The 57,671-nt window shown below is 45.5% G+C and carries 39 protein-coding genes and 1 pseudogene (1 of these 40 running past the window's edge); 7 read left to right on the top strand and 33 right to left on the bottom strand.

All coding sequences use genetic code 11. From position 1 onward, the window contains the following. The 5 genes and pseudogenes from KTG12_RS09325 to KTG12_RS09305 all read right to left on the bottom strand — a co-directional run. A protein-coding gene (locus tag KTG12_RS09325; RefSeq protein WP_122115567.1) for a tetratricopeptide repeat protein crosses the window boundary here: on the bottom strand, positions 1-903 show its start. The gene continues 2,691 nt to the left of window position 1, outside the view; 903 of the gene's 3,594 nt are visible here — the first part of the coding sequence; its start codon is at positions 901-903; its stop codon lies off the left edge, out of view. A gap of 8 nt (positions 904-911) precedes the next feature. Beyond that, positions 912-1,715: a metal ABC transporter permease gene (locus KTG12_RS09320; RefSeq protein WP_005633423.1), complete on the bottom strand. Its 804-nt coding sequence runs from the start codon at positions 1,713-1,715 to the stop codon at positions 912-914. A gap of 133 nt (positions 1,716-1,848) precedes the next feature. Continuing rightward, positions 1,849-2,271 (bottom strand): hypothetical protein, encoded by a 423-nt coding sequence (locus tag KTG12_RS09315; protein ID WP_005633426.1) that lies wholly within the window; start codon positions 2,269-2,271, stop codon positions 1,849-1,851. Between the two features lie 69 nt (positions 2,272-2,340). Beyond that, entirely contained in the window at positions 2,341-3,573 is a 1,233-nt protein-coding gene (locus tag KTG12_RS09310) for a 3-phosphoshikimate 1-carboxyvinyltransferase (protein WP_005633428.1), read from the bottom strand. Between the two features lie 99 nt (positions 3,574-3,672). Continuing rightward, positions 3,673-4,443: pseudogene (locus tag KTG12_RS09305) on the bottom strand (glycoside hydrolase family 105 protein); the annotation flags it as partial. Positions 4,444-4,968: 525 nt separating this feature from the next. On the opposite strand from KTG12_RS09305, the gene KTG12_RS09300 reads away from it, so the two are divergent. From KTG12_RS09300 to KTG12_RS09290, 3 genes are all read left to right on the top strand, one after another. Continuing rightward, positions 4,969-5,247: a hypothetical protein gene (locus tag KTG12_RS09300; protein ID WP_229032777.1), complete on the top strand. Its 279-nt coding sequence runs from the start codon at positions 4,969-4,971 to the stop codon at positions 5,245-5,247. A gap of 284 nt (positions 5,248-5,531) precedes the next feature. Next, positions 5,532-5,960 (top strand): Fur family transcriptional regulator, encoded by a 429-nt coding sequence (locus KTG12_RS09295; RefSeq protein ID WP_005633450.1) that lies wholly within the window; start codon positions 5,532-5,534, stop codon positions 5,958-5,960. A gap of 65 nt (positions 5,961-6,025) precedes the next feature. After that, complete coding sequence (locus KTG12_RS09290) at positions 6,026-7,966, top strand: heavy metal translocating P-type ATPase (protein WP_122115568.1); 1,941 nt, start codon at positions 6,026-6,028, stop codon at positions 7,964-7,966. A gap of 181 nt (positions 7,967-8,147) precedes the next feature. On the opposite strand, the gene KTG12_RS09285 is transcribed toward KTG12_RS09290, so the two are convergent. The 8 genes from KTG12_RS09285 to KTG12_RS09255 form a co-directional block, all read right to left on the bottom strand. Continuing rightward, positions 8,148-9,143, bottom strand: a complete 996-nt coding sequence (locus tag KTG12_RS09285) for a family 43 glycosylhydrolase (RefSeq protein ID WP_122115569.1) — start codon at positions 9,141-9,143, stop codon at positions 8,148-8,150. Between the two features lie 148 nt (positions 9,144-9,291). Next, positions 9,292-10,266 carry a family 43 glycosylhydrolase gene (locus tag KTG12_RS09280; RefSeq protein ID WP_005644925.1) on the bottom strand — a complete coding sequence of 325 codons (975 nt, stop codon included), beginning with the start codon at positions 10,264-10,266 and terminating at the stop codon, positions 9,292-9,294. Positions 10,267-10,285: 19 nt separating this feature from the next. Continuing rightward, positions 10,286-12,016, bottom strand: coding sequence for a RagB/SusD family nutrient uptake outer membrane protein (locus KTG12_RS09275; RefSeq protein ID WP_005633455.1), 1,731 nt, complete (start codon positions 12,014-12,016; stop codon positions 10,286-10,288). A 25-nt stretch (positions 12,017-12,041) separates the two neighbouring features. After that, positions 12,042-15,263 (bottom strand): TonB-dependent receptor, encoded by a 3,222-nt coding sequence (locus tag KTG12_RS09270; RefSeq protein ID WP_122115570.1) that lies wholly within the window; start codon positions 15,261-15,263, stop codon positions 12,042-12,044. Positions 15,264-15,311: 48 nt separating this feature from the next. Beyond that, on the bottom strand, positions 15,312-16,070 hold the full coding sequence (locus KTG12_RS09265; protein WP_229055515.1) for a FecR family protein: 759 nt from the start codon (positions 16,068-16,070) through the stop codon (positions 15,312-15,314). Then, a complete protein-coding gene (locus KTG12_RS21725) occupies positions 16,004-16,255 on the bottom strand; it encodes a hypothetical protein (RefSeq protein WP_022322536.1) in 252 nt (83 codons plus the stop codon). The genes KTG12_RS09265 and KTG12_RS21725 overlap by 67 nt, the downstream gene beginning before the upstream one ends. 96 nt (positions 16,256-16,351) lie before the next feature. Next, complete coding sequence (locus tag KTG12_RS09260) at positions 16,352-16,966, bottom strand: RNA polymerase sigma-70 factor (protein WP_155144026.1); 615 nt, start codon at positions 16,964-16,966, stop codon at positions 16,352-16,354. Between the two features lie 5 nt (positions 16,967-16,971). Further along, a complete protein-coding gene (locus tag KTG12_RS09255; RefSeq protein ID WP_138273270.1) occupies positions 16,972-17,871 on the bottom strand; it encodes a metallophosphoesterase in 900 nt (299 codons plus the stop codon). Between the two features lie 94 nt (positions 17,872-17,965). Between KTG12_RS09255 and KTG12_RS09250 the strand changes: the two genes are divergently transcribed. After that, a complete protein-coding gene (locus tag KTG12_RS09250; RefSeq protein ID WP_005633468.1) occupies positions 17,966-18,751 on the top strand; it encodes a phosphatidylinositol-specific phospholipase C/glycerophosphodiester phosphodiesterase family protein in 786 nt (261 codons plus the stop codon). A 126-nt stretch (positions 18,752-18,877) separates the two neighbouring features. Here the strand turns inward: KTG12_RS09250 and KTG12_RS09245 are convergent, their stop codons facing one another. The 16 genes from KTG12_RS09245 to KTG12_RS09170 all read right to left on the bottom strand — a co-directional run bounded on the left by KTG12_RS09245 (position 18,878) and on the right by KTG12_RS09170 (position 49,356). Then, positions 18,878-21,757 (bottom strand): sugar-binding domain-containing protein, encoded by a 2,880-nt coding sequence (locus tag KTG12_RS09245; protein WP_155144028.1) that lies wholly within the window; start codon positions 21,755-21,757, stop codon positions 18,878-18,880. Positions 21,758-21,770: 13 nt separating this feature from the next. Continuing rightward, a complete protein-coding gene (locus KTG12_RS09240) occupies positions 21,771-23,225 on the bottom strand; it encodes a trehalase family glycosidase (protein WP_022322540.1) in 1,455 nt (484 codons plus the stop codon). A gap of 94 nt (positions 23,226-23,319) precedes the next feature. After that, complete coding sequence (locus KTG12_RS09235) at positions 23,320-24,987, bottom strand: RagB/SusD family nutrient uptake outer membrane protein (RefSeq protein ID WP_022322541.1); 1,668 nt, start codon at positions 24,985-24,987, stop codon at positions 23,320-23,322. Positions 24,988-25,010: 23 nt separating this feature from the next. Further along, positions 25,011-28,289 carry a TonB-dependent receptor gene (locus tag KTG12_RS09230; RefSeq protein ID WP_229032776.1) on the bottom strand — a complete coding sequence of 1,093 codons (3,279 nt, stop codon included), beginning with the start codon at positions 28,287-28,289 and terminating at the stop codon, positions 25,011-25,013. Positions 28,290-28,507: 218 nt separating this feature from the next. Next, on the bottom strand, positions 28,508-29,458 hold the full coding sequence (locus KTG12_RS09225) for a FecR family protein (protein WP_046451720.1): 951 nt from the start codon (positions 29,456-29,458) through the stop codon (positions 28,508-28,510). Between the two features lie 32 nt (positions 29,459-29,490). Beyond that, complete coding sequence (locus tag KTG12_RS09220) at positions 29,491-31,479, bottom strand: hypothetical protein (protein ID WP_138273272.1); 1,989 nt, start codon at positions 31,477-31,479, stop codon at positions 29,491-29,493. Positions 31,480-31,580: 101 nt separating this feature from the next. Then, on the bottom strand, positions 31,581-32,135 hold the full coding sequence (locus KTG12_RS09215) for an RNA polymerase sigma-70 factor (RefSeq protein WP_005633485.1): 555 nt from the start codon (positions 32,133-32,135) through the stop codon (positions 31,581-31,583). A gap of 134 nt (positions 32,136-32,269) precedes the next feature. Further along, entirely contained in the window at positions 32,270-33,865 is a 1,596-nt protein-coding gene (locus KTG12_RS09210; RefSeq protein ID WP_005633487.1) for a glycoside hydrolase family 31 protein, read from the bottom strand. A 21-nt stretch (positions 33,866-33,886) separates the two neighbouring features. Next, the gene (locus KTG12_RS09205) at positions 33,887-36,043 is read right to left on the bottom strand and encodes an alpha-N-acetylglucosaminidase (RefSeq protein WP_005633489.1); all 2,157 of its coding nucleotides are present in this window, start codon (positions 36,041-36,043) and stop codon (positions 33,887-33,889) included. Continuing rightward, a complete protein-coding gene (locus KTG12_RS09200; RefSeq protein WP_005633492.1) occupies positions 36,040-37,611 on the bottom strand; it encodes a DUF4832 domain-containing protein in 1,572 nt (523 codons plus the stop codon). The genes KTG12_RS09205 and KTG12_RS09200 overlap by 4 nt, the downstream gene beginning before the upstream one ends. Position 37,612: 1 nt before the next feature. Then, positions 37,613-38,800, bottom strand: a complete 1,188-nt coding sequence (locus KTG12_RS09195) for a family 16 glycosylhydrolase (RefSeq protein ID WP_005633494.1) — start codon at positions 38,798-38,800, stop codon at positions 37,613-37,615. A gap of 85 nt (positions 38,801-38,885) precedes the next feature. Next, positions 38,886-40,358: a RagB/SusD family nutrient uptake outer membrane protein gene (locus KTG12_RS09190; protein ID WP_005649674.1), complete on the bottom strand. Its 1,473-nt coding sequence runs from the start codon at positions 40,356-40,358 to the stop codon at positions 38,886-38,888. A gap of 32 nt (positions 40,359-40,390) precedes the next feature. After that, positions 40,391-43,870 carry a TonB-dependent receptor gene (locus KTG12_RS09185; RefSeq protein ID WP_005633498.1) on the bottom strand — a complete coding sequence of 1,160 codons (3,480 nt, stop codon included), beginning with the start codon at positions 43,868-43,870 and terminating at the stop codon, positions 40,391-40,393. Positions 43,871-44,028: 158 nt separating this feature from the next. Further along, a complete protein-coding gene (locus KTG12_RS09180; protein ID WP_005633500.1) occupies positions 44,029-45,009 on the bottom strand; it encodes a FecR family protein in 981 nt (326 codons plus the stop codon). Between the two features lie 627 nt (positions 45,010-45,636). Beyond that, positions 45,637-46,179, bottom strand: a complete 543-nt coding sequence (locus KTG12_RS09175; RefSeq protein WP_005633503.1) for an RNA polymerase sigma-70 factor — start codon at positions 46,177-46,179, stop codon at positions 45,637-45,639. Positions 46,180-46,206: 27 nt separating this feature from the next. After that, complete coding sequence (locus tag KTG12_RS09170) at positions 46,207-49,356, bottom strand: hypothetical protein (RefSeq protein ID WP_005649677.1); 3,150 nt, start codon at positions 49,354-49,356, stop codon at positions 46,207-46,209. A 127-nt stretch (positions 49,357-49,483) separates the two neighbouring features. Between KTG12_RS09170 and ribF the strand changes: the two genes are divergently transcribed. From ribF to KTG12_RS09155, 3 genes are read left to right on the top strand one after another with little or no spacing between them, the layout of a single operon-like run. Beyond that, on the top strand, positions 49,484-50,410 hold the full coding sequence (gene ribF / locus KTG12_RS09165) for a riboflavin biosynthesis protein RibF (RefSeq protein WP_005649679.1): 927 nt from the start codon (positions 49,484-49,486) through the stop codon (positions 50,408-50,410). Positions 50,411-50,419: 9 nt separating this feature from the next. Beyond that, positions 50,420-51,475 carry a M20 family metallo-hydrolase gene (locus KTG12_RS09160; protein ID WP_005633509.1) on the top strand — a complete coding sequence of 352 codons (1,056 nt, stop codon included), beginning with the start codon at positions 50,420-50,422 and terminating at the stop codon, positions 51,473-51,475. A gap of 54 nt (positions 51,476-51,529) precedes the next feature. Then, on the top strand, positions 51,530-52,819 hold the full coding sequence (locus KTG12_RS09155) for a lipopolysaccharide biosynthesis protein (RefSeq protein WP_005649681.1): 1,290 nt from the start codon (positions 51,530-51,532) through the stop codon (positions 52,817-52,819). Positions 52,820-52,875: 56 nt separating this feature from the next. Here KTG12_RS09155 and KTG12_RS09150 read toward each other — a convergent pair whose 3' ends face one another. The 4 genes from KTG12_RS09150 to dut are packed head-to-tail and all read right to left on the bottom strand — an operon-like array spanning position 52,876 to position 57,278. After that, the gene (locus KTG12_RS09150) at positions 52,876-54,207 is read right to left on the bottom strand and encodes a murein hydrolase activator EnvC (protein WP_005633512.1); all 1,332 of its coding nucleotides are present in this window, start codon (positions 54,205-54,207) and stop codon (positions 52,876-52,878) included. 1 nt (position 54,208) lies between these two features. Then, complete coding sequence (locus KTG12_RS09145; protein ID WP_005633514.1) at positions 54,209-55,048, bottom strand: DUF4292 domain-containing protein; 840 nt, start codon at positions 55,046-55,048, stop codon at positions 54,209-54,211. Continuing rightward, the gene (locus tag KTG12_RS09140; protein WP_371745034.1) at positions 55,041-56,816 is read right to left on the bottom strand and encodes a tetratricopeptide repeat protein; all 1,776 of its coding nucleotides are present in this window, start codon (positions 56,814-56,816) and stop codon (positions 55,041-55,043) included. The genes KTG12_RS09145 and KTG12_RS09140 overlap by 8 nt, the downstream gene beginning before the upstream one ends. Positions 56,817-56,846: 30 nt before the next feature. After that, positions 56,847-57,278 carry a dUTP diphosphatase gene (dut, locus tag KTG12_RS09135; RefSeq protein ID WP_138273279.1) on the bottom strand — a complete coding sequence of 144 codons (432 nt, stop codon included), beginning with the start codon at positions 57,276-57,278 and terminating at the stop codon, positions 56,847-56,849. Between the last annotated feature and the right edge of the window lie 393 nt (positions 57,279-57,671).

Here is a 57,671-nt window from a genome sequence, read left to right as displayed (position 1 = left end):
GATCACTTTCTGATAATTGCCGCCAGTAAATACTTCGGTCTGGCGGATACGGGCGGCAAACTCCAGTTCATAAGGAGGATTAGCTTTGATCACCTGTCCGAACATCTGGTAGGCAAGCCCGTTCTGATCCTGTTCGGCATAAATCTGTCCCAACAAATACTTCATCCGGGTACGCTGGCGCCGGTTCTTCTCTGCCTTGATCGCTGTCTTGAAATAAGGGACCGCTTCTTCATATTGCTTATTCTTCACCAGGTAGTCGGCATATACCGCCGCATACTGGTTCAGGTTCTTGCGAGGGATACCGTTCGTATTCAGTTTTCCTAAGATATCTTCCGCTTCATAGAACCATTCCATCTCGGAATAGCAGCGGGCCTGCCAAAGACGAGCTTCGGCCACCACTTCTTCATCATGGGCATAATGACGGGCTATGTAAGAGAAAGTGGCAGATGCCTGCAAGAAATCAGCATTATAGAACTGCGCCTGCCCCATCATCAACCAGCACTTTTTGAGGAACGGATTGTATTCTTCCTGTTCCTGCCAGGCACGTTGTTTGGGATCATTGCGCCATCCCGGTTTCTTAGGCGGCTTTGCTTTGATGGAGTGGAGCTTGATCGCTTTATTGCTTTTCTCGATCGCCCGGTCGAAAGGACCTCCGGTTTCGGGCTTGTCTTTCGGTTGCGCACTGATCGGGTACATCAGTATCATGTCGGAATAGCTTTCCTTATAGCCGTTCTGCATGGAAAGCAACGCTTCGTCAAACGATGTTTTTCCGTTGAAATAGATATTATAGCGGGAATTAAAAGCGTGATAGAAGCGGCTTGCCTTGGTATTCTTTTTCGTACTGCAAGACCAAAACAAAGAGACAATCAATAATGCGATTATATAGTAGAAACCTTTCTTCATTTCCCCTTTTAACGCTTTAAAACCGCTTTTATTGCTTTCACTATCAAAAAGAAAAGGACTAGGACAAGAATAATAAACGCCCCGGAAGGCACATTCAGAAGATAAGAAAGGACGAGCCCGAACACACATCCCAAGAAACCGATGGCAATACTTCCGAAAATGATCTTCTTGAAGTCTGATGTAAAAAGGTTTACGGTGATCTGAGGCAACGTCAGCAAACTCATCAGAAGCATGATCCCGACCAGACGGATCGAAAGGACGATCGTCACAGCGATGCAGCACATCATTACATATTCTATGCACTTGACGGGCACTCCTTGCGTCAGTGCAAAATCCCTATCGAAGGCCACATAAACGATCTCCCGCAGGAAAAGCGAAAAAAGGATAACCAGCAACAACGCCAAAGCGGCTATCCAGATAATATCTCCCGTCGAAACAGTCAGAATATTTCCAAAAAGGTAGGCGGATAGATTCGGTGCATATCCGGGTGTCAGGAAAATAAAGATAACGCCCAATGCCATTCCTAACGACCATATCCCGGCAATAGCAGAGTCTTCACGCACATTCTGTGTCTTGCTCGCCCACTCCACCCCGAATGCGGAGAGCACGGAAAACAACATTGCCATCAAGATCGGATTCATCCCGAGATAGAACCCCAACCCCAATCCACCGAAAGAAGCATGAGTGATACCTCCACTGATAAAGACAAGCCGCCGCGACACGATATATGTCCCGACGATACCACAAGCGATCGCGGTCAGCAGGCTACCCAAAAGGGCATGCTGGAAAAAACCATATTGAAGTAAATCCATTTTCTATCCTCTTATATCCTTTTTTATGGTTTCCCGGCAGGAAACTTCTGTTTCATTATAGGGGAACTCCTGTTCCATGCCTATGAAACTGTTGTTCCATGCAAGGGGAACTTTTGTTTCATGGTTATGAAACTTAATGTATGCGCCGCTCCCCGACAATCAGGAACGCTTCGTCCTTCAGCTCATCCGGTAAATTAATAGCACGAAGTTGCAGACTACGCAACCAGCCAGCCACTTCGATCTCCTGCAAGGTATAAAGCACATCACGGAACTCGTTCACGGCATCTTCATCGTATGCATCGGCCTCGACTCCCCGAAAACGGTCCAGTTCTTCATCGTCATAATACTCGATTTTTTTGCTGACTGCCGCCAACAGACTGTCGCGTTCACAGGTTTCATGCTGTCCGCAACATTCGTCAGTGACAAGTTCCTGTGCCTCGGGGATTTCAGAAATCTCCCCACGTTCCAGCATCTTCTGCCATTTCCGGTTCCGAAAATAACCGGCAATGGCAGCAACAACACCCAATACGATAATACCTATAACAATATACCACATAATAATTGACAATTAACAATGAGCAATTGACAATGGACTTCCAGACACCGACAACTAATTGTCAATTGCCTATTGTTCATTGTCAATTATAATAAAGCCTGCGGTTCTCAAGTCTCTCCAATAGTGCGGATAACTTTTGCTGACCACCTGCGGGTCAGCTATCTCGATCCCTTCCGGCAACACGAGGGCGGCAGGTGCAAATGCCATCGCCATACGGTGATCTTCGTAGGTCGTGATCACAGGATGCGCTTGCGGTTCACAACGTTCGCCGTTCCATTCCAAAATACTGTTGTTGCTGTCTGTCAGGAGATATCCTAATTTGCGAAGCTCCGTCTTAAGCGCTTCGATGCGGTCGGTTTCTTTTATCTTCAGACTTTGCAAACCGGTAAAACGGAAAGGGATATTCAATAACACACAGGTCACGACAAAGGTTTGAGCCAGGTCCGGCTCGTTTACGAAGTTATAATTCAGTTTTTTGGTCCTATTCCCGTTGTGCTTCAAAACAACGCCCCGATCCGTGTAAGTCGTACCCACACCAAGCTGTGCAAACAATTTGGCTCCGGCGGCATCTCCCTGCAAACTGTTCTTAAACAGCCCCAGCAATTCGATCTCAGCATTTTTAGACAACGCCATCATGGAATACCAGTAGGAAGCAGCACTCCAGTCGGATTCAACGGTAAAGGGTATCGGATGATAATCCTGCGGTCTTACCTTAATGGTCTGCCCGTTCCATTCCGCCTTTACCCCATATTGTTCCATCAGCTGTAACGTCAGGTTGATATAGGGTTTCGAAATGACAACCCCTTCAAGATGCAAGGTCAGCCCGTTCTCCATCAGGGGGGCAATCATCAGCAACGCCGAAATATACTGTGAACTGACCCCACCGGCAAGCGAAATCTCGCCTCCCTGCAACGCACTTCCGAAAATGCGGAGAGGAGGATATCCCTCCTTCTCCATATATTCCACCCGTGCTCCCAGCGCATTCAGCGCATCCACCAGTATCTTGATCGGCCGGTTCTTCATCCGCTCCGTTCCGGTAATCGTCCACTCGCCCACCACTTTAGACAAAAAAGCCGTCAGGAACCGCATCGCAGTTCCCGCGGCTTTTATATCAAAGTCACGGTCATTCGAATTCAACGCCTTCACCATCACCTCCGTATCATCGCAATCCGACAAATTCCGAATCTCATACGGGCTATAGCTCAACGCATTAAGTATCAACGCACGATTACAGATACTCTTGGATGCGGGCAGCTTAACGGAAGCTTTCAGTGAATCAGGAGACTTTATTGTATAATTCATACTTTTGCATTAAAATGGAATACAAAAGTACGGAAATTATTGGGAAGATATCACTAATATTGTCCAGATATCACTATTGTAATAATTTTCCGACAATCATTATTTACACAACAATGCATAAGTACACCACAGCATCGGAGCCTGTCCATGATAGTCGCCAATAATCCGAGGACGGTCATAATAATACTGAAGATCATTCTTCTTTCCAGTACCGACACAAACTTCTTCCACATCTCCGTCCTTATTAATATAAGGGACTAAAGCAATCCATGCTTTTCTAGCTATAGGTCCATACTCTTCAGCTTCTAACCATCCCATCTTCACTCCCATAATCATTGCATAGGTAAACATAGCAGAACCAGATGTTTCAGGCCAACAGTCAGCCTTATCAATCAACTGATTCCACATACCACTTTTATCCTGATAATCTTTTAAACTTTTCATCATCAAGCGGTATCCCTCTAAAATACGAGCATGATTCGGATTATCTTCCGGAGTAGACAATAATAATTCTGCCATGCCTACAGCCATCCACCCATTCCCTCTTGCCCAGAAATACGGAACATCAGGAGCATGATAGAACAATCCGTTGGGACGCTGTAATTCATCCAAATAGACAACCATTTCTTTCACTGCACGATCCATATATTCACGTTTCCCTGTTGTATGATATGCTTGGGCCTGAAGAATTGTAATCATAAACATATCATCAATCCAAAGACGAGTTTGCCAAGATAGTCCTTTATCCGCCCAGGCTTTTTCCTCTGGGGTTGCATTAGCCGGCAAAGTCCATTGTGTATCAGCATAGGATAAACCCATTTCCAAATATTTCTTATCCTTCGTTATCTTATACAATTCTAACGGGATACAACAAATTTTGGATTGAAACCGGAAACCTGAACTTTTTCCAAGGCAACCATACCAAAGAAAAAACAGGAGCTTATCATATAAGTTTTTCCTATTTCCTCTGTCACTGTATCACTGATTCCTTTTTACCAATTGATATTCAACCTGTTTTATTCGTGATATATGCCCGTTTTCTCTATCACTACTCTATCACTACCCTATCACTACCCTATCACTAGCAATTTGATAGGAAGACAGGCATCACGTTTATATACAACTGTATATAAGTGCATTGTAAATAACATAAACGATAAACACTCTATTCCCATCCCTGTAAATCACTCGATTTTTTTATGTAAAAACGGCTATAAAATAGGTGAAACCGGGTGGTTTTCATTGCTCGGCAAGGCACTTTAGTTGCCGGACACCCCCATGTTACCCCCTTTTACACCCGGATGTATCGGCTCCCTACACCCGGATGTAAAGGATGGCAACATGGGGGTGTTTACGGAATTATCTGCTTGTTTCTGCTAAAAAAAGAGAAGGCTTTTGTGGAATGAAGAACCGTATTTTGCCAATTTAACACCTATTATATTCGTTTTTACATTTGTTTATTCGATTATTTTATATGCTTTTTCAAAAGTAACAGAAGGCAATATGTTGGTTTCCAATCATATGATAAAACGTCCTGTTTCAGGAGTGATAGAGGCAGTGATAGAGGAAAACCTCCTGTATCACTGCCTCAAACGATTGAATATCAATAGCTACAACCTTCGTGGTGATAGAGTGATAGAGGATTTGCAGGAAACTTCGTATGTAATGCTTTGAAAATTCAAAGGATGTAACTAATAGACAGTTAGAGTCCATTTGTATCCTTATTCAAAATAATATTAACATAGATATTTTATATTCATCTCAATGTAAACATCAAATTTATATGCAGTTACATCCATATATCAAGATTAAATGAAAGAGCCATGGACGAATACCAACCATAATTTAAAACAAAATATGAAGTAGCGAAAAATATCAGAATAATCAAAATAAAAGTTTGCAACTCAGTTGCATTAATTTTGTTGTACTTTTACCGTATCGAGAAAAAGAGTAAAGTCATGTCAACAAAACAATGCGAAGAGAAACTCAAAGATAAAGGCGTACGCCCGACAGCCGCCCGAATTCTTATATTGCAGAAACTGTCGGAACAAACATATCCCATTTCCTTGCTCGAATTGGAGGCACAACTGGAAACATTGGACAAATCGACCATTTCACGCTCTTTAGCGATCTTGTTGGAGCATCACGCCATCCACGCTTTCGAGGACGGAAGCGGGTCGATGAAATATGAAATCTGCCGGAGCGACACCGAGACGTGCTTTATTGAAAACAGGCATATCCATTTCTACTGTGAGGTTTGTCACAAGACCTATTGTATGGATCATATAAAAATCCCGGTCGTGCAGTTGCCCGAAGGCTTCATCATGGATACGATCAACTACACGGTCAAAGGAATCTGCCCGGCATGCAAGTCCCCAAATCTGTAAAACGCAATCGAGTTGCAAAAATATCTTCGGTTCTTTGCATCGGAATAATAAAAACAGATTGAATCATGGAAGCTAAAACAACTTGCCACTCAGGATGCGGATGCAGTTGCGGACATAATAAAGGAGAAGAACACCCGAACGTGGTATTGCCGATCCTGTCTTTCATCCTGCTCATTGTGGGGCTCATCTTAGACCATACCGGACAAGGCTGGTTCTCGCCGACAGTAAAACTCGTCTGGTATCTGGCTGCTTTCCTCCCAGTAGGACTGCCTGTCATACGGGAAGCTTATCACGAGGCTTTGCGAAAAGACTTCTTCACCGAGTTTACATTGATGTCGGTCGCTTCGACCGGAGCTTTCAGCATCGGCGAATATCCGGAGGCTGTAGCTGTCATGCTTTTTTATACGGTTGGAGAAATGCTGCAAAACAGGGCTGTCGAACGTGCTTCACAAAATATCAGCCGTCTGCTTGATGTCCGTCCCGAACGTACGGACGTATTTCGTGAAGGTAATTATATCAATGTCTCCCCGAAAGAGGTACGGACAGGTGAACGAATCGAGGTAAAACCGGGCGGACGCATACCGCTCGACGGGATTTTACAGGAAACCGAAGTATCGTTCGACACCTCCGCCCTGACAGGCGAAAGCATGCCCCGCATACTTCGGAAAGGGAATGAAGTCCTGGCGGGAATGATCGTACTGGGACAAACCGTCCGCATAGAAGTGAACCGTCCCTATGAACAAAGCGCATTAGCCCGCATTTTAGTGCTGGTGAAAGATGCAGCCGAGCGTAAAGCTCCAGCCGAACTGTTCATTCGTCGGTTCGCACGGTTCTATACGCCTGCCGTGATCGTGTTGGCTTTGCTGATCGTCACGGTTCCGGCATTTACCGGATTGATGATGCCGTCTTTCCAATACGTTTTTCATGACTGGTTGTACCGGGGATTGGTCTTTTTAGTTATCTCCTGTCCGTGTGCCTTGGTAATCAGCGTACCGTTGGGATATTTCGGAGGTATCGGAGCGGCGTCACGTGCCGGTATCTTGTTCAAGGGTGGTAATTATCTGGATGCCATCACCCGGATAAATACCATTGTATTCGACAAAACAGGTACATTGACCACTGGCTGCTTCGACGTGACGGATATACAGGCGCATAGAATTTCCGAGTCGGAACTATTGACCTTGCTTTTATCCGTCGAACAGAAAAGTACCCACCCGATCGCACAAGCGATCGTCCGCTACGCAAAGAAACAGAATATCTCTGCAGCAAGCGTATCGGAGATGCATGAACTGGCCGGACACGGCGTGGAGGCCGTCATCGGTGGACAGGAAGTGCTTGTCGGGAATATCCGCTTAATGAAAGAGCGCGGGATTTCCATCCCCGAAGAGTTGTCCGACCAAGTAGCGACCGTAGTTATCTGCGCCATCGATAAAAAATATGCCGGCCATCTGCTATTGTCCGATACGTTGAAAGACGATGCCGTAGAGGCGATTGCCAAACTGAGGAAGTTAGGAGTGACGGATATCCGTTTGCTGTCGGGTGATAAAAAAGAGATTGTCAAATCTTTTGCCAGACGTTTAGGTATCGACCAGGCATACGGAAACCTGTTGCCGGAGGATAAGGCGGCACATATCTGGGAAATGGTTGAAGAGCCGGGCAAATCCGTAGCTTTTGTCGGAGACGGAATGAATGATGCTCCGGTATTGGCACTAAGCCATGTAGGGATTGCGATGGGCGGACTCGGTTCGGATGCGGCAATCGAGAGTGCCGACGTCGTTATCCAGAACGACCAGCCGTCCAAGGTGGCGACCGCCATCACGATCGGGCGCAAGACGCGTACGATTGTCCGTCAGAATATCATAGGGGCACTTGTTGTAAAAGGGATTGTGTTGTCGGCAGGTGCATTGGGATACGCCACGTTGTGGGGGGCAGTCTTTGCTGATGTCGGTGTCGCTCTGCTGGCAGTCCTCAACTCGGTCCGCATACTGAACAGGAAGGTATGGTAAAACGGGGATGTGTCAATATCTCCTTGTCCCCTCACTTGATGCGGGGCCGCAAAAGGACAGACCTTATCAATCAGATTTTTATAAGGTCGGTTTTAATGCGATCCCGCGTCAAGCACGGGAACAGGACAGTTTTGACATACCCTCATACATTTTGACACGCAGCCTCGTTTATGATCGTTTTTCACTTTCCTTTCAGAAAAGGTTTTCCATTTTTCCAAATCACCTCTTCCTGTGTGATATACCAGGTTTTTCCGTTATCGTTATTTCCCTGATAGAACAGATAAGTTCGACCGTCCAAATCGGTAAAAATATGAGGATGGCCGGATTCGCTGGAATTCCATTCGCCGGGTTTGCCGTTCTTAAGGAAAGGTTCTTCCGAAAGACGTTTCCAGACAATGCCGTCTTCGCTTTCCGCCACTCCGATCTGTTGAGGGGCATTATTGTAAGCTCCGGCATAAAACATATAAAGTTTGTCACCTTTCTTTGCGATCGAAGCCCCTTCGATACATTTTCCTTCCCACGGATACACGGGATACAGGATAGAGGAATCCGTTACCTGTACCCAGTCTTCCCGGTTGAAATTGGTATTGCCCGGAGCAACAGCTACTCCCTGCATCTGGATGTCGTAGTTTTTATCGCGGGTTGCAAAATAGAGGAAATAGCGTCCTTTGAACTCACACACTTCCGCATCTATGGCACGCCCACAAGTCCAATCTCCGGCCGGGTGGAAAATCGGATTCGTCGGATTCCTTCTGAAATGAATGCCGTCATCCGATATGGCATGGCAGATGGCATCTTTCTTCCCATTCCCGTATGTCTGATAAAACAAATGCACCTTTCCATCCTTCACCAACGCACCGGGTGCACAAAGTCCTTTCTTCTCATAATCAGCTTCGGGAGCAGGCGTGATCTCGCCCACCTTCGTCCAGTTCATCAAATCCTTACTCTCCGCAATCCCAATATTCCATCCGGAATCAGGTTCCCCCTTCATCGGCGGAATGGAATGGTACATCAAATAGCGCCCCTGAAAATTAACCACATGCGGATCTTTCGAATAAGGAACCCCGACACGGGAGGTATCGCCGTATAACATGAGGGGACGAGCAGAAGAGCCCTGTGATAAAATTAACTGAAAGTTTCCCCATAACAATAGAATAATCAAAACAAGTTGCTTCATAAATACTATCTGATCTTTTTTAATTGACAAATGTAACTAATATTCTTCTAAATAAATTCGTAAATCGGATTTACAATAAATGATACAGCCTATCCTTCTATCCTTTTGCCATTAAACAGGGAAACAAAGGGCAAGCCATATACATTATTTATTTCAAGTAAGGTTTACCATCCTTCCATAAAACTTCTTGCTGTGTAATATACCAAGTCTTACCATGATCATTATTACCTTGATAGAACAAATAAGTCCGTCCGTCAAGATCGGTAAAAAGGTGAGGATGACCAGATTCACTTGAATTCCATTCTCCCGGTTTTCCATTTCGTAAAAAAGGTTCTTCCGACAGACGTTTCCAGTTCAAACCATCTTCACTGACAGCAACCCCGATCTGCTGAGGAGCATTATTATAAGCTCCGGCATAAAACATATACAGTTTATTATCCTTCTTAACAATCGAGGCACCTTCAATACATTCTCCCTCCCAATCACACTCTGGATACAAGATCGATTTATCACAAGCTTGTGTCCAGTCTTCCCTGTTAAAATCAGTATTCAAAGAAGCTGTTGCCACTCCTTGCATTTGTATTTTAAAATCCTTGTCACGAGTTGCAAAATAAAGAAAATACTTTCCATTGAATTCACAAACTTCAGCATCAATAGCCCGTCCACAGTTCCAATCACCCGTCGGATGAAAAACCGGATTACTCGGGTCGCGATCAAAGTGGATACCATCAGTTGACACAGCATGACAGATTGCATCATTTTTTCCATTTCCATAGGTTTGATAAAACAAATGAATTTTACCATCCCGAACTAAAGCACCAGGTGCACAAAGCCCATTCTTTTCATAAACGGCATTCTTTTCCGGCGTTATTTCACCGACTTTCGACCAATTAACCAAATCTTTACTGGATGCGATGCCAATGTTAGCACCAGAACCAGATACATCCAACCTCGGTGGAAGCGTATAATACATCAAATAACGTCCCTGAAAATTCACGACATGCGGATCTTTTGAAAAAGGAACTCCACGACGAGAAGTATCTTCATACATCATCCTCGGTTGCTGGGGTTTACCCAGCAACGAGAAAAACAAACAAGTCAATAATAAAACATATACTCTCATTTTTATTGATTCTAAATGATTAATTGCCATAACCAGGATTCTGGGTAAATTCCTCCGGATTCGAAACATTTGTCAACTGATCACGCGGTATCGGGCGTAATACATGATAATCTTTAAATTTCCCTGCAGTCATAGGACTGATTTCAGGATCATTCATACGCTCCATCAATTTGTCCGTCCGTTTCAAATCATACCAACGATGCATTTCTCCCATCAATTCACGAGCTCTTTCATCCAAAATAAAGTCAATCGTCACATCGGAAGACTTAATCTCCATCTCCGCTTCATGCCCAGGTACAGCGGCACGGCGACGAACTACATTAATATATTCAGCTGCTTTCTGAGCATTTCCAGACAGGAATGCAGCTTCAGCAGCCAACAAATATGTATCAGCCAAACGATAAACAAAAACATTACGCGATCCGGCTGTCCAGTTAACTTCTGGACGCAGGGGATCCAAATGTTTCACCAAATAAGCATACATTTTATAAGAAGTAAAACGAGTATTCGACGGCCATTCCGCATTCGGATTCTGCTCAGACTGGACATCCATCAGAGGATCGATTTGTTCACGCATATATTCCGGAAGAAATACCAAAACAGGCCAAACTTCTTTAATCTGTTCCGGTGTCCAAGGTTCTCTTGGATCAATCATGGCCAACTCTCCTTTTGTCCAAACCTTTTCTTCCACTTTTTTGGTAAACGGGCTGAAAACATTCTCCGTCACAGAATTTTCCGTTACATTCCACCGAGAAATAAAACAATCATCCCAACGTTGATCTTTCGTTTTGTCAAACAAACTTATTGCAAAATCAGAAGAACGCTCACGGCTCCAAGGTCTGCCATACTCAATAACTCTCTTTACAGCAGGATGTTCTTCCGAATAGGCTGAACAAAAGTACATATGGGCTGTATTACCATCTCCATTTAATTCCGCATTTTGCGTATACAAAACAGAGAAAAGGACTTCCGAATTATTTTTATTATTGATATCCCATAATTCTGCGTGCGATTTAACCAACGAATATTTACCAGAATTGATCACCTGCTCGGCATAATTCAAAGCTTTTTTCAAATCGTCATCACTCCGTTTCAAAGTAAGATACACTCTCGACAGATGGTGCATAGCTGCATATTTTGTTATATGCCCGAATTCAGATGCCTGGTAAGTTTCCGGCAAGTTTTCTACAGCAAATTCCAAGTCTGTAACAATTTGATTCCAAACTTCATCTACTTTTGTTTTATGTGCAGTAGTCTCTACTGAATTTGTCGGCTTCAACGGCATAGGAATATCACCAAACTGCTGTACCAGATGATAAAAATAGTGTGCTCTGATAAATAACGATTCTGCAAGAAAACGTGTTTTTAGATCTTCATCCAATCCAGGAATATCATTATTTTCCAGACTCTCAATAACTGCATTACACTGATTCACGGATTTATAACAACTATACCAGAAACTCCTGACATCAGCATTTGTCGCATCAATCGTCCAATTATACCATTGCTCATGTCCTTGATGACCGATCCATATATCCGAAGGACCTTCACACATATAAATCAAGTATTCCTGTATATACATTCCCCTTAAGGTTGAATACAATCCATTGACACCATTGGTTATACCATCTTTCGTCGTATAAAAATTACCAACAGTCACTTTATTATAAGCCGTCTCATCCAAGAAGTCGCAAGACGACAAACATAGCAGAGACAACGAACCTATCAATATTTTATTTAGTATTTTCATATTCTACTTTCAATTAATCAGATTATTAGAAACTTGCATTTACTCCAAATATAAATGAGGTTAACGGACGGTGGTCTGTATAGCTATTACAGTTTTCCGGATCCAGTCCTACATAATCACTCTTTGTCCATGTATATGGATTTTCAACCATAAAATATACCCTGAATTTTTCACTATAAAACTTTTTCGAAATCTCTTTCGGTAAAGTATATCCCAAATTAATATTTTTCAGACGTATAAATGACAGATCCCGATAAGCATAATCACTTGACACCAATAACTCCTGTGGATTAGTTATCGCAGGTTTCGGACAAGCATTAGAAGGATTATCCGGTGTCCAAAAATCAACATCCAGATGATTATAACGAGTTGATCCAGCCTCGTCAGTCAATACTCCTAATAGCTGTCCATACTTCTGACGTGTATAGAAATAAACATTCAAATCGAAATTCTTATAATAGAATCCTGTAGAAAGTCCTGCTGTCCATTTGGGTATTTTATTGAATGTATGCAAATCGCCTTCATCATAAACCCCATTATTATTTACATCTTCTATTTTAGGATTACCAGGTTCACGTCCATACTTTGCCGCTTCCTCTTTTTCTCCATATTGCCAAACTCCTATATATTTATACAGACGTTCAACGTAGAGAGGTTGCCCAATGAACCATTTATTTCCCGGACTATCTTCCTTTCCATTGAACAACTCGACAATTTCATTCTTGTTATAGCCAAAAGTCAAATCTACTGTCCATCTGAAATCTTTTGTCACAACAGGTACAGTGTTCAAGGCTATTTCAATACCCGAATTACGTGTCTTACCTACATTTTGCCAAGTAAATTCATACCCTGTATTGATCGGCAAATTGCGTTTCATCAATAGATCACGTGTATTACGAATATATCCGTCAATAGAACCACTGATCCTGTTATTCAAGAAGCCAAAATCCACGCCGACATTATATTCTTCTGTACTTTCCCACCCCAATTGATTATTAGCCAACTCGGTAGGCAGATATCCCATTGCCGACTGCTCAGTTGTCCCGAAATAATACACATATTTACCTAAAGCTCCTTGTGTTGCATACTCAGAAATTGCTGTATTACCGGAATTACCCCAGCTCAAACGTAATTTCAGATTAGAAAGCCAATCAACTTCCCGAAGGAAAGACTCATCATTCATACGCCAAGCCAATGCAACAGACGGAAAGAAGTCCCATTTATTACCTTTTGCCAAACGAGAAGAGCCATCGTAACGTCCAGTCAATGTCAACAAATACCGATCCTTAAATGTATAATTAACTCTTCCCATAAATGACAACAAAGCCCATTTACGTACAGAAGAAAGACGTGTAAATACATCTGGTGCTTCATTCACATTAAACCACGAACCGTAATAAGGCATATCCTGTCCAGTCAAACCGACCAATTCTGCTTTATCTGTCTGCATATCATGCACCAACGATACATCCAAACTATGATCATTCAATACCTTCTTATAATTCAGGACATTCGTAAAAGTAATCTGTTGCTCGTTCGTTTTTTTGTATTCAGCAGACGGAGAAGCCAACTGGCGAGCTTGAGAAGTAGAACTCTTATAAACTCCATTCTCGATTGACGACAAGCCATATGTCAAACTTGTTCGGAATTTCAAGCCTTTGATTATTTCCCAATCTGCAAATAAGTTCAAAAGGATACGGGTACGTTTTTCTTTATTGTCTACATTATTCTTATCAGTATCGAACAAAGGATTCGAATGCAATACCGTCTGATACCAACCGCTATTGTAAAAGCGCATATCTCCATTCTCGTCATAAACCTCCGTTAGTGGATCAATAACTGTTCCATATTTCCAGACACTATTATCTCCATTATTACGAGTTGTCAATGCTAAAAGAGAAGAATAGCCTACCGTCAAGTTCTTTGCTAATTCCATATCCCCGTTAATACGGGCTGAGAAACGTTCATATCCCATATTATCAATAATACTTTGGTCTTTATTATAGCCTAACACTAACATATTACGATTACGACCATTCGATTGATTGATACTGACATTATGATCCGTTTTATAGCCCGTACCGCTAAACATCAAATCTTGCCAATCTACAAACTGTCCGGAGTTCAAGGTTTTTAATTGAATATCATCAAATATTTCCTTATCTGTCTTTCCATAATTAGCCATTCTTTTCCAGTCTGCATATTTTTCACCGCTCATCATATCATAATTTTTGAATGACTTGGACACACCGACATATCCGTCATAACTAACAGACAGTTTAGCTTCCTTACGGGCACGTTTTGTCGTAATGATAACAACACCATTTGCTCCTCGAGAACCATAAATAGCAGTGGATGAAGCATCTTTCAAAACATCAATCGACTCGATTTCTGCCGGATTGATCTCATCGATCTTTCCTCCGAACGGAGCATCATCCACCACTATCAACGGATCATTGCCCGCATTGATCGAATTATATCCACGGATCACAATGGTAGAAGATGCTCCGGGAGAGTTTCCCATCGTAATATCCGCACCTGCAATTTTACCTTGCAATGCTTGCATAGGATCTTTCATCACAGCCTGATTCTGAATCGATGAAGAAGAAATCTGTGAAACAGATCCTGTTAGGTCACGTTTTTTGACAGAACCATAACCTACCACAACCACTTCATCCAAAGCTTGCGTATCTTCCTTCAATTGGATGTTCAATGTTGTCTTACCTTTACTAACCGCAACATCCTTGTCCAAATATCCGATGTACGTTATACTTAATTTGGAACCTTCGGATATCGACAAAGAGAAATTCCCATCCATATCCGTAATCGTACCATTAGACGTTCCCTTTTCAACAACATTCGCCCCAACAACTGGTTCGCCATTTTCATCTTTCACGATGCCTTTCACAATGATCTGCTTTTGCTGAGTGATAGATGATCCTGCGGCTTCCTTCTTGGAAATCACAATCATCTTGCCCTGGACGGAATAAGACAATCCGTTATCCAATACGGCAGATAGCACTTCTTCCAAAGAAGCATCTTTAAAATCTCGCGTAATCTGCTTCCGTTCATTTACCTCGTCTTTCTTGTAAATGATGGAATACTGTAGTTCTTTCTCGACTTCCGCTAATACCGTTTTTAAAGGAACATTTTTAAATTGCCGGGTAATCCGCTGTGCATTCATGGAGGTAGCCCCAGAAAGCATCAAGGCAAGGATTAACGCCCTTCCTACATGTTTTCTATACATAAACCAATAAATTAAAGAATTAGATTTAATAATATATTAACAATTGCGCTATTGTTTTCGAATATAAATATCCCGGTCCCGCCGTTCATAACGGATCGGAATAATCTCGGATAGAGCGTGCAAGACATCTCCGACAGTCTCTTCATTGCGAAGTGATACGCGGAAAGCCATATCTTTTTCCAAGTCGTCTCCCAAATGAATCTGAACGTCATATTTACGGGATAGGCGGACTGCCAGCTCATTGAGCGTGATTTTATCATATTCAACTCTCCCTTCTGTCCAGGATTTATATTGAGAAGCCTGAACCTTCTGACGGGAAAAACTTCCGTTTTGTTTGTCAAGACTCAGCAATTCTCCCGGTGCAACCGGAATATGCCTCCCTTTATATAAAATATCGATAGAGCCTTCCAATAATGTCGTTTTGGCAGAAAGATCTTCAGGGTAAGAAGATACATTAAACTTTGTTCCTTTCACCAATACACTATACTGATCCGTTTTAACCACAAAAGGAGTTCCATCTGACTGTTTAGTCACTTCGAAATAAGCTTCACCAGTTAAAAAGACTTCCCTGTTTTTAGAATTGAAGTTACCGGCATACTGTAAGGAAGAACCGGCATTCAACCATACAACTGTTCCATCCGCCAGTATCAGCTTGCTTTTTTCTCCATAGGCAGTTTCTAAAGCAAACCGGTTATCGGCAGTTTCCGTATTCCGATAAAGATAGAAACTATATGTTCCACTCAATAATAGAACACATGCAATTGCAGCGATTGACGCACCTGCATCCGGCGTTGCAACTGTTTCCATTCATTCGAAACTTCAGGAATCAGTTTATAGGAAAGCATCCACTCCTCCTCCCATTGGCGGAACATTCTTTCATTAGAAGGTGCATCATTCACAAACCGGAAAAGAATCTCTTCTTCGGAGGGAGTAATGCGTCCTTCAAAATAACGTATTGCCAACTGGTGATTATAGATCTCCTGCTCTTTCATAATTTTTGCTTTCTATATGATGTAACAACCCAAATGAATTTTACCCAACCCCCTTCCTGAAAAAAATTCCCCAAAACAAAAGAAACAGGACTTCGTTCATTCGGAAAGCAGCCAAGCTAATATCGCGATATAGACATCCAACGGATATTTATCTTTAAAATGTGCGGAAAAGCGTGCTAAGGCTTTGGCTATATGTTTTTCCACTGCAGTAGTCGATATTTGGAGAGCATCTGCGATCTCCCGGTTTTTCATTTTCTTAAAACGGCTCATCTCAAATACTTCACGGCAACGGGAAGGCAAATCACTCATAACAAGACTGATCTGTTGTTGCAATTCCTTATACAGAAGCGTATATTCCGGACTTAGGTTAAAGTCCCAATAATAAAGTTCTTCCTGCCCGACCACCTTATCCAAATGTTCCAGATTATGCTGCTCGACCAGTTGCAGATGCTTCAAATAATTCAGACAGGCATTCCTCACCATTGCGAAAAGAAGAGATGAAATGGAAACAGCTTCTATCAGATCACGTTTTTCCCAAAATCTCAAAAAGCTCTCCTGTATGATATCCCTGACTGCTTCCTCATCCGTCACAAAACGAGCAGCATATCCTCGCAACCGAGGATAATAGCTATTGAACAAAAATTCGAATGCTTCGCCGTTTCCGTTCTTTATCTCCCGAAGAAGAGTCTTCTCGTCTGTGAAGTTTTTCATAATGATTATCTATTATGTTTCATCTCCTTATTCTTGCAATTATAGAAACCCTCTATATAGATATTCAAATCTTTGTCTATCTCAATGACGGCAAAACTATTATTTTCGGGAAGGCTTCCTTCTATCATTCCTTTCATTGTAAAATAGTGGATTCCATGCCGAAAACTATAGTTCCCGGCATGATGGTGCCCTTGGATAACGGCTACTACCTTACCGCTTTGCTCAAGTATCGAAACGATCTCTTCCGCATTGCCGATACAAAGTTCCTTGTCGATCCCGGAGAAAGTATCCAACAATTCGTGGATAAAGATCACGACCGGCAAATCGTCTTTCTTCAGTTCCTGCTGCAACCATTCTCTTTGGCCAGCGGGGATAAACGCCTTGGTCCAATCGAAATTACCGGAATCATAATCAGAACCATCCTCGTTGCAGTTACCGTCAAGCACGATAAACTTAATCTGGTTCCGTACGAAGGAATAATAAGGTTTTCCTTTCGCACTCCCGTAATTGCTCGTATGTGCGAGAAATTCAGATTTTGAGATACTATCCATATCATGATTGCCCAACACATGATAAACAGGGCCGTCGAAGGTCTGAAACTTTGCTTCTATCTCATCTAAAAACGACAAAGTCTGCCCTCTTTCAGGAATATCCCCCATATCCTTCAAGTCTCCAAGTTCAATCATGAAATCTAATTTCCGCCTATTAAAAACGTCTATTGCTTCCGATAACTTTGTGATGGATTGTTCATAATAGCGAGTTCCGTGTACATTCCGATGAGCAAAATGTATATCCGTTACCAAGCCAAAGCGCAGTCTCTTTTCATTTTCCCGCGCCAACAAGCCCGGACAGGATAAAAGCAATGCCCCAGCGCATGATCTCTTAAAAAATAATCGTCTATTCATGGTTTATCAGATTGATCAGGGCAAATGTAAACAATATTCCCGGAGAATTGGATAAAACTGTTTACCTTTGCCTTATCAAATACGAATCTGCTATATGAAACTAAAAGTAATTATCCTGCTTATCAGTCTGTTATCCGGCTCTATCGAAGCCCAGACAATTCATTACAATGCTTTCTCACACAACGATTATGAACGTCCCCGTCCGCTATTCGATGCCCTTTCATTCCAATTCAATTGTGTGGAAGCGGATTTATGGCTAATCGACGGCGAGCTGTATGTGTCCCACGATTCGGTCGCCCCCAACCCGGATATCACATTCGAGAAACTGTATCTCTTGCCATTAGTCGAACGGATCAAAAAGAACGGAGGCAAAGTATATCCGGACAGCGACCGCCCGTTTTACCTGATGGTCGATTGCAAGACAGACGGCGAAGCAATGTACCCCGTCTTGAAAAAGAAACTGAAACCATACGAATCTCTTTTCTGTCATGAAAAGGACGGGAAACTGCAAGAAAGTGCCGTGTTGTTCTACCTGTCAGGAAAAAGTCCCCGCAAAGCTATTGCCGCCGAAACCAACCGTTTTATCTTTCTGGACGGTACGATAGAAGATTTAGGGAAGGGCATTCCGGCCGTCCTAATGCCTGTCATTAGCGATAATTATTCCAAATATATCGGCTGGAAAGGCCAGGGAGAGATTCCCGCTGAAAAGCTCGAAAAGGTGCGAGAATATATCCGGCAAACCCATGCGGAAGGCAAACTGTTCCGCTGGTGGGGCGCACCGGACACACCACTGTTCAAGAAACTTTTTATTAAAGAAGGGGTGGATTTGATCGGGGCCGACGACTTAAAAGCGTTGAGTTTGATTTTACAGAATCCCTAAAAAATCTTTTTTCATCCCGAATAATTCTTTTTTAAATGTCTACTAATTCTGTAATCGGCGTCAGTGATTACAGAATTAGTAGGCACTCCGATGTTTTCTTATGCTATGTAGATAAGTAAACCAGGACTACTTATAAGACGAAATATTGAATAACTTCTTCATCTCACCCGTTTTCACCTTAGCCGTAAACAGGTCTTGCAAATCCTTAGCAGATAAGGAGTAAGAGGGAGCGAAAGCAGAGGATTCCATGTATTCCAAAATGCTACGGTAGAACTGCCGGGCTTCCGGTTTGTCCTGTACTGCTTTCAGATCAGACATGCAAACTAAGAGTTTGCCGTTCCCAACCTTGAATTCAAACAACAGACCCAACTTATGGTTGCGTTCAACATTGTCGATTACCTGCACGATCGGCCGGTAATCGTCGGACAGACGATCCAGAATCATAGGGTAGCTCTGCTTGATGATCGGGAACCATTGCCAGTTGGTGTGGAACTCGGTCGGGAAATCAGCCAATGCAGGGTGGCCGGGATCAGTCAAGATTCCCAATGTACCGGGAGAAACTGGGCGGTCCAAGTTTTCGCAGATAGTCCGGAACATACGGTAATTCCAATAATCCGTCTGGAAAAGTCCGCCTACCGTTTGATCCTTATGTTTGTCTTTCGAAGGGAACCAAAGGACTTTGCCACCCTCTGTCAGGTATTTCAGATGGGCATCCAGGTCATCCGTCACACAAATATCTTCAGATGGTGTAACCTCCTTATCAGCCGGATAAATCCAAAGTGAATAATCATTCCGGTAAGGAGTGCCGTCTATCGACAAGGCGAGCGTGACTTTTTCAGCCTTCCGGACAGAAGCGATAGCCGGTTTCAATGTGCCTACCTTTGCCAACTCTCCTTGTTTGACCTGTAAAGGTAAAACACCCTTGTCCAAGACCTGTTGTTTGCTGTCGGTCAATGTCCAAGACAATTGTTTGCCATTCAAATCACTTTCGGAATAATTAGCGATCTCTACCTCTCCGGTGAGCGCCTCATCGTTCGTCCAACAGAACTTCTCCGTGCAGAACAGAGGAACCACTTCCGAACAGAAATGCCGCCATTCTTCCGGCGCGATCAACCCTTTACTTTCCATAAAAGCATCCAAGATTCCGACATAAGCTGAGCCCTGTCCCGGATAATCCTGCAAATCGAGCAACTGGAAACCGCCCCATTCCGGCGTACGCAGGTTCATCTCGATATCCGCCCGGTACAACAGGGCCGACCATTTACCGGAAGCCATCATAAAGTCATGCGCCTGGTCGATCATACCGGCCTCTTCCAAGCGTTTCTTGAAGATTTCGAAATTGCGAGGCTTCAATACACCCGTATATTTCTTGATCTCTTCATAATTCGGATATACCTGGAACTGCCCCGTCTCGTGGCTGATAATCGGAACATCGCACAAAGCATTGGCAGACGAGAAATCCATCTCCGAATTCGGGTACGTGTGATTCAGATACCCGCCGTCATAAGCGTCAGCAAATGAGAAAGAGGCACGGGCATGGGTGTTGAACTGCTTGTCGTCTTCACGCCCGACACGGCAAGTCGTGAAATAATCTTCATCCGCCTGCTTTCCTTTAAAGCCTAAATAATTATTCGAACCGGAAGCATAGATATGGCGGTTATCCTCCTTTTTGAAGGTCTGGATCAGCATGGCAAGCCCTTCCTCGCCGGACATCTCATTTCCTAATCCGAACATCACAAAAGAGGCATGATTACTATAGGCCCGATGCAGGTTTCGCCCTTCTTTTAACAGATAATCGCATAATTCGGTATCATCGATATCGATATTTCCCCAAATAGGAAGTTCCGGTTGCAGGTAAATGCCTTCGATGTCGGCTGCCTCAAAACAGGCTTCGGGAGGACACCAGGAGTGGAAACGATAATGGTTGATACCATACTGTTTCGCTACCTGGAAATAGTGCCGCCAGGTCTCCACATCCATTGCGGTATGGGCAATCAGAGGGAAGACACAGGCGTCATGTTTTCCGCGCAGGAACGTAGTCTTGCCATTCATGGTGAACTGCCGTCCTTTTGTTTTGAAATCGCGCAAGCCGAAAGTCGCCTGCTCCGTATCGACCGATTGATCTGTTTTTAGTGAGACAGAGAGACGGTATAGAGCCGGTGTAAATTCGCTCCAAAGCAAAGCCTTATCTCCCAGCGCAAGTTCGAGCTCCTGTTCCGGCTTCGTCCAGTCCACTTCAACTGTCTGTACCGGTGTTTTATGTTGTTTATCCGTATTCCAGGCTTCGGCATAAAAGGACAATATACCTTTTCCCACCCCTTTGTCCGGGTTACGAAGGGTTACTCTGGCAGTCACGACTTTTTTCGCGACATCCGGATAAAGCTGGATCTCATCGATCCCGCAAAGAGGTGCGCTTTCCAGATAAAAATCACCGATAATTCCATTCCAGTTTGTCTGTGTGGAAGCAGAATAAGCATGTGAAGAGCCGTAGACCTTTTCTGGCACGGCCTGCTTGCCGTTATCGACTAAAATAGCAACGGTATGGGTTCCGGGAAACAGATAAGAGGACAGATCATATTGTTGAGCCGTAGAGATATCGTTATTTGCCCCAACTTCTTTTCCATCGATCCAGATCGTCGTAGGCTTCGTGCGTTCCATCACTAAGCGGACGGATGTTCCGTCCCATTCTTCCGGTATACGGATCTGCTTCGTGTACAGTGCTTTCCCTTCAAACACATATTCCCTGGAAAGGCCTGTAGTCAGTGTCATATCCGTATTGTAAGTTCCCATTTTCCCCATATCGGTAATACCGGGCAGGAAAAGAGAATCCGTACAAGACTTTGTCAACCAATCAGGAGCAATCCCCGTACCGGCAGTATCCAGTTGCAATCCCCAATTACCCTCCAAGGAAATGCGACTCCGGGTATCAGGAGGCAGTTGTTGGGTACAAGCGGAATAAAATCCGGCGGTTAACAACAAGGCAACAAGTTTAATCGAATTTTTCATCTTCTTCAAGTTTCTATTTATATGCTTCAGCTGTTTTCGTTTCACCCGGTTTACAAACAATATCGAGATAACTGAACGGATTACCCAGTTCATCGTTCGTATGCTTGGCATCCATCCCGCTAATCATGGCGACATTACCCGGAAACATGGCTCTCCAAATCAATTCTTTCCCGGACTTGTTCGCGAAGGTACTACTTCCGGCAGATTGATGCAAGATAGATATTTTTCCTGAGAATACAGGAATATTTTCTATCGAAATCCAACGGGTAGCATCCGTAAAGCGCGGAAGGGTGGTAATACGGTTTGCCGTGACATCGGCATCTACGCCGGCAAGTCCACACACAATTCCTTCGATCACACCGCTGGCTACTTCGGGATAATCCCGACGTTCATTCGCATAAAGCTCCTTTAGATAATGATAGCCCATATCCTGCCTGCCGTATTTATAAAAGATCTTCGGATAGTAAGACATGCTTTCCACGTTTGTCTCTTTCTCCGACAGGATCGCCAATAAACGATTGATACGTTCCGGCTTGTCTACGATACCGAACCAAAGAGGAAAAACATTACATCCGCCTTCTTTCAGGTTTTCATTCTCCAACTTATAGGCATAATAGTTTTGAGTCTCTTCATTCCACCAACCGGTATTATATAGGCGGGCATACTCTTCCGCCTTCGACTCATAGTGGAGGGCGGCCTCTTCATTTCCTCCCAGCCGTTGAATCTGTGCATACGATTTCAATCCTCGGTAGATCGTAGCGATCAAATCGCCGGTTACCGTCAGCCCACGAACCGATTCCTCATAAGAAGGGAGCCCACGGAAGGTTTTGAACTTCGGATCGACACGTGCATCGTCTTCGTGCATCACCCCCGGACGTTCCATGATCTTATCCGCCTGCAACTGCCATCTGTCGATATATTCATTGGCCGATAAACGGAAGAACTCTTCAAAACGAGGATCATTGATGTAGACTTCATCTCCTGTCCAGAGGTACAAACGGTAACAAGCGTTCATCACATCGAAGTTCGCATTCAGGTTATACCAGAAATCCTGATCCGAGACATAATCAGCCGAAGCCGGCAGGTTATTCCTGTCTATCTCCCAATAGCTGCAATAGTCCTTCGACTCGGAAATATTCTCGACAAACTTACCCATCATATTCGCATTTTGCCTGCCATGCCCGTTCAGCTCCTCGCCTATACATTGATGAGAGACATCCCGCATGCAGAAAGCCTGGCGATTCGGCAAAGCCGCTTCATACCAAGGTCCGACCGGATCGGAATCCTCCCCGACATACCAATTCGAATTACTTACGGCCCAATCGAAGATCTTCACCAGGGCCGTATCATCGGATGCCACACAAAATGAGGTACGCGCAGCATCCGCTATATCAGGATACATCTCCTGCCCTGGCTGGCCGCAAGCACAACTTAAAACAAGGATAAGAGATAAATATGATAATTTCATTTTTATACGATCATTATGTTATTACAAAAAAAGCGCATCAGAATATCCTCGGATAGTCCTGACGCGCTTTCTCCCTATAATTCAGAACCGGTTATTATTTCCAACCTTCGTTTTGGGTGATACGACCTGGGTTCAAGTCGATCTCTGCTTGCGGAATCGGCCACCAGAAATCTTTTGCCGTATAAGCATCTCGCTCCGCTGGAATCAAAACGGTATGTTTAGGCGTCCCGCTCGAAAAGTCGCGATATTCGATACCTTCGATCGGCTTGTTCATCACATCCAACAAAATGTTCCAGCGACGGATATCGGCAAAACGAAGGCCTTCCTGCGCAAGTTCCACACGTCTTTCGTTGCGAACCAGATCCCGGAGACTACCGTTATAACGTTCGGCTACCATCTTGTCAATATCATTCGTATTACCAGCACGGTCACGAATCACTTTTATCAGGGACTTGGCTTCGTCCGTACTTCCTCCGGTTTCCACCAACGCTTCCGCCCTCAACAGATAAGCTTCCGCATAACGGAAAATTATAAACGAGTTGTAAGTTGTCCATGTTTCTTCTTCCTGACAATATTTTTTCCAAGACAGGCCGGTAGGCGTCTTGTTCCATTCGCCACCGCCGCCTTCTGCCAAGACATCACCTACGCTGACTTCCTTGTCTTGCAAAGCCCCGTAATCCTTGTTAGGATCAAAATAAGTTTTACCATCTTTTTCAACCACATTGTTCGGAATCGTATTAAAATACTTGCCACGCATTTCCATACCCGGAGCATAGATAGTCTGGTAAAAACGGGGATCTTTATTCAGATACGGCATAGTTTCATTTCTCTCGCCCACATATTCAAATGCATCAGCTAATGCCTTCACCGGAGTTGTCACGCAATAACCACCGATAGACTGATTATACCAATTACCCCAACTGTTCGTCGCATCCAATGAATAGCGTCTTACCAGGATCACTTCATCCAAGTCTTCACAACCAGTTACAAACAACTTGTCAAAATCGGCCAGCTGCGGAGCAGATGCAACCAATTGGGCCGTTTCATCCAACGTAATCTGGAAATAAGATTTATCATTCAGATAACCGGCCGCATAAGCAGCAGCACGTGCACGAAGCAAGCGGGCAGCCGGTTTTCCGATCTTCGATTTATTGCTTGGCTTGTCCGGTAATCCGGCAATTGCCTTGTCCAGGTCATCCAGGATAAAATCGAACACTTCCTTCGGGTCCTGTACTTGCTTAACGTTTTCACTTTCCGCTACTGTAGCCGGATTCTCGGTATAAAACATGATATGTCCGAAGATAGAAACCAAATCCAGATAAAAATAGGCACGCAATGTACGAGCTTCACCCAAAACCTGGTTCCGGTTAGCATCGCTTTCCCCGCCCGGCCATTGGTACTTATCAATATTGTTGATTACGTTATTCGCACGCTGGACGGAAATATATCCCTTATCCCATTTGTCAGCCGGGAAAGAAGAGGCTGTACTCCCGATGCCTCGCCCCAAGTCATATCCTCTATTCCAACTATGCGTAACCAAACCATTATCTGTCACGCCATCCATCCACAAATCATAACTTTCGACGTTCAGTCTCTCATACAAGGCGGTCAACGCCTTTTCATAGTCTTCTGCCGACTTGAAATAACCGTCCGCCGTAATAATACCTTCCGGTTCCAGATCAATATTACTGTTACAACCGCCTGCCATACAAAGGGTAAAAGCCAACGCCCCATACAGCAACGATTTCTTATATATTTTCATAATGCTCTATTTATTAGTTTAGATTAAAAGATAATGTTTACACCGAAGTTTACGATTTTCAACGGAGGAAAATCATTGATTCTATCACTTTTTCCTTCTGGGTCCAGACCTTGATACAAACTACTGAATGTAAGCAGGTTCGAGCCAGAAACATACAATCTCAGCTTTGTGATTCTCAGCTTGTCCGTGATACCCTTTGAGAAGGTATAGCCCAACTGGGCGTTTTTCAGACGTAGATAATTTGTCTTTTTCAGGAAGAACGAGTTGTAGGTAGATGCATTCCGGTTATTGGCTGCTTCCAAACGAGGCATTTCGGCATTTCCATTCTGGTTCTCTTCCGTCCATCTGTCGCGGAAATGTACACCGGTGAAGGCCTCATAGCTTGGTCCTTCGATCCATTCCCCATACATCATACGATTCGCGCCGCTTGATCCCTGGAACAGCAAACTCAAATCGAAACCTTTATATTCGCCGCTGATATTCCATCCATATGTGAACTTAGGGATATTGGAGGCAAAGATCTGACGGTCGTCCGGGTCGATCGTTCCATCGTTATTCGTATCGACCAGTTTCACATCGCCGGCATGAAGATCAGACATACCACGCGGGTCCGATTTATATTTGGCACGGTATTCTTCCAATTCCTGTTCGTTCGCGATCAAACCGTCTGCCTGATAGATGTAGAAAGCATTCAAAGGCGAACCGATCGTTTGAATATTATAACCGCTGATATTCTTGTCATCACCACCGCGGTCGATCCATTCGTTCTTGTTATAAGCCAAGTTGAAAGAAGTGTTGAATGTAAACTCTCCGAATGTTTTACGGAAACCGACCATAGCTTCTACACCTGAGTTACGAACCACTCCGGCATTTTGTTCAGGAGCATCCAGACCAATGAAATGAGGGATACCCAGTGCTAACAAAATATCTTTCGTATCTTTTGAGTACCAGTCCAATTCACCATAGATCGTGTTATTTAGGAAACCAAAGTCCAAACCGATATTAGTCTGTTCCACTGTTTCCCAAGTCACATCCGGATTCGCCATCTTCTTCTGGTAAACAGCAGAAACAAGGCTACCGTTCATGACCACATTCGAGGTGTTATACTGAGGCAGATACATGAAGGCATCGATACGCTCGTTACCGGTCTGCCCCCAGGAGGCTCTCAGTTTCAGATTATCCACAAATCCCAGATTTTTCATAAACCCTTCTTCCGAAATACGCCATGCAGCAGAGAAAGACGGGAAAACACCCCACTTATGGCCTTTAGCAAAACGGGAAGAACCATCGGTACGGATATTCGCTTCAAATAAATACTTATCCTTAAATCCGTAGTTTACACGTCCGAAGAAAGAGTTGATACCCCACTTGGTCGGATATCCTTCCGCAAACTGACTACCGGCCGAACCTAAAGAAACGTCCGGTAAAGCATCAGAGATCAAATCTTTACGCTGAGCCATTGAATAATAGTTGCGGTAAGAGATTTGCTCCATACCGTAGAGCAACGCCAAATCATGGTTGTCGCCGAAACGCTTTTTGTAATTGGCCAGGAAACGAAGTGTCATCTGGTAACTGTTGTTACGTGAATCTTTTACACTATTCGGATTATTACGTTGTGTAACCAGTTCACCAGCTTCATTGTAATATTTATAATTCTTATAATGGATCTTTCTTCTGTCCCAGGAACCGTTCAAAGAAGCCATACCCGTAAACACCAAATCCTTGATCGGTTCGAAATCGGCTTTTACCTGCCCATAAACCACATCCATATTATAACGGTCTTCCCCTACGACATCCAAATCCATAAGAGAGATGGCATTTCTATTCTGTTTATCCAAACGGTAATCGCCATTTTCATATCTGACCGGCGATGTGGGCTGCATGCTCCATACATCATACTGCACGCTACCTAAAGATTCCGGCCATAGGCGGTCAACGTGACGATATGTTACGTCACTACTCACCTTCAACATTTTGCCAATATTCAAATCTGTATTTACACGATAACTATAACGCTGATATTCCGTATTTTTAACCAAACCAGGCTGATCTAGATAGTCAAACGAAACCAAATAACGTCCGACTTCACTACCACCCGTCAGGTTTAATGTATGCTGTGTGATATAAGTAGGTTTATACACCTCATTCGCCCAGTTCAGATAAGAATGGTTATACGGATCATCGCCTCTTTCCGTTGCCAGAATATCATCTTCCGAATATTTGATCGAACCACCGGAATTGACTAATGCTTCATTAACCATCGTCATATATTCGCGTGCGGAAACCTGCTCGGCTCTCACCGCCCGGTCTTGGAAACCGATAGTACCGTCATACGATAATTTCACTTTACCTTCCTTACCGCGTTTGGTCGTTACTAGAATTACACCGTGAGCAGCACGTGAACCGTAGATAGAAGCAGATGCGGCATCTTTCAAAACAGAAATATTCTCGATTTCGGAAGAAGGAATCTGGCTCAAAGACATTTCGATACCGTCCACCAATACCAGCGGTTTGGCATTGCCAGTCGTACCGACACCACGCAAGTAGATTTCAGGATCGTCACTACCTGGAGCACCACCACGGTCGACTACTGTGATACCGGGACTCAAACCCTGCAAAGCTTTTGTAGCATTTACCACTGTCATTTTATTGATTTCATCACCTTCCAGCTTTGTAACGGCACCAGTAGTCGTCACTTTACGCTGAACACCGTAACCGACAACAACAACTTCGCTCAATGCTTGGGTATCTTCAACCAACTGGATAGCCAATGTCGACTGGTTACCTACCTTTACTTCCTGCGTATTATAACCGATATAGGATACCTGTACAACCGCACCCGGAGCGACTTCCAGTGTAAACTTGCCATCGATATCAGTGATAATGCCGTTTGTAGTTCCTTTTTCAATCACATTGGCGCCAATAATAGGTTCACCCAGATCGTCCGTAACGACACCCGTAATCGTTTTCTTCTGCTGAGCAATAACCGGAGCAGATGTTTCCTTTGCCTTATAACTCGACAGGACAATATAAGAACCTTTTTGGGAATAATTCAGTCCTAACTGGGTAGAGAGGTTATCCAAAACTTCCTTGATGGACTTACCGACCATATTAACGGATATCCTTTTATTTACATTTACACCGGCATCATAAATGAAAAGATAATCCGTCTGCTTTTCAATAGTATTCAAATAATCTTTCACTGAAAGATTATCACCCTGCAGGGTGATCTTTTGCGATATCGCATTCTCTGCATGCAAGCAGAAAATGGCTGCAAATAATAACATATAGGTTATTCTCATAATCCTAAATAAATGTTTATGTCGTGATTTTAATAAGAGACAAAACCCCGACAAAGGTATTTTATTCATAACTTTGTGATATTTAAAGATTAATACTTGTGTTAGACATGTGTTAGTTGTAAGGCGGTGAATCTCGCACATTCATCGCCTTTTTACATTGTTTTTCGTGTTCCACTTCATTCCATAGGCATTTTCGTTTTTAATTTAAGGTTACACATTTACTTTATATAGATAATCGTATTATCGTCGCTGCGGGAAAAAGTAAAACGCGTACTGCGTTGCAACACCTGCAAAATGAAATCCACCCCGTCCGAAACACGACATTTACCACTACATTTATAGTCATGCAGACTTTTGTTTTGGATTACAATACGGATATCATACGTCTTCTCAAAGCGTTTCATCAAATCGGCAAAACGGATATCCTCAAAGCAAATCAATCCCTCTTTCCAACGATAATCATCCAAGTTACGGATCGATTCCACCACCATTTTACCTCCCGTCCATTCCGCTTTCTGCATCGGAGCAAGCCGGATGGAAGGACCAGGCTCCATTTTATTTGTTAACTCAATGGAACCTTCCAGCAGGGCAGCTGAAAATTCGCAATCCGACTCCGCCTCATTCACCCGAACATTAAACTCCGTCCCCAAAACTTTTATATCACATTTCTTTGTCTGTACGACAAATGGATGTTCCACATCTTTAGATACATCAAAATAGGCTTCACCTTTCAACGACACACGGCGGATATCCTCACTAAAAGAGGCCGGATAAGTCATTTCACTACAAGCATTCAGCCAGACATTCGTCCCGTCGGACAGGGTGAGGTTCGCCCGCTGCCCCGGAGGAACGACGATCTTGTTCATCTCCAATACAGGAGCCGATTTTCCCACATTATTAGATATGTATAGGGCAGACACTAGCAATACGGAAATTGCAGCAGCGATCTTCAGCGATTCTCTGATAACAAAAGGCAGGCTGAAACGGTGACCGGATTGCACCATGCTGCTATTTTTCGTCTTATGCAACAACAGCACATCAAAATATTTCCGCTCCCTTATCAGCTCTTCCCGATTCTTATCAGAAGCATCCACCCAATCGCAAACAGCCTCTTCCTCTTCAAAAGAGGCTGTTCCTGCAAAAAATCGATGTAATACATTTCTGTCCATACGTTATATAAGCACCTCTCGAAAGCAACCCCCTAAAATTTTATCCGAATATTTTCACCTTCCTTTATTTTCCGGTTGCTGATCGTTTTTCCGTCTGCGATAACGGCAACTTGCAGTTGATCGCCAAGACGCTTCACTTCAATATCGAATACTTGATTGAACGCGCAAATCTTACGCAGGTTCATATGATCCCACTCTTGCGGCAGGCGGGGAGTAAAGATAAACGAATTCAGGCCGGTCGGACGAATACCGAACATCCCTTCCGTAATGATACGGCAATACAAACCGCTTTCGGCAGACAGATGGCGCTGGTTGCCTTCCGGCCATGCCTCGATTGCATAAGGGACATGTTCACCCAACAGACGCTGGGAAGAATAGAATCTCAAATAATCGGTAGCCTTCTCCGTCTCACCGCAAGCATACACGCCACGCAACGCATACAAGGTGGAGCGATCCCAGAATGTTTCACTTCCGGCCTGCGTCAGCAAACCGTTCTCCGTCCACAGGCGCGGAGAGAACAACGCCTGGATGGTCGCATCTTTCCGATCCTGTATCCCGACCGTGAGCGGAATGCAGATCCAAGAACGCAGGACATCATTTCCTTCATAATATTTATAGGTATCAAATCCTTCGACGGTCCCGCCGAAATAGCGGTCGATATTTTTCTTCAGGGCTGTAGCCTGGCGAGCATAGGCAGCAACCGGCTTACCTAAATCCTTCCCTAAATAACCTGCTGAGATCAAAGCATCATAATATAAGGAAGAGGTACAAAGATTTGCTTTCCCTGCTGGGAAACGGTTTTCCAGTTCATCCGCATCGGAAGCCACAACACCACTCTCGTTCAAATTGCGCCGACAATATTCCAAGCACCATTCGATCAATGGCCACAACTTTTCGGCTTCTGCCTTATCTCCTTTGGACAAAGCATAACGGGAAGCACCATAAGCGACCATCGCCGCATCGCCACGATCACCGGCTCCTGCCCAAACATCAATGCCTTCCGCTATGATCGAGCTAGGCAACGGCTTGTATTCCGGATTCATGAAGCGGGCAAAATGTTCATACGAGCACAGTGCGGAACGGTTTCCGACCTCATATCCCAAATAAGGGAAGAAAGGGTTGATATATTCCGCCTGGTCGTTTGCCCAGATAGCAGCATAGTAGGATTCGCCTCCGGGGCCATGCATAAGGCCTCCTTTCGTATCGTAAATACTTTCCGCTCCACGGATTTTTGCAAAGGCGAACATTGTATTGATGACAGGATCGGGCGTATCCAGAACCAGGTTATCCCAGAATCCGGCAATCAAATCCTGCCGGGCCTGTAATTCCCGGTCAATATCTAACGATAGCTCGCGCTCATCCTTTTTGTATCCGGCAAAAGTCGCACTGAACGTCAACTCCTCACCAGGTTGCAACTGACGAGCCACCTGTCCGTTGATAGTCGAAACTAATTTATAGCTGCCATCCACCCCTTTCGCGGCATCTGTCTCGACAACAGAGCGTGAAGAAGGGATTTCCACCGATATCGCAGATTCACCTATATTCCGTAAAATATATTTTTCACAAAAAGCCGGATTCGAAACGGAAGGAAACAAGATACGTGTCAAGCCGAGTTTTCCCTTACGGGGAAGTGTGTATTCGCTCTGGACGACCATCGTGCCGTTCAACGTAACCTCCTTTACTTTCTCATTCAGCAAAGACTGCCCGTTTACCTCGACCATATCCGTCACGTTCCAGGCAAAACGACGCATCAAGCTGGCATGAGTATTATTCGGAATCGTGCGTAGCATCGGCCATACCATACTTCTGTTCAGCATAAAGGCGCCGTTTGCATCGACTCCGTAGCGAAGCACGGTCGAAACTCTCAACCCACTCATTTCAATATGATCCTCATGCGGAACCCGCTCATCCACCTGCCAGGTAATACCACCGGCAGAATTAATAGCCCAGCGATCGGCTGCCGATACGGAGAGGCAGCTAATCCATAAAAAAGATAAAAGGCAGTAAATCTGTTTTCTCATGTTACTTAATCAATAATGTGTTTTTCAAATTTCTTTTATAATAAGCACCTCAAAAGAGATATCCCCTAAAAAAATATCATTTTTTCTGAAATACTTTTGTTTCACATGAACAAAACAATCGTCATATAATCCTTCAACTTCACTTTCAATATCTTCAATGCTTTGGATATGTGGAACTCCACACTCTTGACGGAAAGCGAGAAATAGGCAGCGATTTCCGGGTATGTTTTATTTTCATAGCGGCTCATGATAAAGATCCGGCGGGTTTTGTCGGACATCATTGCCAATGCCTCATCCACGAGCCGTCCGGCCTCCGAACTGAAAATTTCCTGAGGATCGCAGGCTTCAAGGGTGGCAATCCTCAGACTATTCACCCGTTGCTGATGCTCCTGGATACGTTGTTCCACATCTTCGCGGACACGAAGATGACGAAGGTAATTCAGACATTTATGTTTGATCGCTTCCAGGATATAGGCTGGAATATTCGAATCGGAAGAAAGAGAATGGCGATTTTCCCAATAATACATGATTCCCTCAACAGCAATATCTTCCGCTGCCGCTTCATCTTGCAGGTACGTATTGGCGAAACGCACAAACAATCCGTGGTAATCGGCAAACAATTTATTAAAAGCTTTTATCTCCGAGGCTGTTTCCATAATGTCTCTTTTCGCCGATAAAGATAGTACAAAAAACGCTGTTTCCAGACTGTTATTTTAGAAAAACAATCTGAAAACAACGTTTATATCTCCTCTCTCGTTTATGCGAATCAGAAACCCATGTTTTCAACCGCTTATTTTACTTTTTCGAACCAAGGCAGGCGTTCCAGAGGAGCTGTCACTTCAATCGTTTTCGGTCCCTTGAACTTCTTACCCGTATCGTCTACCCATACACCTTCTGGCAGCATCACTTTGCGCGTGTGTTCCTTGGTCAGTACCGGGGCAACCAGATATCTGTCACCCAACATGAACTGATCCTTGCAATCAACGAACCCCTGGTGCGGAAACGCATATTCCATATGCCGGATGATCGGCTCACCGGTCTTTGCGGCATGATACGCCTGTTCCAGAATATATGCTCCCATCTTCTCATGCAGACGGGCATAATCACGGCAAATCGCCAGATGCTTTTCATCGAGGATGCGCCAAGGAGCCACCGAGAATTGCATCATCGGCATCAAGGCATGTACCTGGCAGGAACGCACGATCAACTCTTGATCGAGCTTCGTCTGGTCTACTCCCAGGAAAGAGGCGAACTGGCCTCCGCCGATCATATCCGGACAGGCATAGGCATATCCCAGCAAACCGGCAGCAATCATATCAGGGATCAGCAGGCCGACCGCATTCCAAGAGTAATCTTTATCACCCAGACGCTGAACCAGCGCTTCACCTCCCATCTTCCATCCGGCACGATATTCGTTAAACGGGAAATCCAACCCGATCTTCGCCCAATACCGGCACATATCCACTGAAGTAGCCGACTTATCGTAAAACTCCAGTTCCGGATCGTTATAATGACCGATATCACCGGCATCAAACTTGAAACCATCCGCCCCATATTTCTCCTGCATGCCGCGCAATTGTTGTTTCAGATGTTCGGCAGCGGCCGGATTGCTAAGGTCATAGCAGGCACTATAACCGTTCCACCACGGAATGATGGCCGCTTCATTCGTCCCCCTTTTTTTGATCAGGAATCCTTTCTGCTGAAGCTCACGAAACTCCGGGCTATCCGGACTGACGAACGGGCAAATCCAGAACATGATCTTGAATCCCTGTCTGTGCAGACGATCAATCATTCCTTTCGGATCAGGAAAACGTTCGGGTTTAAAGTCGAAATTGCCATAATATTTCTGCCAGTTGTCATCCACCATGAACACGCCGACCGGAAAATCATTCTCCAATACATGACCCGCATATTTCAGGATATCCTCCTGATTCTGGTTATACATCAGTTCGATCCAGGTATTATACTGCGGCATGGAAAAGAACAACGGATCCGGCAAATCACCGGAAGGTGGGAAATGTTTGGCAGAAGCAGCCATATAAGCATCCTTCAACGTACGGCCCGCCAATACCGGCTCCATCTTCTCATAATCGGAATACAAACGCAACTCTCCATTCTCGACCTGAAAAGAAAACGGCTTGTCACTCCAAATATACCGTCCCTCCGAAGAAAGCAGAAGCGGCACGTTCTGATTGTTCAGGTTCTCGGCAGAGAGGTCGAACAAACGCAAGTCACCTTCAAAAGGCATCTTCGATCCCAAGCCGACTGCACCGCCCCACCATTTCTCTCCTTCGAGAGACGTTATTTTCGATTCGTACTTGCTCGCAGCAAAGCAGGGCAATGCCAAGAGAACCAAGAAAAGGAGACAGATTGATTTACGTGTCATAATATATTCAATGTTGTTATGTTATTTGCCGAATATTTCCACAAATATACGTTTTACTGTCGAAATACAATCTCCTTCCGGTTCGCTCGAATAAACATTTGTTGCTTTCGTCCAGCGTTCCTCGATTGCATAAAAGTCGATAGCCGCCGTTTTTCTGCCATCCAAAAGCCGAGTCTGATAATCGAACCAGGTTTTCCAGCGCATATAATAGAAATCTTTCAGGATACCATTCCATTCGCGATGGGCATAATCGCGCAAGCCGCCTTCGTCGGCCGCCAATCGGTTACCCCAAGTCGTAATCTGTACACGGGCATTCCACTCGTACAATTCCTTTTCTTCAGGAGTACCTCCGAGGCTGCGGGCACGAGCGATCCAGGTTCCAACCTTAAATTCAGGACGCGTTGCCAGCAATTCGTCCTGCAACAGGATCAAACGCAGGAAACGGTCGGAAGCATCCTTATACAACTTTTTGTCGCCAGCGGCAAAAGCGGCCTCAACAACCTTCTCCGTAAGACGTCCTTTCTCGGCGATCGCCTGGCGGACGATATCGACCAAATCATACTCGAAATTATTGTTTCCCTTGAACTCATCGGCTACAGACACCATCATAGCGGCAGCACGAATCACATCGTTCGGATCATAATAGTCTTTCATCTCCGACCAGCTTGAAACCTGATACGGATGTTCGGTAGGACGGGCACAGAATACAGATTCATGAGTTCCCTGCTGCGTATTTGCATCCGGACAGTTATAGATGGAATTGCTCAACAGTATCCAAGCGTCCTGCACCGTGGGATTGCTCTTTCCGTAACGGGCAACCGTATACTCCCTCAACCACTGATCCTTGTCGAAACGCTGCGGACACCAAGGCAGTTCCGTCAACAGTTCGAACATGACCGGGTTGTTTTCGCTCCCCTCCATCGTCATGCCGACTCCTTTCAGCGTTTTACCGAACGGACTTTCCTTCGCCTTATAGAACTCGTCGATCACGTGCTTCAGCTTCCCGTGTAATCCAACGTTCCCACCATAGTTCAGCAACATACAATAAATCCAGTCATGCTGTCCGAACCCGTCCTTCCGGTACCAAGTAGATGCAGGATCTCCCCACTGCGGACGGCTTTCCGCGAACAGATCCAACACGATCAGATCTCCCGCCTCCAAATTTCCGATCATCTGCGGACGCGGGTTCGCCTGCCATGCCTGAGCCACCCAGACAGCTTTCGGATTATTTTTCTTCATTGCCTGCATAATGGCCTTTCCAGCTGCATCCAGATCCACGCCGGCCACACTTCCGCCTTCATGGAACGGGTCCATACTGTAATAGTCCGCTTTGCCGTACAGCTTGTTCATCTCCTTATAATATAAGGAAGCGATCTCCTCGAAACGCGGATCTGTCGGTTGCAAAAATGCCGGACGGCGATATCCGTTCCATAATCCCGGATCAGAGACATTCAAACCTAACTTCTCTTTTGCATTATGAGGAACCATACCGGAGTATCCGGGGAATACCGGTTCGATACCATATTCACGCATCCGCTTCACGATCCGTTTCTGCAAAGCGATCTGCTGCTTATACCAACTATCCGGATTCGGGCCGCCCCAACCTTCCAAGTTGTTCATCAACCACCAAGCCTGGAAACCGGGACCGGCTACAAAATCGTTGATTTCTTCCTTCGTATAGCCTAACTTGCTCAGCACATTGTACCAAACGCCATCCGTCCCGACCATCGCCAATGGCAAGTTAATGCCATGCAACGCCATCCAGTCGATCTCTTTCTCCCAACGCGTCCAATCCCAAAAGGCCATCGTATAAGAGAAGGTACAATAGTTGAAGTCATAGCGGTATTTCATATCCGTCTCATGACGTTCTTTCTGCTTCACTGCCGGCAATACCTCCGGCAATTCGGCCTGCATGCCATTCCAGGAAAGATGAATTCCGACATGATATTTCAGATACCAGTTCAGCCCGGTCGCGATACTCACATAATTATTACCCCGGATCACGACCTTGTCACCTTTCTGGTCGAGTTCGAAAAAATCGACAGGAGATTTCACCTGTTCAATCATAAATTTACGCGACGCACCTTTGTCGATACGTTCCAGCAACCCTTCGATAGGGGAAGCCGCTTTTACGACAAGCGCAACCAGCAACATGCCGAGGATATGGATGATTTTCATTTGACAGAGATTTTATTCATTAAGATATTGACGCCATACTTTCCGTCAGGAGACACCCACCACTGCGTATCGCCGTTTGCACAACGGATCGCAAAACGATTGTCATACTGCAAACGGGCGGAGCCGTCGGGAATCCATAGGCCGAGGCTGTACATTCCCTTTGCCAGACCAAGCGGAATCTGCAAGTCGGTAGAAATCGTATGCAGGAGCGGAGTGCAGGAGCTGTCGCCCGTTTCATACGGTTGCCAGTCATTCACATTCGCATCCGTCAAGGCGACATGGCAAACCTTACCGGACTCGTCAATCAAGACCAGATAGACAGGATGTTCATTAAACAAAGTCGAGAAACCGCGGTTTATCAAAGATATTTCGACAGGATTAGCCTGTCCGGCAAGCAAAACCGCCGGAGCCGTCATCTCCTGCAACTCGATACGGTAACCGAGATGGTCCCGGATATAATCGAATACATTCCGTTCCGCTACAGAGCCATCTTTCCTGATGAAATACCCATCCGACACCGGCATCTTGTTCTCCCGCAGGAATTCTGTGGAAACAGGAGTTTCCTTCCAGTACATCATCGAATACTTATCTTTCGTATTCTTTTCCTTATAGTTATGAATCACGCTAAGAGAAGTGAAATGTTGCAGGAACAGGCGGCGTGCCGTTTGCAATCCATCAATGATCCACCCGGCTTCAGGATTATCGGGGTCCTCATTCATGCTCCAGGTTCCCCAAGGTAATTCTCCGTCGACCGGAAAACAAGGAGACTCACGCACAATCTGCTCATAAGCAGGCGTACCTTCTGACATTCCGCCATCCCACTGATGCTTTTTGATCACAATAAAGTCGTCATGGAAAGAAATCCGTTTATAATCATTAGAAGCCGTATCCAGCAGGTTCTTATATTCGGGAACCCGTATCTGGACAGCCCGTCCTTCCGGTGTCATCCGGCAGATATGTTGCAAAATAGTCCGTTTCGTATCGTCCGACTTTTCGAGACCATGAAAAGAACTGTGCCATTCTCCCCAAGCACCGATCATGCCAGCCTGTACAACCTGAATCACATCCTTATTCTCTTCAAGGAAAGGCTTGAGCTGTTCCGTATGGCGAATGATGTCTTCCAATGTAGGACCAGTAGCCGCCCGCCCCAAAAACTGGGTTTCATAAGCAAAACGGAGGACCGCTTTCTTGCCTAAGGACCTTAATTTGTCAAAGAAAATACCCATTGTCCGAAAATCCTCTCCTGTCAACTCTTTTCCGACTGCTCCCGTCAAATAGAAGTAGGTCTGAACCAGTGATACGCTATCGGAAGCATAGAGTTCGGACTGTTCTTCCAGATAAGAAGTGATATCAGGATATTCTTCGGGAGCCCAGACATAGTTCTTTTCCGTTACATCCAGTGCCACTTCAAGTCGGAATCCTCTTTCGGGGTTATACAGCCCTTCCATTCCAGCCGGATCATCCGCATAAATACCCCGGAAAGTACGATGCTGCACCCCGGAATCGCAAGAGGTGAAAAATCCAAGCATCAATGCGGAAACCAGCATAAAGGTCGCAATGTTTTTCATATCAATCGTTTTTAGTTGTTGTTATAATCAATGTAGCCTCCTGCCCTTTCAGCAAGCCATCCGGCAGACCGGTAATCTTCCCATTCACGATAACTGTTCCGGCATCCTGAACCAAGCGCAAAGCTTTATCATCCAACGGTTCCCATTCCACAAACTGCTGTGTTACCGTCCCGTCGTTATAATGCACATTTACAAACGAAGGCGTGTATAACAACTCGCGTGTCACATGTCCGTCAATATCGCGCAAGGTAGCTTTTCCTTCGGATACCTGCAAGCGTGCCGGCTCGATAGAAGTGATGCGTAACTCATTTTCCGGTACTGCCTGACAGCCTTCGGGTATCTTCTTGTACATGCGGATATAGTCGATATCGAAACTCTTCGGATACGGGACGGAAGGATCGTAAGTCCCTGTCCAGCCGTTCTTCGCTTTCCGATTGTCATAGAAAGAGATAATCTGAACCAGCGGATAAGTGATCGTCGCCTTATGCGTCATCACCTGTATGCCATCCACATACACAGTCACACCTTCCGGTGTCCAGTCGAAGCCATATACATGAAACTCTTCCGCCAATTTCTTATTAGCGAACCAAGGATGTTCCGTGTGATACTGGATCGTCGAGTCTTTCCAGCTGTGTACGGTAGACCAGATACGATTGACATCAGTCCCCAATATTTCAAAGATATCGATCTCGCAACTTTGGTTCGGATCATCTTCAAACCCGATCAACCACCAGGCACAATGCACCCCGCCCCCAGCTTGCATCTTGGCACGCATTTCATAATAGCCATACTGGTTTATTTGTGTAGCTTCCGTCTTGATCGAATGAAGGGCTTTCCTTTTCGGATCATAGTGATGCATACCGGTGCGGCTGGCACTCATAAAACCTGATATATACATTCCCTTATCAAACTCATTTTTTGAATCCCGGTCGATCGTCAACCGGACCACCCCGTCTTTCATCTCATACGTCGGTGTACAGACAGTCCGGTCTTTCGGCCAAGAAGGCAGATACTCAGGAATCCATTTCGTCCGGTCGATCTCTTTCCCTTCAAACTCATCGTGAAAAATCAAACGGTAACCCTCTTTCTCCAACGGGCTGGCGGGATAATCCTGCGCCTGTATGTTCTGTAAGCCGACCTGCAAAAGGAAACAGGCAAGAAGTGTACTGAATAGATATTTATTGCTCATGATATTTATTTGTTAACGGAGAGAAAAAAGGCCGCAAATGAAGCGGCCCTTTCTCAATTTAAATATAGACTCTAAAAGAATCGGATCAATAACCTGGATTCTGAACGATTTTGCCCTTACCTTCGTTGATTACAGCTTGAGGCAGCGGGAATAAAACAAACTCATCTTTAGTCGTCGTACAACCACGGTCTCTTGCATTCTGGATAAACTGTCCGTGACGGATCAGGTCGGAACGGCGGACACCTTCGAACCAAAGCTCATGCCCTCTTTCATCCAATACTTTCTGCAAGAAATCGTCTACTCCTTTTACATCACCCATTGTATATGGATTCAGCTTGGCACGTACACGAACTTGATTCAACAGATCCAGTGCTTCGGAAGTTACGGCATTTCCCTTACGAACAATTGCTTCAGAAAGCAAAGTCAGGACGTCTGCGTAACGGTAAACAACCAAGTCGATCTGGCTGCCGTCTCCTGTAGATTCGGGGTCTTCACCATATTTTACAGGTACAGCTCCAGAATAAAGGTTACCATGTTTGGCGATATCAGACTCTTCATTAAACAATACACCATCAGTACCTACATATTCGCCAACCAAAACAGACAGACGGTCATCACCTTCCTCAAAAGTACGGTAGAAAGGCCAAGGGACTTTATAACCATCCCATTTCTGGATAGAAGCATTCTTAGTCGGGTAGTTTCCCGGTAAAGCATGGTCATGCCACAACTGAAGATTTGTACCTCTTTCTTCCGTACAAGCAAAGATAATTTCCTTGTTCCCTTCATTTTCAAGCGTAAAGATATCTGCATATCTGTCCATCAATCCATAACCGTATTCGGCTTTCAACAATTCACGGCCGCATTCTTCCGCTTTCGCCCAATTCTTCTCATGCATGTAATACTTCATTAGAATCGTATACGCCAAACCTTTATCAAAGCGTCCGAACTGTGTCGTACGGGTAGGCAAGCCTTTCAATGATTCAGTCAATTCCGTTTCAATGAAATTTGTCATCTCTTCTTGAGTCGCACGCGGCTCAATTACTTCATCCAACGGATTCTTCAAATCTTCCAGTGTCGGAATTGGAATAGGCCCATAGAAATCATACAATAAAAATGCCAGCCAACCACGGCCTAAATGAGTTTCAGCCATCAGTAAAGCCTTCTTCTCGTCACTCATTTCTACATTTGAGATACGATCCAATGTCAATGTCATTGTACCCAAATATTTGGCATAATCCGTATAATTGAGAGTCGTATAAGAATGATTCGGAGTCCAGTTATGAGTTGTCAGCGGAATCCAGCTATCATTCACCCAACAACAAACAGCAATATCGGTTGACATATCACCAATAACCTGGAAACTGTGAGCCGTACTGAATACACCGCTATATTCCGCACTACGGAAAGGAGCATAAACACCTCCCACAACAAGCGCCTCCGCATCCTTTTCATTCGTCGGGAAAAAATCCGGATTGATCGCATCATATCTTTCCGAATCCAAATTAGTACATGAGGCCAATGCGCAACAGCACATTACTGTATATAATAATTTCTTCATGACTTTATCTTTATTTTTAACTGTTTATACTATTAGAATGTAATATCCAAACCGAAGCTGTAAGTACGAACATTCGGGTAAGCCCATTGCAACTGAGATGGAGCACTTTCTGAACTTGAAATGTCAGTTTCCGGGTCAAGACCTGTATACGGAGTGATTGTAAACGGATTGTTCACGTCGAAATACACACGTACGTTAGACAGAATATGTTTGCTGGTCTTAATAGGAATATTATAACCTAAAGTAATGTTACGACAACGGATGAACCAAGTCTTTTCATAATAATAGTCACCGACCCCATAGGCACTTTCAGTCTGGAAATATCCGGGTAACGTACCGTTCGGATTGCTGGAGGACCAAAGATCCGATATTGAAGTAGGCTGATTATAACCACGGCGCAAGTCATTAACGTTATTACTCAACCATTGTTTCTTATAACTTCCGGCAGAAAGCTTATCAAACTGTCCATAGAAATAAACATTGAGATCAAAGTTTTTCCAACGCAAAGTATTATTAAACCCAAATAAATATCCAGGGTCAGCAGATCCGTAAATCACTTTATCTGCATCATCCAACTTACCATCAGGCTTTCCGGTCTTCATCGGAATGCCATGCTTATCAACTTTAATGGAACCATCGGATTCATAAACATATCCGTCAATATCTTTGATCTTCACCTGTCCGGGTAATGCACCGGGCATATGGTCGATCGTTTCACCTACTTGAACCAAACCATCTGACAAATAACCGGAATAGTAACGCATCCATCCGTTATACTCATCATAAGCATTCGGTTTCCATTTCGGATCACGTTCTTTCCACTTGTCACGATAGAGAGAGAATGTCAAGTCTGATGTCCATTCAAAATCCTTATTACGGATATTAGTCGTATTGATCGTCAATTCAAAACCCTGACTCTGAGTCTTACCCACGTTCGCAATGATTTTATTCACCTCGTTATAAGACAGCAAAGTCTGTTCATTCAACAAATCGGAAACGACTTTATGATAATATTCAGCAGTTACATTGACACGTCCATCCAAGAAACCTAAATCCAAACCAACGTTCCATTCACGGGCTGTTTCCCAAGTCAAAACATTGTTTCCGAGTTGACTCAAATAGACACCATTGATCATGGAATTGCCAAAGATATTATTGTTACCTACTTTATAATAGCTATAAGCTTTATCTCCTACGTTGGAGTTACCTGTTTCACCATAGCTCAAACGTAATTTACCATTAGACAATACATTTCTCAAAGGAGCCAAGAACTCTTCTTCCGTAAACCGCCATCCGGCAGCAACTGAAGGGAAGAATCCCCAACGTTCACCCGAAGCAAAATTTGAAGAACCATCGGCACGCAATGTCGCTGTCAGCAGATAACGGTCTTTAAACGTATAGTTCAAACGACCGAAGAAAGAAGCCATACGAGATTTGGTTGCACTCGATCCTACAGTCGGACGTTTTGCATTACCCGCGCCCAAGTTGTTATACAAGAAACCGTCTGTAATGAAGTCATTGCTTTTTCCTGAAAACATTTCATATGTAAACAACTGATAAGAATGACCAACCAAAGCGTTGAAGTTATGGTCGCCTACCTGTTTCGTATAATTAGCAGTCAATTCCATCAAGTAGTCGGAATTATCACCCTGCGCAATAGAGGCCGCACCATTCTCACGTTGTCCATAAAGCGTTGTCGTTGGCAAATATTGTTTCAGTTTTTGATAGTTACGGTCGATACCGAAATTTGCCTTCAACAATAAGCCATCTATCGGGCGAACTTCAAAAAATGCATTTGCCAATAAACGCTCTTGAGTCGTCTTATCTGTAATGTCCAGCAATGAAACAGGATTCGGCAAGAAAGAAGCATCGGAGTTCATCGAATAATTGCCATTCTCATCCCGAATGGGCAAAGCCGGATTAAACTGAGCCGCAGAAACCAAAATTCCGGCATTCTCATTCTGGCCACTACCTAAAGGCACGTTGTCATATTCATTACGTGTCGCCGTCAAATTAATCCCCATCTTTACATATTTGCTCAACTTCTGGTCCAAATTGGCACGAAGAGAGTATCTTGTCATTCCATTATTTTTAATCACACCATCCTGATTAAAATAGTTTCCAGAAACCAAGTACTTCGTATTATCGTTACCTCCTGTTATAGATAAGTTATGAGAAGTCTGAAAACCTAAACGGGATATTTCATCAAACCAATTCGTATTATTAGCCGGATTGGCAATCTGAGCATCTGTATAAGGCAATGTCAAAGCCGGCAGGGAAGGGTCTGTCGCCTCTTTTCCTCCATAAATGCCAACACCGTTCGTACGCATCCATTGTTCACGAGTATAATCGTTTGTTGCCCGCATAAAACCGGAAGCGTCCAACATCTCGTAAGATTTGGCTATCTGCTGTACAGAAGCCGATCCGGAATACTGTACCTTAGCCGCCCCGCTCTTACCTCGTTTTGTCGTCACGATGATCACACCGTTACCGGCACGAGCACCATAAATAGCTGTCGAACTTGCATCTTTCAGCACTTCAATAGATTCAATATCGTTTGGATTGATAGAAGCCAGGATATTATCTTTATTACCTCCTGAATATTGATTACCACTATCCAATGAACCCGGAGAATTCACAGGAAAACCATCAATAATGATCAACGGGTCATTCCCCGCCTTATCAGAAGAAGCGGCACCGCGAATACGGAAAGTTGATTGTCCACCCGGCTGGGCACTAATCGTGCTGACCTGCAAACCGGCAGCCTTACCAGCCAAAGCATGACTAACTGTAGACACTGTTGCCACAGGAGTATCATCCATCTTGACAGATGCAACTGCACCTGTCATATCCTTCTTCTTCATCGTACCGTAACCGACAACAATCACTTCTTCCAAAGCCTGTGTATCTTCTTTCAACAGAACGTTGATCACATTCTGGTTCTTCACAACAATGTCCTGAGGGATGTATCCGATAAAGGAAATCTGCAAAGTCGCGTTAGCCGGAACTTCGATGGAAAAGTTTCCATCCATGTCGGTAGTAGTACCGTTAGTCGTACCTTTCTGGATAACGTTTGCACCGGCGACAGGGCCAAATGCATCGCTTACAGTACCGGTCACCTTACGATTCTGCTGCGTGGTGGCGGTAGAAGCCGGAGCTGCCTCGGAAGTCAGGACAATGTGACGATCCTTGATAGTGTATTTCAAACCTGTTTTAGCTGCAATAGCATCCAACACAGTCTGAATATTAGCATTCTTTTCATTGATAGAGATCTTTTCGTTCTTGTTGATCTCTTCCAGATTATAGAAAAACAGGAACTCGGACTGCTTTTCGATCTGTTTCAACACTTTTTCTAAAGTTTCATTCTTAGCTGAAACATTTAGAGTAGCAGTTTGCGCATAGGTGGAAGCAACCACGCTTGACAGACAAACAGCCAACATTAACACGGTTAATTTCATGATTTTTATAGTTCTTTTCAGGTTAAGAGAAACAACTATACGTTGATTATTCATACTTTTGAATGTTTTTAAGATTAAACATGATCCCACGGCAATGGGAGTTTAATTGTTCACACTTTCAGAAGAGAAGATCCGGCAAGATTTTCTCTTCTTTTTGGTTTAAGACTAACTGGTGTTCATATTTCCTACTAAGATTAGCAATTTGTTTTTATTTAGATTTCTGATATTGTCACGTGATGATCGTCGATCTTATACCGGACCGGGATTGACAGATGGATAATCTCCATGATATCCTTGATACTCTGCCCCCGATAGAAAGTCCCGGTAAATGTCCGGCGCTTCAGTGCTTCCGACTTAACAGTGAACTGCACGCCGTAAACATGGCTCAACCGGTACAGAATAGCTTCAAGACTTTGTTCGGGGAAATAATAATATCCGGTCGTCCACGAAACAAACCGGTTGGCGTCGACCTGTTGCAGGAGGGCTGATCGCGTTCTTTTGTTATAGACAAACTGTTCGTTCGGCTTTAAGACCATAGGATGTAACAGGTTCTGCGTGGTCAGCAGGACAGAACCTTCCAGCAGTGTCGTAGTCAGGAGCGAATCGGTCGGATAAGCGGAAACGTTGAACTTCGTCCCGAGCGCTTCGATAGATTGTTCTTTGGTCTTGACAATAAATGGCTTATCTTTATCTTTGGCTACTTCAAAATAGGCTTCTCCTTCCAGTTGCACGATACGTTCGGACTTACCATAACGGGAATCATAAGAGAAAGAAGTCCGGGTTCCGAGACTGACGCGGGTTCCGTCCGGCAACACAACAACATCCGCTTCAAGCCCGTCTCCACCGACATAACTGGTAATCCGGTCGTCATATTCCCTCGAAGAAAAGATAAACACAGTAGAAGTAATGGCTGCGGCAAACATTGCCACAGCCGCATAAGTACTTATGCGGGTCAATAAGGAATATCTTTTACGCTGGCGGGACTTTCTCTTATCGAGAAGGCGAAGCCAACTATCGTGTATTTCAGAAGCACCACGGGAAGGAGCGCAGGCTTCATAAAGTGCTTTGGTCTCGAAAAACAATTTTTTGTTGTCTGCACTTTCATTCACCCAGGCATAAAAATCGTCCAAAGACCGACCTTGCAGCCGTCCTTGCAAATACCCGATGATTAATTCCGAATGTTCGTTTTCCATTTTCACTTAATTATTAGATGTAGATACAAAGTCGACACATGGTTAACTTGGTTCTTACATATACACAACGAACGGGAAAGAAAAAATACTCACAAGAAAAACAATTTTTTTCGTCATAATCCGGGAATTGCCTTCACCATGTGTGTCTCGTCCTAATTTGGGTTGACTGTGTATTAAAAAATCCTGTTATAGGTGGTCTATAAAAGTAAAAAAACAGACAAACCAGTAAATGAGTTGGGGGGACGAAAAGTATCATAGAGTGGCAACTGCCATACTTTTATCGTCAGACTATAAAGTCATAGAGCTTTTGACCTACGTCGAATACCTTTTTGACTAAGGTCGAAAAGGCTTTTGACACTAGGCAAAAAATACAAGGAGCTATAATACAGGCCTTAATTTTTTGTATATTAGGACATTAAAAAGCTTCTATAATTCCTTTATTTTTTCACTTAAGAGATTGTTTTGATTCTTTCGTCTCATGAATTAAGATGGCTTTGGTCAAATTCGTCACTCCAATGAGTGAAAGCAGATCTTTAAGGTGAAGGCAGTCCAGATGCTTGCCTTCACTTTTTTACACATTGATTTTCAACGTATAGCAAGACAGGGTGAAGCCAACGCGCAAATTCTTTATAAAAGAAATATCAGTAGGAACAGATTCGAACAGTTCTTACGCAGATAAAGGAGGGAACGATAAAGCTGGTTCTCGACCGTACGGACAGAGAGATCCAGACGTTCTGCTATTTCGGCCGCTTTCAGACCTTCGAGATAGGACATACGGAAGATTTGCTGGCTTCTTTCAGGCAGTTCGGCAACCTTTTTCATCAGCAGATCGAGCAAATCCTTTCGCATGAAAAGTTCGTCGGATGCCTCAAAGAAGTCAAGCTCTTCCAATTTTAACTGAAGGGCGCGATGATCGATGATCTCCTGCTCCATATTCATGCGGCGGAGACAATCCAGGCAGGCATTTCGGACGGAGACATAAAGCACCCGTTTCAGGTCATTCTCCGGAAGGCGGAACACCTGCTTGTCCCACAACTTCAGGAATACATCGTGGACAATATCTTCGGCAAAGAAACCGGAAACGAACTTCTCCGCAAAGCGCATCAACATCGGGGCATACTCCGTATAAATATGCCGGTATTGATCTATGTCCAAAGATGCATTCCCCATATTTGCAAATATAGAAAAAAAATCTAATTATTCATTAACAAACACTTCATGTACACCCGGTTCATCGAATTTTATCGGTTCGACCTTTCCGGTGACGGCATTCATACATTGAACTACATCGTTTCCGGTAGTCTGGACCTTGATCACCCAGCCGTTCTCTCTCTTGCAGACAGACAAGATATCCGTCGTATTGGAAGCCGGCATGACAGCCAAGCCGTCAGCGCAATGGATGGTTTCAATATGATAACGGCGCACAACAACCGGAAACTTTTTACCTTTATAGATAAAGGTGGCCGGACGCTGGTCTTGGTCGCTCGCCCAATCGGTATTCAACAGATAGATCGTACGACGGTCCGAATGATCCCAAACCGTGAAACCGACTGAAGGAGCCGCCTCCATCCAGCCTTGGCAGGTTTCCTCACCGGCAGCCTTGGCAGCAATTTCTTTCATGGCTTCCACATAATCAGCTTTCAACATCATTTCGGCGGGATAGGCTTTCTGGGGGAAATAGATGATTTTTCCCGAACCGCAGGCGATCTCCGTCTTAGTGGTCAGTTGCCGGTAATTTTCTCCCAACATCTCACGGATAACCGCATCGTCGGCAGGGAAACGGACCGGCTGGTCGGGCTGCAACTCTTCGTTCAGATGGGCCGCCGTGAGCAAAAGCGTTCCGCCCTTGAATACAAAATCGCGGATACGCAGGAAGTCATTCGCGTCGTAACTGTTCCATCCGAGGAAGATCATCGCCTTATACCGGTCCATCACGTCTTGCGGCGCTTCGACAGGAAGCAAGTCAACCGTACCGTAAGGGGTGGAAGTAAACCAACCTTCCGGCCCGCAGCCATCCACGATATTGTCCGGATAGAAGACATTCAGCAGATCGAAACTCTCGCATGCCTTATTGAACTTCCATTTATCACCCTTCTGCGACCACAGGCTGCCACGACCGAACGACTTCCAGGCGTCGTTACGCCCCTGGATCACGGCAACATTGCTTCTCAAGTCGCCACGGCGGGAATGCGTTTCCACGAAATCGAGCATCTGATGTTGGGCAAACAAGTGTTCCTTGCCGGAAACGGAATAACGGTCGTTCATATATTCGTCCGTCCACAAGGCCTCTTCCGTATTCATATGGGAAGAACCGTGCATATAAGCAACGGCCAGCGACATATACAGGCGCAGGGAGTGTTTCGGATCGGTAAACGGCCCTGAGCCCCATTGCATGGCATGAAGCGTCCCGTAAAGCGGACGGCTGTAGGCGCGGGATGCACCACGCAGGGAAGAGAGTATGATTTCTTCCGGTCCGTACATCTGTTCGGCTCCCAGCCAGTCGTAACCGGCTTGATACAGATAGCGGAACAGCGTGGACGGTCCCGTATGGCGCGTGCTCGGACCTTTGGAATAGCGGAAATTGGCAACGAGCTTGCGGGCGCCGTCGGCCATGTCCGTCACCCCTTCCGGATCATAATGGATAAAGACGCCGTGGTCGGTATAAATCGGACGATGTTTGGCAAAGATTCCGCCATAAGGACGGTTGCGTGCCGCCATATCGGAGAATACTCCCTGGTACTGGAAATGCTGCCAGTAATAGTAGCCGCCGTCATTCTCATGCGCCTGCTTGCCACGGAACATCGGGGTTGCCAATGTTTCCAAAGAAGGATTGATCCGGCTGCCTGCCAGCGTACGTCCTTCGACTTGCCAGGCGTACGGGATCTTCAACTGGTCCAGCAATCGGGTGTAATGGCCGATGACGGCAGGATCAGCTACTCGGAAACCGCTCCACTGGTAGGAAGGACGGAACTGATACCAGTTACCGATCCGGTTGGAAACATACCATTTGAAGAAATAATCATACGGCGTATATTGCTTGTCGATATAAATTTCGTCACCGGACGAAAGATAGATCAGCTCTGCCTCCTTGTCGATCACCTGGCGGATTTGCGCCTGTTCCGTACGGCTACCGTCGTCAAACACCAGCGGGATGGCGTGACCAGCCTCGCCTGTACGCATTTCCACGACATGTAGGCCGGGGGTTTCAAACAGGCACTCCTGCTCAGCGGGAGTGGCAGCACCGTTTGCCTTCACTTTGAGACTGACATTCGGCCTGTTCGTTTCTACCAATATACCGAAAGAGGCGTTTTTGGCAACATATTCAGGAACGGAAACGACTTCAAAATCGCGTGCGGTCTCTTCGATGATCTCCAGACCGCGCAGTTCATACGGATAAGCAGCGCGATGCGGCTCTTTCCGGAGCGTCAGCTTCATCTCTCCACTGCCATGCAAGGAAGACGGAAGCGGGATATAGAAGTCCGCCACATTAGAAGCGCGGTCGAAGATGTTTCCTTCGAAAAGCGTCTCCCCGTTAAATTCGAGCTTCCACATCGGCCAGCTGCGGGTTGAGAGGTTACAGCCGATCCAGTAGTTGTAGTTGTCCGGTTTTTGGGCAAACTTGGTGAACGGTATGGAGCAAACCGCTTTCTTGTTTTGTATCAGGCGCGGAGCTTCCACCCAACATTCGCCGTTGAAATGCGTCCCGCCGATACGCAGGAAAGCACAAGCCACATTTTCCGGCAATGTGAATGTCTCAGACACCGTCTGATATTTTCCCGTACCTTCCGGGACCGGCATGTAAAGCACGGAATCCGGCTTGTCATAGATATCGTCAGCCGCCCGTCCCGGTTTCCGGTAGAACAATTCGATCTCGACTCCGAAATCACCATTCCCGGAAACAGTCAAACCCTGTTTCTTCACGACCGGCAGCGTTACCGTCAGTTCACCCGGTTTCAGCAACTTACCGGAAATGCGGTAATAGGCATGGCGCTCGAAATTATCGTCTTCGCCTTTGAAATAAAGCGAATAACAGTCCTTTTTACGGATCACCGAATCCAAGTTGTCGTCAATATAAAACTCGGACCGGCGGAACATTTCTTCACCTCTGTTCTGGAAAGGAGCAGGCATCTTCACCCCTCCGATCACACGCAAAAATTTTCGCGTCGGGATTCCGGACTGTCCGAACGTAACGGTTTCGGAGATACTCTGATCGGGTTGGAGCAGATGTGTTTTTTCACTTCCTGCGGGAGTAAAGACGACCGTTCTTGTCTCTTTCCAGGAAGATGCAGCGTATGCCTGAAGTACGGCAAAGACGATCAGGCATAGGGAGATACATGTTTTTTTCATATAAACTTAATACAAATGTTTTTCGTTCAAATCACTTTCCAAATGTACGATTTATTTCCGTATTATTATTACTCGCAGTTTTTATGTACTTTTGTAGATATAATTATAAGCACTTAAGACTGCAAAGATGATAGTTGTAAGAGACACGGAGACATTGAAAGGGAAAAGGCAGGTAGCCACTATCGGCTTTTTCGATGGAGTTCATCTGGGACATCGTTTTCTGATTCACGAACTGAAGCAGGTGGCCGAAGCCGCTGGATTGCCTTCCGCCGTCATCACGTTTCCCGAACATCCCCGTGCTGTCCTGCATGCCGACTATCAGCCGAAGTTGCTCAATTCGTTCGAAGAGAAATTGAAACATTTGGCTTCCACCGGGATCGACTATTGTATCGTGCTGGACTTCACCCTCGAACTATCCCGCCTGACGGCAAAAGAGTTTATCACTACCGTATTGGCAGACCGGTTGCATGTGGACACGTTGCTGATCGGCTACGACCACCGTTTCGGGCATAACCGCGAGGATGGCTTCGAGCAGTATGTAACGTATGGCGAGGCTTGCGACATGCGGGTTATCAAAGCTTCGCAATACAGCGAAGGAGAGGCGGCCGTCAGTTCTTCCGAAATACGGAAACTCCTTGCGGAATGCCGGGTGGAGGAGGCGGCTCATCTGCTGACTTATCCTTACGGGCTGAAGGGAAGCATCGTCAGCGGTTATAAGGTCGGCCGGAAATTAGGTTTCCCGACCGCCAATATCCAAGTGGACGAGCCTTTCAAGATCATTCCGGGTATCGGCGTATATGCCGTTCGGGTATATCTGAACGGACTGCGCTACAAGGGAATGCTGTACATCGGTAACCGCCCGACCCTGGACAACGGGGACAACATCACGCTGGAAGTAAACATCCTCAACTTCTCAGGCAACATCTACAATAACGAAATAACAGTCACGTTCATACAACACGTACGAGGCGACATCAAATTCGACACCCTCGACCAACTGATCGACCAACTGAAAAAAGACAGGGAGACGGTGGATAGAATATTAACGGAATAAAACATAATCATGTACTACGACGCAATAGACCTATTAAAAGGGATGATTTCACGTCCTTCTTTCAGCAGGGAGGAGGGAGAAACGGCTGATTTTCTCAAGCAGAGCTGGGAAAAAGCCGGGTATAAGGTGAACCGCAAAGGGAATAATCTGTGGCTGATCGCTCCCGGTTTTGATCTGGACAAGCCTACCCTGCTGCTCAACTCCCATATCGACACTGTCAAACCGGCTTCGGGCTGGACGAAAGATCCGTTCAATCCGGAGGAGACGGAAGACGAGCGTCTGTACGGCCTTGGCAGCAATGATGCCGGCGCGAGCGTAGTCTCTCTTTATGAAGCATTCAGGGTGTTATCAGGGAAGGAACAACCCTACAACCTGATCTTCCTGGCTTCATGCGAAGAAGAAGTTTCCGGCAAGAACGGGCTGGAAAGCGCTCTTGCCGACCTTCCCCCTATCGCATTCGCCGTTGTCGGCGAACCGACCGGCATGCAACCGGCCGTAGCCGAAAAAGGGTTGATGGTCCTGGACTGTGTCAGCACCGGCAAGGCAGGACATGCCGCCCGGAACGAGGGGATCAATGCGATCACGCTTGCGATGAAAGACATCGAATGGTTCAACACCTATCAGTTCCCGGAAAAAAGCGATTTCCTCGGACCGGTGAAAATGAGCGTCACGATTATCCACGCCGGGACACAGCACAATGTCGTTCCGGACCGCTGCGAATTCACCGTCGATATCCGGACAAACGAATTCTATCCCAACGAAAAACTGTTCGAACTGATCAAATCGCAGGTCGGCTGCGAAATAAAGGCCCGCAGCTTCCGCCTCAACTCCACCCGTACAGATTTGCAACATCCGTTCGTACGCCGTGCCGTCATGATGGGAAAAGAGCCTTTCGGTTCGCCTACTTTGAGCGACCAGGCCCTCATGCACTTCCCTTCCGTGAAGATCGGACCGGGAAATTCCGCCCGTTCCCATGCCGCCGACGAATATATCGGCCTGATGGAGATACGGGAAGCAATCGATATGTATATCAAGCTGCTCGACCAATTGACGATTGACAATTGAAAAAGAGCAAGATCATTCTACCGCATCCTCTCTTTCTTCAAACTTTCAATTAATATGAGGGACCTCTTCACAACCATCGGCACACGTTACCTAATCGCCATCCTGAACTTGGCACTGATCTTTATCAATGCCAAGGTATTGGGTGTCGAAGGAGTCGGACTGGTCGGGCTGATTCTGGCGATAGTAGGAATCGCCACCATGTTCTGCGGAATATTGGCGGGAAATACGATCGTCTATTTCATGAACCGCTATTCCATGCAAGCCGTATTTTTACCCTCTTACTGCTGGACACCCGCCGGAGCTGGCATCGCTTGCGGCAGCATGGCCATCCTCGGAGTACTTCCCGAAGGGCACGCCCTTGATATTTATATTCTTTCCATTCTGACCTCCCTCGTTGCCGCAAACTCCCGTTTCCTGTTGGGAAAGAATCAGATTTTCGGGTTCAACCTGACCTTTGTCTTGCAAGGAGGATTACTATTTTTTGTCTTATTATTCCTTTATTACGGATTGAAGATACGGAACGTAACCGCTTACCTGTGGGGAATGTATTTCACAAACGGTATCGCGTTTCTCGTCAGCCTTTTCCTACTCCTGCCGTTTCTGAACAAAAAAGAGGCAGATCCCCGGAAGGGACGCTCCCAATACGCTCTTTTGAAAGAGATGTTTGCTTACGGGCTTTGGGGAAGTGCGGACAATATTGCCGAGATCCTGACTACCCGCCTCAACTATTTCCTGATCCAACGGTTTGCCGGGTTGGGAAGCGTCGGACTGCTGGATGCGGGAACCAAGATTTCCGAGAGCGTCTGGCATATCAATCGCAGCATCGGCTTTATCACATACAGCCGCGTTGCCCGGACACATAAACCCGGCGAGCAAAAACAAATCACGCTCCGGTTCTTCAAACTAACTTTTTGTGCCATCACACTTGCGACCGGCTGCATTCTTCTGATACCGGAATGGATCTATACGGATTATCTGTTCAGCGCCGAGTTCGTAGGGATGCACAACGTCATAACAGGGTTGTCGGCCGGAATCATAGCACTGGCCTGCAACAGCATACTATGCCAATATTTTACCGGAAGCGGCAAAATACGTTACAGCACGGGCAGTTCTTTTGTCGGTTTGATAAGCCTGCTTGTTTCGGGCTACCTGCTGATCCCGCACTACGGAGTGTTCGGATCGGCCATCAGTTCCAGTATCGCATTCAGCACCATGCTGGCATTCTCCATGATTATTTTCTGCAGGAAAACAGGAACTCGCCCAAAGGACTTTCTGATCAATAAAGAGGATGTGAGGTTCGCACTCCGGAAACTCCGGTTGACACATGACGACGATCAGCCCTGACACACCTGCTACATCCGTCGTGACGCGCCCCCGGTCAGCCTCAATGCGCCTTTTCGTCAATCCAGCCACGGAGCCGGATTCAGTTTCGTCTTTTCTTTCCAAAGCTGGAAATGAAGGATCGTGGCATTGCCGTCCTCTGTATCGGTAAAGATCTTTCCGATCGCCTGGCGGGTACTCACCTTATCGCCTGCCTTCACATAGACCTGGCTCAAGTTGCTATATACCGTCAAATAGTTACCATGGCGGACAATGACCGAATTGTTATATCCCGGAACAACGAACACACGCGTCACCTCACCATTGAACACGGCGCGGGCATCCGTACCCGGAGCGGTCTGGATGTCTATACCGCTGTTATTCGTACGGACATACTTCAATTCCTGGTGCTGCTGTTCGCCGAAGGCAGCGACAATCGTATGGCGGCCGGACACAGGATAAGGCAAACGCCCCTTATTGCTTGCAAAATCATCGGATAAGCGCTTCTCGGCCTTTGTCATGGCATACCCGCCTTTGGTGTCGGCGACACGTTCTTCGCGGACCGGCTCCGTCTCCGGTTTTGTTTCAGGGACTTTCTTTCCTGAAGCAGCCGCCTTTTCACGTGCCAAACGGTTCCTTTCAGCACGGGCCGCCCGTTCGCGGGCAGCTTTGGCTTCGGCTTCGGCGCGGGCGATTTCTTCGGCTATCTGCTTTTCGATCTGGCGGTTCAAAGCATCAGCCTGCTTCTTCTTCTTTTTCAGGTCGGCCTGCAACTGCTTTTGTTTCTTGTTTAACTGCTGCACCTCCTCTTTCTGGCTCGATTCCTCGGTCTGGAGCTTACGGCTTTCATCCTCCCGCGCACCCAATAAGGCGTTCTTCTCGGCACGTGTCTTTTCCAGTTCTTTCTGCTTGCCGACAATTTCCTTCTGCTTACCGATAATTTCGGAAGCCTGCTTCTTCTGCCAGTCGGCATACTCGCGAAGGTAACGCATACGGCGAAGGGACTGGGCAAAATTGTCGGCGGAAAGGATAAACAACAACTTATCCTGCGAACTGCGGCGTTTGTATATGCTTTGAACCGATTTCCCGTAATTCTGCCGCTTATTCCCCAACTCTTTTTCCAATTGGGAAATGTTCCGGCGGGAAGCGGCTATCTGCTTGTCTATTTCCCCGATCTCCTGGTTCAGGAGGCTGATGACCTGTTTACGAGAAAGGATCTGTTTGGAGAGCAGGTTCAGCCGGTTCAGCGAGTTACGCGCCGTCTGCCGCGTCTCGTCCAATAGCTGGCTGGTCATCTCGATCTCGGCAAGTGCGGCTTTACGCTGCTTTTCGAGTTCGCGTACTCTTGCCGAGTTCTGTGCGGAAACAGAACCGACCGACAGCACGAATATGACGAGCCAGAAGTATCTCATCTTACATTTTATTACTACTCAACGATTTGATGATCTGAGACAACGTGATACGTTTATATTTGGCAGGAATGGAAAAATCCATTTTCACCGGGACATCCGTCTGCATGCGGGAGAAATGCAACGTGACTCCTCCTTGCGAAGCGCCATCCTTCATCACCTGCACATCCATTCTCATCGGGAAAGGCTGTCCGTCTGCCAAGCGAAAATCAGCATAATCCCATTGCAAGGCGTAACGGTCCGAAGGTTCGGAAATACAGGTTGAGAGAATCTTCTCCTCCCCGTCCGCCATAAAGGTGTACAGCAACCCCATCACGTCTTTTACCTGTATTTCGGCTGCGGGCCCGTCCTGCTTCAGCTTAAAGCGGTTGTACAGCTTCGGGCTGATCCCCTGCTGTCCGGGAAGGAACAGACGGTTGGTGAAAAGTGCCTGCAGATTATAAAAATTGAACTCGATCGGTGTCTGCCCTTTCAGGTTGGCATAATTGTCAGCCACATAGCGCTTGTTCATACGGTCGATCACCTTTACGCTGTCCACACTGATCTCGGCGCGGAAAACCTCGATACCTAAAAAGGGTTGCACGGACAACTGGAAAGCACTGTCTTTTACCATCTTCAGATCCACACGCGAACTCATATTGTTGCCCGGCAAGTTCAAGTCCACGTTCAGGCGTGCAGTCAGGGTTTCATACTTGAACGCCTGCTCCTGCATAAGCGTAAAGAACTCGTTATGCGCTTTCGCCCCGCCCGCTTCGACCGTACCGACTTTCTTGGTCGATTTACAACCTGTGAACGACAGGGCGATAAAAAAGACCAGCGCAAAGGCAAGGCTTATCTTATTCATTCTTGACCTCCTCTTCTATATAGGTTCCCTCTGCGATCTTGCGATCCAGCACATCGCTTTCTTTTCCCATCTCCTTCGCTTTCTTCCATTGTTCAAGCGCCTTTTCCTTATCGCCGCTCATGAAGAGGATATCGCCGTAATGGTCTACCAGCTCGGAGCTTTTGGTCGTATCGTTGGCAAGCGCGCTCTCTATGTATATCTTGGCAAGCGTATAGTTTCCCTGTACAAAGAATATCCAGGCATACGTATCGAGATATGTCGAATTGTTCGGTTCCAGTTTGACTGCCAATGCACTCATCCGTTCCGCCTTTTTCAGATCTTTCTTTTCCAGCGAGAGGAAATAGGCGTAATTATTGAGGACGACCACGTTCTTGTCGTTGTACTTCAACGCTTCATCATACGCTTTATAGGCTTCCGGCATATTCTTGATCTGATAGTAGATATCGCCTATCTGTCCGTAAAAATCAGACTTCAACCCGACGTTCGTCTCCGGGATAATCTCCAGGCCGGCTTTGTATGTATCCAGTGCATCCTGATACTTTTCCTGCTGGAAATAAGCGATCCCAAGATAAAAGTAATACTCCGGTGCATCGGGGAAAAGCTCCTGGCAACGGGTACAGATACGGATCACTTCGGGAATGTCTTCCGACTTCAACGCCAGATTCAAGAGTTGTTGCCAGGCAGCAGCATTCGAAGGTTCCATCTCGGTAATCAGCTGAAACTGGAAACGGGCCTCATCAGTCTTCCCCTGCGCAACCAGCAGACTGCCGTACATCTGTTTCAGATCGGTATCTTCCGGATGCTGTTCCAGTAATGTCTGGAAAAGGGCATTCGCACTCTCGGTCCCCTTCTTCGTCTGCTGCAGTTTGAGAATATAACGGGACAGGATACCGACTTTCGTCTCGACATCCAATTTCTCGTTCACTAATGCATTGCGTATCTGCGTCTCGGCGGCGTCTTTATTACCGACGACTTCATAATAGTTCGCCATAGAGACAATGTAATAGGGACTTTCCGGATCGATTTCGTGTGCTTTCTGATAATATTTCAACGCTTTGACCGTATCATTCTTTTCCAAGTGGAGATCCCCCAAAATGATCTGATAGCGGGATTCCATCGGGAATTTGGCGGCAAGCTTTTCCACCTCTTTGAACGCGTTATCGTTCTGCTCCAACGCATTATACAATTTATATTTCTGCATGGAAAGCGCCTCGCTCATGCCTATGGACGATTCGAGGGCGTCATAAGCATCGATCGCCTTCCCGATTTCACCTTCCTGCGTAAGCGCATCCGCCAGGTAATAGTTCAACTCCGGTTTTCCGGGATAATCTTTTACAAGCTTCTCATACTCGTCCGACGCCTCGCCGAACATACCGAGGTTGCGGCTCATTGTCGCCAACGCCAGCCGGTAGGTAAAATTATCGGAACTGTAAGCCACCGCACGCCGCAACATCTCCAGCGACTTTTCCGGACGATTCAGCTGGGCATAAAACGAAGAAAGTTCGTATAAGACGGCCGAGGCGGTCGAATCGATCGCCAGACAATGGTTAAAGGCATCATAAGCGGCATCGAATTTCCCGGCTGCCTTCAGGTTCAGCCCTTCATAGAAGAAGTAATCGAACTTCCGCTGATCCCCGGCACTCACTTTATTCGGCTTCGACGATATTTCCACCTTCGCCTCCTGATCCTGTGCCCTCAACGATTGCGGACTCCCGATCAGGAATAATAGAAAAGATATCGAGATCAGAGACTTTAGCATCCCTCCCATATTTTTTAATTCTTAATTCTTAATTTTTAATTATCTCCCCGTGTGGCCGAAACCGCCGGCTCCCCGTTCGGTGTCGTCCAGCACTTCCACCGGCTGCCAGACGACCTGGCTGTGAGCCGTGATCACCATCTGACAAATACGCTCCCCGTCATTGATGGTAAACGATTCGGAAGAGAGGTTTATCAGGATTATGCCGATCTCGCCGCGATAGTCCGCATCGATAGTACCCGGCGTGTTCAGCAATGTGATGCCATGCTTCAATGCCAGGCCGCTACGGGGGCGCATCTGTGCCTCATAGCCTTCCGGCAACGCGATATATAATCCGGTCGGTATCAGTTTCCGTTCAAGGGGTTTCAACACTACCGGTTCCGTCAGATTTGCACGAATGTCCATTCCTGCCGACAGCGGAGTCGCGTATCCCGGCAGCGGATGGTGTGACTTATTTATGATCTTTACTTCCATAAACTCTTTTATTTCCGGGCAAATTTACATAAATATCCCTGATTACCATCTCCCGGAAGTTCCATTATTCTTTAAATTATACTAAGTACACCTATATGCATCCACACCGGAGTGTTTTGGCTCCCTTATGATGCTTTTTCTTCAAAACAAGCAAGAAAAGTACGGAAAACAAGCAGAAATGATCACAGACACCCCCATCTTGCACCTTTCAACATCCGGGTGTATGGGGCGGTTACACCCGGATGTTTCTGCTCCGGACACCCGGATGTATGGAAACAAAACATACCAACTAATTGATTAATCTATGCTTATATTGCAAAACAAAGACTATGACTTTCTGTCTCGTCCTGAAATAGGTTGACTTCATAAAAGTCAACAAAGATGAAAAAAGAG

It is taken from the genome of Parabacteroides sp. MSK.9.14 (assembly GCF_019041495.1).
In the GTDB taxonomy this organism is placed as follows: Bacteria; Bacteroidota; Bacteroidia; order Bacteroidales; family Tannerellaceae; genus Parabacteroides; species Parabacteroides merdae.
This window is presented reverse-complemented; position numbering and strand designations above follow the sequence as displayed.

Excerpts from the sequence above, each read along its gene's own strand:
- KTG12_RS09320 (WP_005633423.1), bottom strand. The coding sequence starts at position 1,715 with ATGGATTTACTTCAATATGGTTTTTTCCAGCATGCCCTTTTGGGTAGC.
- KTG12_RS09315 (WP_005633426.1), bottom strand. The coding sequence starts at position 2,271 with ATGTGGTATATTGTTATAGGTATTATCGTATTGGGTGTTGTTGCTGCC.
- KTG12_RS09310 (WP_005633428.1), bottom strand. The coding sequence starts at position 3,573 with ATGAATTATACAATAAAGTCTCCTGATTCACTGAAAGCTTCCGTTAAG.
- KTG12_RS09295 (WP_005633450.1), top strand. The coding sequence starts at position 5,532 with ATGTCAACAAAACAATGCGAAGAGAAACTCAAAGATAAAGGCGTACGC.
- KTG12_RS09290 (WP_122115568.1), top strand. The coding sequence starts at position 6,026 with ATGGAAGCTAAAACAACTTGCCACTCAGGATGCGGATGCAGTTGCGGA.
- KTG12_RS09285 (WP_122115569.1), bottom strand. The coding sequence starts at position 9,143 with ATGAAGCAACTTGTTTTGATTATTCTATTGTTATGGGGAAACTTTCAG.
- KTG12_RS09280 (WP_005644925.1), bottom strand. The coding sequence starts at position 10,266 with ATGAGAGTATATGTTTTATTATTGACTTGTTTGTTTTTCTCGTTGCTG.
- KTG12_RS09275 (WP_005633455.1), bottom strand. The coding sequence starts at position 12,016 with ATGAAAATACTAAATAAAATATTGATAGGTTCGTTGTCTCTGCTATGT.
- KTG12_RS09270 (WP_122115570.1), bottom strand. The coding sequence starts at position 15,263 with ATGTATAGAAAACATGTAGGAAGGGCGTTAATCCTTGCCTTGATGCTT.
- KTG12_RS09265 (WP_229055515.1), bottom strand. The coding sequence starts at position 16,070 with ATGGAAACAGTTGCAACGCCGGATGCAGGTGCGTCAATCGCTGCAATT.
- KTG12_RS21725 (WP_022322536.1), bottom strand. The coding sequence starts at position 16,255 with ATGAAAGAGCAGGAGATCTATAATCACCAGTTGGCAATACGTTATTTT.
- KTG12_RS09260 (WP_155144026.1), bottom strand. The coding sequence starts at position 16,966 with ATGAAAAACTTCACAGACGAGAAGACTCTTCTTCGGGAGATAAAGAAC.
- KTG12_RS09255 (WP_138273270.1), bottom strand. The coding sequence starts at position 17,871 with ATGAATAGACGATTATTTTTTAAGAGATCATGCGCTGGGGCATTGCTT.
- KTG12_RS09250 (WP_005633468.1), top strand. The coding sequence starts at position 17,966 with ATGAAACTAAAAGTAATTATCCTGCTTATCAGTCTGTTATCCGGCTCT.
- KTG12_RS09245 (WP_155144028.1), bottom strand. The coding sequence starts at position 21,757 with ATGAAAAATTCGATTAAACTTGTTGCCTTGTTGTTAACCGCCGGATTT.
- KTG12_RS09240 (WP_022322540.1), bottom strand. The coding sequence starts at position 23,225 with ATGAAATTATCATATTTATCTCTTATCCTTGTTTTAAGTTGTGCTTGC.
- KTG12_RS09235 (WP_022322541.1), bottom strand. The coding sequence starts at position 24,987 with ATGAAAATATATAAGAAATCGTTGCTGTATGGGGCGTTGGCTTTTACC.
- KTG12_RS09230 (WP_229032776.1), bottom strand. The coding sequence starts at position 28,289 with ATGAGAATAACCTATATGTTATTATTTGCAGCCATTTTCTGCTTGCAT.
- KTG12_RS09225 (WP_046451720.1), bottom strand. The coding sequence starts at position 29,458 with ATGGACAGAAATGTATTACATCGATTTTTTGCAGGAACAGCCTCTTTT.
- KTG12_RS09220 (WP_138273272.1), bottom strand. The coding sequence starts at position 31,479 with ATGAGAAAACAGATTTACTGCCTTTTATCTTTTTTATGGATTAGCTGC.
- KTG12_RS09215 (WP_005633485.1), bottom strand. The coding sequence starts at position 32,135 with ATGGAAACAGCCTCGGAGATAAAAGCTTTTAATAAATTGTTTGCCGAT.
- KTG12_RS09210 (WP_005633487.1), bottom strand. The coding sequence starts at position 33,865 with ATGACACGTAAATCAATCTGTCTCCTTTTCTTGGTTCTCTTGGCATTG.
- KTG12_RS09205 (WP_005633489.1), bottom strand. The coding sequence starts at position 36,043 with ATGAAAATCATCCATATCCTCGGCATGTTGCTGGTTGCGCTTGTCGTA.
- KTG12_RS09200 (WP_005633492.1), bottom strand. The coding sequence starts at position 37,611 with ATGAAAAACATTGCGACCTTTATGCTGGTTTCCGCATTGATGCTTGGA.
- KTG12_RS09195 (WP_005633494.1), bottom strand. The coding sequence starts at position 38,800 with ATGAGCAATAAATATCTATTCAGTACACTTCTTGCCTGTTTCCTTTTG.
- KTG12_RS09190 (WP_005649674.1), bottom strand. The coding sequence starts at position 40,358 with ATGAAGAAATTATTATATACAGTAATGTGCTGTTGCGCATTGGCCTCA.
- KTG12_RS09185 (WP_005633498.1), bottom strand. The coding sequence starts at position 43,870 with ATGAATAATCAACGTATAGTTGTTTCTCTTAACCTGAAAAGAACTATA.
- KTG12_RS09180 (WP_005633500.1), bottom strand. The coding sequence starts at position 45,009 with ATGGAAAACGAACATTCGGAATTAATCATCGGGTATTTGCAAGGACGG.
- KTG12_RS09175 (WP_005633503.1), bottom strand. The coding sequence starts at position 46,179 with ATGGGGAATGCATCTTTGGACATAGATCAATACCGGCATATTTATACG.
- KTG12_RS09170 (WP_005649677.1), bottom strand. The coding sequence starts at position 49,356 with ATGAAAAAAACATGTATCTCCCTATGCCTGATCGTCTTTGCCGTACTT.
- ribF (WP_005649679.1), top strand. The coding sequence starts at position 49,484 with ATGATAGTTGTAAGAGACACGGAGACATTGAAAGGGAAAAGGCAGGTA.
- KTG12_RS09160 (WP_005633509.1), top strand. The coding sequence starts at position 50,420 with ATGTACTACGACGCAATAGACCTATTAAAAGGGATGATTTCACGTCCT.
- KTG12_RS09155 (WP_005649681.1), top strand. The coding sequence starts at position 51,530 with ATGAGGGACCTCTTCACAACCATCGGCACACGTTACCTAATCGCCATC.
- KTG12_RS09150 (WP_005633512.1), bottom strand. The coding sequence starts at position 54,207 with ATGAGATACTTCTGGCTCGTCATATTCGTGCTGTCGGTCGGTTCTGTT.
- KTG12_RS09145 (WP_005633514.1), bottom strand. The coding sequence starts at position 55,048 with ATGAATAAGATAAGCCTTGCCTTTGCGCTGGTCTTTTTTATCGCCCTG.
- KTG12_RS09140 (WP_371745034.1), bottom strand. The coding sequence starts at position 56,816 with ATGGGAGGGATGCTAAAGTCTCTGATCTCGATATCTTTTCTATTATTC.
- dut (WP_138273279.1), bottom strand. The coding sequence starts at position 57,278 with ATGGAAGTAAAGATCATAAATAAGTCACACCATCCGCTGCCGGGATAC.